This window comes from Salinimicrobium oceani (assembly GCF_012037645.1).
On the sequence record NZ_JAAVJR010000001.1, the window covers coordinates 1 to 57671 of the forward strand.

General features: G+C 42.6%; 42 protein-coding genes (1 of these 42 running past the window's edge). 14 read left to right on the forward strand and 28 right to left on the reverse strand.

Annotated elements, in window-relative coordinates; translation table 11 throughout:
• Positions 1–485 precede the first annotated feature (485 nt).
• Positions 486–2426: a molecular chaperone DnaK gene (gene dnaK, locus HC175_RS00005; protein WP_168136472.1), complete on the reverse strand. Its 1941-nt coding sequence runs from the start codon at positions 2424–2426 to the stop codon at positions 486–488.
• Between the two features lie 196 nt (positions 2427–2622).
• Between dnaK and HC175_RS00010 the strand changes: the two genes are divergently transcribed.
• Positions 2623–4047: an L-serine ammonia-lyase gene (locus HC175_RS00010; RefSeq protein ID WP_168136473.1), complete on the forward strand. Its 1425-nt coding sequence runs from the start codon at positions 2623–2625 to the stop codon at positions 4045–4047.
• Positions 4048–4490: 443 nt separating this feature from the next.
• Here the strand turns inward: HC175_RS00010 and HC175_RS00015 are convergent, their stop codons facing one another.
• On the reverse strand, positions 4491–4949 hold the full coding sequence (locus tag HC175_RS00015; RefSeq protein ID WP_168136474.1) for a DinB family protein: 459 nt from the start codon (positions 4947–4949) through the stop codon (positions 4491–4493).
• Between the two features lies 1 nt (position 4950).
• The gene (locus HC175_RS00020) at positions 4951–5427 is read right to left on the reverse strand and encodes a nuclear transport factor 2 family protein (RefSeq protein WP_168136475.1); all 477 of its coding nucleotides are present in this window, start codon (positions 5425–5427) and stop codon (positions 4951–4953) included.
• Between the two features lie 57 nt (positions 5428–5484).
• Here HC175_RS00020 and panB point away from each other — a divergent pair, with 57 nt between their 5' ends.
• The 7 genes from panB to HC175_RS00055 all read left to right on the forward strand — a co-directional run bounded on the left by panB (position 5485) and on the right by HC175_RS00055 (position 10947).
• On the forward strand, positions 5485–6303 hold the full coding sequence (gene panB / locus HC175_RS00025; protein WP_168136476.1) for a 3-methyl-2-oxobutanoate hydroxymethyltransferase: 819 nt from the start codon (positions 5485–5487) through the stop codon (positions 6301–6303).
• A gap of 39 nt (positions 6304–6342) precedes the next feature.
• Positions 6343–6774, forward strand: coding sequence for a hypothetical protein (locus HC175_RS00030; RefSeq protein WP_168136477.1), 432 nt, complete (start codon positions 6343–6345; stop codon positions 6772–6774).
• 26 nt (positions 6775–6800) lie between these two features.
• The gene (locus HC175_RS00035) at positions 6801–7190 is read left to right on the forward strand and encodes a hypothetical protein (protein WP_168136478.1); all 390 of its coding nucleotides are present in this window, start codon (positions 6801–6803) and stop codon (positions 7188–7190) included.
• A 3-nt stretch (positions 7191–7193) separates the two neighbouring features.
• Positions 7194–7610, forward strand: a complete 417-nt coding sequence (locus HC175_RS00040) for a hypothetical protein (protein WP_168136479.1) — start codon at positions 7194–7196, stop codon at positions 7608–7610.
• Positions 7611–7621: 11 nt separating this feature from the next.
• Complete coding sequence (locus HC175_RS00045) at positions 7622–8320, forward strand: RluA family pseudouridine synthase (RefSeq protein ID WP_168136480.1); 699 nt, start codon at positions 7622–7624, stop codon at positions 8318–8320.
• Between the two features lie 16 nt (positions 8321–8336).
• Positions 8337–9059 carry an energy transducer TonB gene (locus tag HC175_RS00050; RefSeq protein WP_168136481.1) on the forward strand — a complete coding sequence of 241 codons (723 nt, stop codon included), beginning with the start codon at positions 8337–8339 and terminating at the stop codon, positions 9057–9059.
• Between the two features lie 475 nt (positions 9060–9534).
• Positions 9535–10947 carry an FAD-binding oxidoreductase gene (locus HC175_RS00055; protein WP_168136482.1) on the forward strand — a complete coding sequence of 471 codons (1413 nt, stop codon included), beginning with the start codon at positions 9535–9537 and terminating at the stop codon, positions 10945–10947.
• 62 nt (positions 10948–11009) lie between these two features.
• Here HC175_RS00055 and HC175_RS00060 read toward each other — a convergent pair whose 3' ends face one another.
• From HC175_RS00060 to HC175_RS00140, 17 genes are all read right to left on the reverse strand, one after another.
• A complete protein-coding gene (locus HC175_RS00060; RefSeq protein ID WP_168136483.1) occupies positions 11010–12533 on the reverse strand; it encodes a bifunctional GNAT family N-acetyltransferase/carbon-nitrogen hydrolase family protein in 1524 nt (507 codons plus the stop codon).
• Positions 12534–12711: 178 nt separating this feature from the next.
• Positions 12712–13584 carry a 5-oxoprolinase subunit C family protein gene (locus tag HC175_RS00065; RefSeq protein WP_235942484.1) on the reverse strand — a complete coding sequence of 291 codons (873 nt, stop codon included), beginning with the start codon at positions 13582–13584 and terminating at the stop codon, positions 12712–12714.
• Positions 13562–14293 carry a 5-oxoprolinase subunit PxpB gene (gene pxpB, locus HC175_RS00070; RefSeq protein ID WP_168136484.1) on the reverse strand — a complete coding sequence of 244 codons (732 nt, stop codon included), beginning with the start codon at positions 14291–14293 and terminating at the stop codon, positions 13562–13564. Before pxpB ends, HC175_RS00065 begins: the two co-directional genes overlap by 23 nt.
• On the reverse strand, positions 14293–15030 hold the full coding sequence (gene pxpA, locus HC175_RS00075; RefSeq protein WP_168136485.1) for a 5-oxoprolinase subunit PxpA: 738 nt from the start codon (positions 15028–15030) through the stop codon (positions 14293–14295). The genes pxpB and pxpA overlap by 1 nt, the downstream gene beginning before the upstream one ends.
• A 3-nt stretch (positions 15031–15033) precedes the next feature.
• A complete protein-coding gene (locus HC175_RS00080; protein ID WP_168136486.1) occupies positions 15034–16257 on the reverse strand; it encodes an Nramp family divalent metal transporter in 1224 nt (407 codons plus the stop codon).
• Positions 16254–17405, reverse strand: coding sequence for a DUF2891 domain-containing protein (locus HC175_RS00085; RefSeq protein WP_168136487.1), 1152 nt, complete (start codon positions 17403–17405; stop codon positions 16254–16256). Before HC175_RS00085 ends, HC175_RS00080 begins: the two co-directional genes overlap by 4 nt.
• Positions 17406–17415: 10 nt before the next feature.
• Positions 17416–18954 carry a YifB family Mg chelatase-like AAA ATPase gene (locus tag HC175_RS00090; protein ID WP_168136488.1) on the reverse strand — a complete coding sequence of 513 codons (1539 nt, stop codon included), beginning with the start codon at positions 18952–18954 and terminating at the stop codon, positions 17416–17418.
• A 197-nt stretch (positions 18955–19151) separates the two neighbouring features.
• A complete protein-coding gene (locus HC175_RS00095; RefSeq protein WP_168136489.1) occupies positions 19152–20009 on the reverse strand; it encodes a BadF/BadG/BcrA/BcrD ATPase family protein in 858 nt (285 codons plus the stop codon).
• A gap of 48 nt (positions 20010–20057) precedes the next feature.
• Positions 20058–21059, reverse strand: a complete 1002-nt coding sequence (gene gap, locus HC175_RS00100) for a type I glyceraldehyde-3-phosphate dehydrogenase (protein ID WP_168136490.1) — start codon at positions 21057–21059, stop codon at positions 20058–20060.
• A gap of 20 nt (positions 21060–21079) precedes the next feature.
• Positions 21080–22066, reverse strand: coding sequence for a 6-phosphofructokinase (pfkA, locus tag HC175_RS00105; RefSeq protein WP_168136491.1), 987 nt, complete (start codon positions 22064–22066; stop codon positions 21080–21082).
• A 124-nt stretch (positions 22067–22190) separates the two neighbouring features.
• The gene (locus HC175_RS00110; protein WP_168136492.1) at positions 22191–23630 is read right to left on the reverse strand and encodes an alpha-amylase family glycosyl hydrolase; all 1440 of its coding nucleotides are present in this window, start codon (positions 23628–23630) and stop codon (positions 22191–22193) included.
• A 10-nt stretch (positions 23631–23640) separates the two neighbouring features.
• The gene (locus HC175_RS00115) at positions 23641–26046 is read right to left on the reverse strand and encodes a glycoside hydrolase family 31 protein (RefSeq protein ID WP_235942485.1); all 2406 of its coding nucleotides are present in this window, start codon (positions 26044–26046) and stop codon (positions 23641–23643) included.
• Between the two features lie 6 nt (positions 26047–26052).
• Positions 26053–27894: a glycoside hydrolase family 13 protein gene (locus HC175_RS00120; RefSeq protein ID WP_168136493.1), complete on the reverse strand. Its 1842-nt coding sequence runs from the start codon at positions 27892–27894 to the stop codon at positions 26053–26055.
• Between the two features lie 10 nt (positions 27895–27904).
• On the reverse strand, positions 27905–30211 hold the full coding sequence (locus HC175_RS00125; RefSeq protein ID WP_168136494.1) for a glycoside hydrolase family 65 protein: 2307 nt from the start codon (positions 30209–30211) through the stop codon (positions 27905–27907).
• Positions 30212–30871 carry a beta-phosphoglucomutase gene (gene pgmB, locus HC175_RS00130; RefSeq protein ID WP_168136495.1) on the reverse strand — a complete coding sequence of 220 codons (660 nt, stop codon included), beginning with the start codon at positions 30869–30871 and terminating at the stop codon, positions 30212–30214.
• Positions 30864–32378, reverse strand: coding sequence for an MFS transporter (locus HC175_RS00135; RefSeq protein WP_168136496.1), 1515 nt, complete (start codon positions 32376–32378; stop codon positions 30864–30866). The genes pgmB and HC175_RS00135 overlap by 8 nt, the downstream gene beginning before the upstream one ends.
• A 107-nt stretch (positions 32379–32485) precedes the next feature.
• Positions 32486–33523: a LacI family DNA-binding transcriptional regulator gene (locus tag HC175_RS00140; RefSeq protein WP_168136497.1), complete on the reverse strand. Its 1038-nt coding sequence runs from the start codon at positions 33521–33523 to the stop codon at positions 32486–32488.
• Between the two features lie 215 nt (positions 33524–33738).
• Here HC175_RS00140 and HC175_RS00145 point away from each other — a divergent pair, with 215 nt between their 5' ends.
• From HC175_RS00145 to HC175_RS00160, 4 genes are read left to right on the forward strand one after another with little or no spacing between them, the layout of a single operon-like run.
• Positions 33739–36657 (forward strand): SusC/RagA family TonB-linked outer membrane protein, encoded by a 2919-nt coding sequence (locus HC175_RS00145; RefSeq protein ID WP_168136498.1) that lies wholly within the window; start codon positions 33739–33741, stop codon positions 36655–36657.
• Positions 36658–36669: 12 nt separating this feature from the next.
• Positions 36670–38262 carry a RagB/SusD family nutrient uptake outer membrane protein gene (locus HC175_RS00150; protein ID WP_168136499.1) on the forward strand — a complete coding sequence of 531 codons (1593 nt, stop codon included), beginning with the start codon at positions 36670–36672 and terminating at the stop codon, positions 38260–38262.
• 18 nt (positions 38263–38280) lie between these two features.
• Entirely contained in the window at positions 38281–39429 is a 1149-nt protein-coding gene (locus HC175_RS00155) for a SusE domain-containing protein (protein ID WP_168136500.1), read from the forward strand.
• Positions 39430–39489: 60 nt separating this feature from the next.
• Entirely contained in the window at positions 39490–40938 is a 1449-nt protein-coding gene (locus tag HC175_RS00160; protein ID WP_168136501.1) for an alpha-amylase, read from the forward strand.
• Positions 40939–41078: 140 nt separating this feature from the next.
• On the opposite strand, the gene HC175_RS00165 is transcribed toward HC175_RS00160, so the two are convergent.
• From HC175_RS00165 to HC175_RS00175, 3 genes are all read right to left on the reverse strand, one after another.
• Positions 41079–43679 (reverse strand): glycoside hydrolase family 5 protein, encoded by a 2601-nt coding sequence (locus tag HC175_RS00165; RefSeq protein ID WP_168136502.1) that lies wholly within the window; start codon positions 43677–43679, stop codon positions 41079–41081.
• Positions 43680–43686: 7 nt separating this feature from the next.
• Positions 43687–46059, reverse strand: a complete 2373-nt coding sequence (locus tag HC175_RS00170; RefSeq protein WP_168136503.1) for a glycoside hydrolase family 2 TIM barrel-domain containing protein — start codon at positions 46057–46059, stop codon at positions 43687–43689.
• A gap of 85 nt (positions 46060–46144) precedes the next feature.
• Positions 46145–46870, reverse strand: a complete 726-nt coding sequence (locus tag HC175_RS00175; protein WP_168136504.1) for an NUDIX hydrolase — start codon at positions 46868–46870, stop codon at positions 46145–46147.
• A gap of 100 nt (positions 46871–46970) precedes the next feature.
• Here HC175_RS00175 and galK point away from each other — a divergent pair, with 100 nt between their 5' ends.
• Positions 46971–48128 (forward strand): galactokinase, encoded by a 1158-nt coding sequence (galK, locus tag HC175_RS00180; protein WP_209309887.1) that lies wholly within the window; start codon positions 46971–46973, stop codon positions 48126–48128.
• A gap of 7 nt (positions 48129–48135) precedes the next feature.
• Positions 48136–49176, forward strand: a complete 1041-nt coding sequence (locus tag HC175_RS00185) for a UDP-glucose--hexose-1-phosphate uridylyltransferase (RefSeq protein WP_168136505.1) — start codon at positions 48136–48138, stop codon at positions 49174–49176.
• Positions 49177–49329: 153 nt separating this feature from the next.
• On the opposite strand, the gene HC175_RS00190 is transcribed toward HC175_RS00185, so the two are convergent.
• From HC175_RS00190 to HC175_RS00210, 5 genes are all read right to left on the reverse strand, one after another.
• A complete protein-coding gene (locus HC175_RS00190) occupies positions 49330–51003 on the reverse strand; it encodes a sodium/sugar symporter (protein ID WP_168136506.1) in 1674 nt (557 codons plus the stop codon).
• Between the two features lie 126 nt (positions 51004–51129).
• Positions 51130–52113, reverse strand: a complete 984-nt coding sequence (locus tag HC175_RS00195) for an aldose epimerase family protein (protein WP_168136507.1) — start codon at positions 52111–52113, stop codon at positions 51130–51132.
• Positions 52113–53945: a DUF885 domain-containing protein gene (locus HC175_RS00200; RefSeq protein ID WP_168136508.1), complete on the reverse strand. Its 1833-nt coding sequence runs from the start codon at positions 53943–53945 to the stop codon at positions 52113–52115. Before HC175_RS00200 ends, HC175_RS00195 begins: the two co-directional genes overlap by 1 nt.
• Positions 53946–54049: 104 nt before the next feature.
• A complete protein-coding gene (locus HC175_RS00205; RefSeq protein ID WP_168136509.1) occupies positions 54050–55912 on the reverse strand; it encodes a CocE/NonD family hydrolase in 1863 nt (620 codons plus the stop codon).
• 52 nt (positions 55913–55964) lie between these two features.
• A protein-coding gene (locus HC175_RS00210; RefSeq protein WP_168136510.1) for a protein-disulfide reductase DsbD family protein crosses the window boundary here: on the reverse strand, positions 55965–57671 show its 3' portion. 312 nt of this gene lie beyond the right edge of the window; 1707 of the gene's 2019 nt are visible here — the last part of the coding sequence; the start codon falls outside the window, past its right edge — the gene reads right to left on this strand; the stop codon is at positions 55965–55967.

Here is a 57671-nt window from a genome sequence, read left to right on the forward strand (position 1 = left end):
TCCACTTTCATAGTCGGCAACGATCTGCCTCTTAAACTCATCAGAATACCGACGATGCTTCTTTAGTAATTTGAAATTAGATCTCATATAAGTTGATTTAGTGGTCAACCTATATCAGGGACGTACACAGATTCAAGAGTCAAGAGACAAGAATCAAGACTGTTTTAAAGAGAGGTCAGCCTGAATTAATTTCACAATCTCACGCGGATTCTCAAATGCTGTTGGCGCGGATTTGCAATCCGTGCCGAGTCTCCCTTCCCCACCCCGGCCTTCGGCCACCCCTCCGCCGGAGGGGACTGCTCAAAAGAAATTATTATTACAATAAGAAGAAGCGTCATCCTGAACTTGTTTCAGGATCTACGAGAAGCTGAAACAAGTCAGCTTGACGTAAAGAAAAACCCAGTAACAAAAAAAGCGCTGCCAATCGGCAGCGCTCTATATTCTCTCAAAGTTCCTCCCCTTGTTAAGGGAAGGCCGGGAGGGGTTTATTTCACTTCTTCAAAGTCAACGTCTTCTACATCGTCACCTTGCTTAGAGTCACCTCCGGCTTGCCCGCCTGCAGGTCCTCCCTCGGCTCCGGCTCCAGATCCACCCTGTGGCCCTCCGGCAGCTCCGCCTTGCTCGGCTTGTGCTTTGTACATTTCTTCTGAAGCTACTTTCCATGCCTCATTGATCTTGTCTAAAGCAGGTTGAATAGTTTCTACTTCTTTAGTTTCATAAGCTTTCTTCAATTCTTCCAAAGCATCTTCGATTGGCTTCTTCTTATCATCAGAAAGTTTATCACCAAATTCTTTCAGCTGCTTTTCAGTCTGGAAGATCATAGCATCAGCTTCATTCAGCTTATCTACTTTTTCTTTGGCTTTCTTATCAGTTTCAGCATTCGCTTCAGCTTCCTGCTTCATCTTTTGGATTTCTTCTTCAGTAAGACCTGAAGAGGCTTCGATACGAATATCCTGAGATTTACCTGTAGCTTTATCTGTCGCGCTTACTTTGATGATACCGTTGGCATCGATGTCAAAAGTTACTTCAATTTGAGGTGTTCCTCTTGGCGCTGGTGGAATTCCATCAAGGTGGAATCTACCAATGGTCTTGTTATCGGCTGCCATTGGACGCTCTCCCTGTAACACGTGGATCTCAACAGAAGGCTGATTATCGGCCGCAGTAGAGAATACCTGTGACTTCTTGGTAGGAATAGTCGTGTTAGACTCGATCAACTTGGTCAACACACCACCCATGGTTTCAATACCAAGAGAAAGCGGAGTAACATCAAGAAGCAATACGTCTTTTACGTCTCCTGTAAGTACACCACCCTGGATCGCAGCACCAATCGCCACAACTTCATCAGGATTCACACCTTTAGATGGTTTCTTTCCGAAGAACTTCTCAACTTCTTCCTGGATCTTAGGAATACGTGTTGATCCACCAACAAGGATTACCTCGTCAATATCACTTTTTGAAAGTCCGGCATCGCTAAGTGCTTTCTGTACAGGATCCATAGAACGCTTCACCAAAGTATCGGCAAGTTGCTCGAACTTAGATCTTGTAAGTGTCTCTACAAGGTGCTTAGGTCCACTAGCAGTAGCAGTTACATATGGCAGGTTAATTTCTGTCTGAGAAGAAGAGGAAAGCTCGATTTTAGCTTTTTCAGCAGCTTCCTTCAAACGCTGAAGTGCCATCGGGTCTTTTCTAAGGTCAATGTCTTCCGCTTTTTGGAAAGTATCTGCAAGCCAGTCGATGATCACTTCATCAAAGTCATCTCCACCAAGGTGAGTATCACCATTTGTAGAAAGCACCTCAAATACTCCGTCTCCTAATTCAAGGATAGAGATATCAAATGTACCACCACCAAGGTCATAAACAGCAATCTTCTGATCCTGAGATTTTTTATCAAGTCCGTAAGCCAGTGCAGCTGCAGTCGGCTCGTTAATGATCCTTCTCACTTTAAGACCTGCAATCTCCCCGGCTTCTTTTGTAGCCTGACGCTGAGAGTCATTAAAGTATGCAGGTACGGTAATAACGGCTTCAGTTACATCCTGTCCAAGATAATCCTCGGCAGTTTTCTTCATTTTCTGAAGTACCATTGCAGAAAGTTCCTGCGGAGTATATTTACGGCCATCGATCTCCACACGCGGAGTATCGTTATCACCTTTTACTACTTTATAAGGAACCCTTCCGGCTTCTTTAGAAACTTCGGAATATTTGTTTCCCATGAACCTCTTAATAGAGGAAATGGTTTTTTGCGGGTTGGTTACAGCCTGACGCTTTGCAGGATCCCCTACTTTTATTTCGCCTCCTTCTACAAAAGCAATCACAGAAGGAGTAGTTCTTTTTCCTTCGGCATTAGGTATCACCGTTGGCTCGTTACCTTCCATTACGGCAACACAGGAGTTGGTAGTACCTAAGTCGATTCCAATTATTTTACTCATAATTCTATAGGTTGTTATTTATTATTTCTGATTTTTTTTGAACAACCTCTTAAAGTCAATCATTATGCCAGCAGAAATTATATGACAGGATGTCATTTTTGACACCTAATTGCCGTCATTTTCTACAATTTTTGGCAAGGATTTTTATTCTGAAATTGCTGAAGGGATTATTACCTTTGCCCGATAAAGATTAAGAATGGAGAGTATCAGCGTTTTTGACATGCTTAAAATAGGAGTTGGTCCTTCCAGCTCCCACACCCTTGGTCCATGGCGGGCTGCCGAAAGATGGATTGCAGAACTTAAAGAAGCCGGAAGGTTTGATCAGGTCGAAAAAGTGACCATCAACCTGTATGGTTCCCTTTCCCTTACCGGAAAAGGACACGCCACAGATTTGGCGTCGGTGCTTGGGCTTTTGGGCTATGATCCTGTTACTGTACCTGTTGAAAATATCGATCCCGAAATAAATAATATAAAGACCTTTAATCGTCTTAATATTAACGGCGAGCGCAGTATTGACTTCAACCTCGAAAACGATATCGTTTTTAATAAGAAGTTCCTGCCATTCCATCCAAATGGGATGAAGTTTACCGCGCTCCTTTCCTCCGGAAAAACCACCTCATCCACCTTCTACTCCATCGGCGGCGGATTCGTGGTAAAGGAAGAGAGAAAGAATGCAAAAAAACAGCTGAAGAAGTTCAAGGAATTCCCTTTTCCAATCGTAAAAGGAACAGACCTGGCTGCATTTTGTAAGCGAGAGAATAAGAAGATCTCCGAAATAGTTTACGAGAACGAAAAATCTCTTCGTACTGAAGAAGAGATCGACGCCGGACTCAAAGCTGTGTGGGACGTAATGCTGGAGTCCATGTACCTGGGTTGCCATACAGAAGGCACCCTGCCGGGCGGACTGAACGTGCGACGCCGTGCTCCCGATTCTCATAAGAAGCTTATCGGAGATTCAAAGTATGACAACAAGGAAGAATGGATAGAAGCCATTCGTAATACTGAAGTAAAATTCCGCTCCATCCTGAAGTGGGTGAGCTGTTTTGCTTTAGGTGTAAATGAAGTGAACGCTTCTTTAGGAAGAGTGGTAACAGCCCCCACCAATGGTAGCGCCGGAGTTATCCCCGCAGTTCTTATGTACTACCTCACAATAGAAAATCACGATGCAGGATTTGAAAAGATCAAGCAGTTCCTCTTAGTAGCCGGGGAAATTGGAAGCTTATTTAAAAAAGGAGCAACAATTTCAGCTGCAATGGGTGGCTGTCAGGCAGAAATCGGAGTTTCTTCCTCTATGGCCGCCGGAGCCTTGACAGAAGTTATGGGCGGCACACCCGAACAGGTGATGATGGCAGCAGAAATCGCCATGGAACATCACCTCGGCCTCACCTGCGATCCCATCGCCGGACTCGTTCAAATTCCCTGTATCGAAAGAAACTCAATGGGCGCCATAAAAGCCATTAACGCCGCAGAAATGGCCATGGATGCAGATTCCATCCACGCCAAAGTTCCGCTTGACAAAGTGATCGAAACCATGTGGGAAACTGCTAAGGATATGAATTCAAAATACAAGGAAACATCAGAAGGCGGATTGGCGGTAAGGGTGAGTTTGAGTGACTGTTAGGTTAGTATTGAGATATTAGATATTAGATATTAGATATTAGATCTGAGTTTTGAGACTCGGACCACCACGCCCTGCGGGCACCCCTCCTTGAAAAAAGGAGGGGAACACTTTGGAGTCGCATGCGACTCCCCCTCACGGGATGCACATTTCATCTTTAAACTAAACTCCTGCCTTAGGCAGGATAAACGCGAAGCGGAAATAAAACTATGCCTCTCCTCTCAAAGAGAGTGAACGCGAAGCGGAAAAAGAATTTGAAACCTCTCTCCTCTCGAAGAGAGTGAACGCGAAGCGGAATTATCAGTCTAAACTCCCTCCTCCCGAGGAGGTTTTCGCGAAGCGAAATGTCTTAAACAGCTCCCCTCCTTTTTTCAAGGAGGGGTGGCAGGCGAGAGCCTGACGGGGTGGTCAGGCACTACACCCGCGAAGCGGAAGTTATCTCGAACCTAATACTCCAACTTCGACAACAACACGATCTGCCCCAAATGATAAGCATCATGCTGAATGGTCCCTTGAATCAAATAATAGTAAGACTGTCCATTACCCGAATATGTTTTTTCAAGATCTTCATCTTGTAAACCATCAAGAAAAGAAAGCCAATCCTGCTGTGTCTCCTCAAGCTCTGCCAGCGTATGTCTCCAGGATACTTCAGAGGTGTCGGGAACTTCACGAATAAAGTTATCTTCCGGAACGGCAATAATGTTTCCAGACATGCGCTTCAGCAGCATACGTCTCCATTCGATTAAATGATTCAGGATCTCCCAGATCGAATTTCGGTCCCTGGCAATTCTTTGAGCAGCCTTTTCAGCAGAAATTCCTTGCAGCGTCTGCTTCAGGGTGACATCCAGCCAGGGATCGCCATTGTAAAGATTTGAGAATTCATTTCTTAGTCTCTTTATTTCCATATTAATTGACCCTTTTTTCATCACAACCCTCTCTCCTCCTGGTGTCTATAAGATAAATGATCTTCCATTCATCTTTTTGCTTCAGAAGCTGGAAGTTATTCACCCCGCAATGGCTAAAGCTGTCATTGAGATAAAAAGAATAAGGAGTCCAGGCATTGGCCATGTCTCCGTCTATTTTGATCACATAATCATGCAGCACCTCCTTAAATGTCTTCTCAGGTGGGATAGAAACTATTCCCTTCAGCACTTTTGCCAGTTCTTCGTGGACCAGCCTGGTATCACCTTCCTTAGTTCTAGCTATGGTCTGCACCACAGGATCTTCATGAAAAACAGATTTCATGATAATAGAATCTCTGGCGTGGAACCCATCAAAAAAGGTATTTACAGCTTTCTTTATTTTATCTTCTTCAGAAGTATCCTGCGCAAATGCAAGGCTGCCAAAAATTAGAAAAATGGCGCAGGTTATAAGTCTTTTCATCTGATTATGGTTTTGCAGGTAATTTAGTACTTTTACCTGAATTTTAATTCCACCCCTATGTCGGTCGCTAAAAAACAATACAAACGAATTACTACAAAGTCGCTGGTAGAAATGAAAGCTTTGGGGGAAAAGATCTCCATGCTAACTGCTTATGATTTTTCAATGGCTAAGATCATAGATGGGGCTGGTATTGATGTGATCCTTGTAGGGGATTCGGCCAGTAATGTAATGGCAGGACACGAAACCACGTTACCAATCACACTTGATCAAATGATCTATCATGCAGCAAGTGTAGTTCGCGCTGTAGATCGTGCGCTTGTCGTGGTTGACCTTCCCTTCGGAAGTTATCAAAGTGATCCTAAGGAAGCTTTGCGTTCTGCGATCAGGATCATGAAAGAAAGCGGCGGACATGCAGTAAAGCTCGAAGGCGGAAAGGAAATAAAAGACTCGGTAAAGCGAATTCTGAATGCCGGAATTCCGGTTATGGGTCACCTCGGATTAACTCCGCAGTCCATCTATAAATTCGGAACCTATACCGTTCGTGCCAAGGAAGACGCAGAAGCAGAAAAGCTGAAGGCTGATGCCCTTATGCTTGAAAAAGCCGGATGTTTTGCTTTGGTGCTGGAAAAAGTACCCGCCAAACTGGCAAAAGAAGTGGCAGAAAGCCTTACCATACCAGTGATTGGTATTGGCGCCGGAAACGGAGTTGACGGACAGGTACTCGTTGTTCACGACATGATCGGGATGACCCATGAGTTTAATCCGAGGTTTTTGAGAAGATATCTGGATCTTTATTCTGAAATGACCAAGGCTTTTGAGCAGTACCGGGATGATGTGAAGAGCAGGGATTTCCCTTCAGATGAAGAACAATATTAGAAGGTAGATTTTAGAAGAAGAAGGATAAAGTTGACTTTTATGAAGATAAGGTATTCAAAAAGCAGAATTTTCTTAAATGGGGCTTTGGGAGCGACATTTGCCATTTTTGGAGCCTTAAAAGTCTTCGAAGGAACAGCAGATTATTTTCATTACGTTCAACTATTATTAGGCGTATTGATGGTTTTTAGTTTCTTTTTTGAGCGCAAATTTGGTTATCTGACTATTGAAGATGGAATTCTTACGAAATATTCGCTGAGAAAAAAATCAATTTCCCTTACCAGTATCCATCAAATTCAATCCCTGCCAGGGAGAATTAAATTGGTGACGGCCGGAACAAACCTCAGTATCAATACCTCGGTCATTGATAAAGAGTCAATAAATGATCTATACCCGATTTTAGGCTCACTTGAACTCAAATCTCATAACAATCCATTTTCAGGATGGTCAAGGACAAGAACTGCTAAAGAATGATAATAAGGTACACGAGGAGGCATTTGATGGCAGATTTTATCGTTGGCTCGTTATATCTGCTCGCAGGAATAACAGGAATTATTTTTGGTTCTGGTCTATTCATTAAATATGGATTTGTCGCTGTTGGTCTCTGGTATTTGGGATCAGCCTTTTATAAACTGAAGTTTCAGTATATAAGTATAGAAGGTCATAGCCTTACTTGTTTTGTACCTGGAAGAAAAAAGAAGATTGATCTAAGGGAGGTCACTCGAATTAAAAAATTTACTGACGAAATCACCTTTTTGACACCTCATACTGAGCTGACTGTCAGCACGAAATTGATCAACAAAAAAGACTTTCCTGCATTTAAAGGATTTCTATGTTCATTAGATCTCGAATACGAAAAAAATCCTTTTACTCATGGTGTCCAAATTTAAAAGATGACGATCAGGTATTCAAAAAAGGCATTTCGGAGAGATCTCATACTTGGATCTGTATTTTTGATCTTCGGGATCTTCTTTATTGCGGAAGAACCAGATAATGTGATCCGTTATGGTTTCCTCGTGGTAAGTTTGCTGCACCTTATTTCGGGACTTTATCAGTTGAAAATGCCTTACCTGAAGCTCGAAAATGGGAAAATTACAAAAGGCGGATTAATATCGAAATCAATTCCTCTTTCGGAAGTGGTAAGGATCAGAAAATTTGCAGGAGATTATACACTTTATACTTCTGATAAAAAACTGAAGATCAATTCAGAATTAGTAAACAAAACCGAATTGAACAGGCTTGACGAGCTAATGCGATCTATAGATGTTCCTTTAGATGAAACTCCTCCCAAAGACTATAAACACAGTTAAATTTCCCTTTTTTGACAGATAAAATAATTTCTACACCGCAAAACCTGCAAGTCCTTTACGAGGACAATCACTTGATCGTCGTGAACAAACGTCCCGGTGATATTGTGCAAGGCGATAAAACGGGAGACGTGCCACTAAGTAAGGTGGTAAAGGAGTATATAAAGATCAAATACGGTAAACCGGGAAACGTTTATCTGGGAGTGGTTCACCGCCTGGATCGCCCCACCAGCGGAATAGTACTATTTGCTAAGACTTCAAAAGCATTACCCCGACTCAACAAGCTGTTCAAGGAAAAGGACGCGAAGAAAACCTACTGGGCAATAGTAAAAAATGCACCGCCACAGCAGCAGGACACGCTTGTGCATTACATGAAACGGATTCCAAAACAAAACAAATCTTACGCCCACAACAAAGAAGTACCAGATTCCAAAAAAGCCATTTTAGAGTATCGTGTAATTAAGTCCTTAAATAATTACTTCCTCCTGGAAATAGATCTTCAAACGGGAAGACATCACCAAATAAGAAGTCAGCTGTCGGCAATTGGCTGCCCAATTAAAGGAGATCTAAAATACGGCTTCGACCGCAGCAATAAAGACGGCAGCATCCACCTCCATGCTAGAAAGCTCATTTTTGAGCATCCGGTGAAAAAGGAGAACATCAGAATAACTGCAGAACTACCCCGGGATCCTTTATGGGACGCTAGTTTATAATTAAATTAATTTGATCATGAAATTCATTTTTACCTTTGGTCTCCTTTTGTGTTATTCAATTATCAATGCTCAGGACACACTTTTTCTGAATAAGGACTATAAAAAAGTTTCTCGCGACAATGCATTTTATATTGAAACTAATCAGCGAAATCCTTCGGCAGAAAATGAAATAATTCGGCGTACCTATTGGATCAACGGGCAGATTAAATCTGAAAGATCTTTTGTAGAAAAGGATAAAGATTTGATTCGCAATGGTATCAGCAAATATTGGTACGACAACGGACAGCTTTTTTATCAGGAGACCTACAGGAAAGGCGAACGCCATGGGGAATTGATTGGATATTGGGAGGATGGCAGCAAACGGCGACATGATATCTTCAGTAAAGGCAAACTTAAATCAGGTAAGGTTTGGGATAGGAATGGAGACGAAAGAGAGCACTTTCCAATTATGGAAAAAGCCAGTTTCCCGGGAGGAGAAAAAGCATTGGCAGCTTATCTTAAGCATAGTCTTCCGGTGCCGGAAACTCAGGCTAAAAACACATTGGTCAAAGTAGTAGTGAAGTTCGTGATCAACAAGGAAGGTTACGTAGGCAAAATTGATATAATTGAAGGTGCACCTCACTGGTACAATACCGTGACTGTAAATGCTTTGAGCAAGATGCCAAAGTGGAATCCGGCAAAACAGTTTGGAGAACCTGTGAACGTTAGTTACACGTTGCCAGTCATTTTCCGAAAGTAACGCCTTCGGAAGAGTCTCCCGATGCTCCGTAAATTATTATCTGAAGTTCATAATAAAAACTCTGAAGAATGTGGCCCCCGCAAAAGTTTCCAGCGCCTGGCTGAGTTTTCCTTCTTCAGATTATATTTTTTCGCAGAAGTTCGGTATCACGCTTGTGCTTGCGCTCTAGAATCACCCTTTCCAGCTCAGTGTTTCATCGGCACTTGGCTATACAATCAAAACTTGTAATACTTGATAGGAAGCCCTAAGAGGGGCATGAAAAAAAGTTTACAGCTCCTTTTTCACATCAAAACATTATTTGTTGTACCTTTTTATCTCCTTTTATTAAGGAATTTTTACCGCCAGCTATCGAATTGATTTTCGACGAAAGATCCACCTACTGCAGGATCGTTAAAATTACACTTCCCCTTTAATTCTTGAAACTCCCCTTTCCAAGAGATGCATTGAATATTTGAATCTTTTTAAAATGTAAATTATGGAAAACGAAGCTGAAATGAGATCCTTTCGCGAAGGTTTGAGAGGTGAAATTCTGGAACCCCACGATCCAGATTATGAAGAAACACGAAAAGTGTACAATGGGATGATCGATAAAAAGCCAAAGATGATCGTGAAATGTACAGACGTTGCAGATGTAAAACTGGCAGTAAATTTTGCCAGAGATCAAAAAATGACGCTGTCCATTCGGGGAGGAGGTCATAATGCAGGAGGTCTGGGGATATGTGACGATGGTCTTGTGATTGACCTTTCTCAAATGAGATTTACCCGTGTTGATCCTCAAATGAAAACAATAACGGTTGGTGGAGGCACTACCTGGGGGGAGGTTGATCATGCCAGTAAGGCCTTTGGAATGGTCACTCCAAGTGGAATTATCTCCACTACCGGAGTTGGCGGATTAACAACTGGTGGTGGCTTAGGTCATCTTTCAAGAAAATTTGGGTTGAGTATAGATAATCTATTGTCGGTAGATATGGTGCTGGCAGACGGTAGTTTCGTCACTGCCAATGAAAGTGAGAACAGGGATCTTTTCTGGGCCGTACGAGGAGGTGGTGGAAATTTTGGAGTTATCACAGCCTTTACTTTTCATTTACACAAGCTCGATCAGGTCTACGCAGGGCCTATGCTCTACGATCTCAAGGATGCCAGAGAAGTGCTTAAGTGGTACAGGAAATTCATAAAATATGCTCCCGATGACCTTAGCGGGTTTTTCGCTTTTATGACTGTACCGCCTGCGCCACCTTTTCCTGAACATCTCCATATGAAAAAAGTTTGCGGTATCGTGTGGAATTATACCGGGCCTAAAGAAGAGGCCGAGAAAACTTTCCAGGCAGTGAGAGAATTCAAAGCCCCCATCTTAGACCTGGTAGGTTTCATGCCGTACCCAACCTTGCAGTCCATGTTCGACGGTCTTTATCCAAAGGGGCTTCAATGGTTCTGGAAAGCAGATTTTGTAAATGAAATTCCCGATGAAGCTATCGGAAAGCACCTGGAATTCGCAGAACAACTTCCAAGCATGCATTCTACCATGCACCTGTACCCAATTAATGGGCAGGCCTCTCGTGTAAATGCCACAGATACTGCCTGGAACTTTAGAGATGCCACCTGGGCAATGGTCATTGTAGGAGTTGATCCCGATCCTGCTAATAGGGAAAAGATCACTAAATGGGCACAGGATTATTTTACCGCCCTGCATCCATATTCTGCAGGAGGCGCCTATGTGAATTTTATGATGGAAGAAGGAGAAGAAAGGATCAAAGCTACCTACGGAAAGAATTACGACCGGCTGGTACAGATAAAAACAGAATATGATCCCGACAACCTGTTTTGTATCAATCAAAATATTAAACCACGGCGGCGTTCTAAATCTGAAGAATCAGTTCCTGCTGAATAAGAATAAAAAAGCCGGATCAACAGAAGTTCTGCTGATCCGGCTTTTTCAGTCATATCTGATAGCTACTTCTTAAATTTTAGGGAGTAGAGATCCTTTCTACGGTCCTTGAGGTTACGTACACTTCCGAAGTTATGTAATTCCTTTAACAAGTCGAGATCTACATCTACGAGCAGAGTGCTCTCTGTATTTGGGGTAGCTTCTGCTTTGATCCCGTTCACCGGGAAAGAAAAGTCTGACGGGGTGAAAACCGCACTTTGAGCATACTGTATATCCATGTTATTTACCTTAGGTAAATTTCCAACAGATCCTGCAATCGCTACGTAACACTCATTCTCAATGGCCCGACTCATGGCGCACAACCGAACCCTGGAGTAGCCATTTTGAGTATCGGTCATGAAAGGCACAAAAAGAATGTTCATCCCCTGCTCTGCCAACAATCTGCCTAATTCAGGAAACTCTACGTCATAGCAAATAAGAACGCCAATTTTTCCGCAGTCGGTTTCAAGAGTTTTGAGCTGGCTTCCGCCTTTCATTCCCCAGGCCGATCCTTCTGCCGGTGTGATGTGCAGCTTCTCGTAACGTTCATAACTTCCGTCGCGACGACATAAATACCCAACGTTGTACATGTGCTCGCCAATGATCTGCGGCATACTACCGGTGATAATATTGATATTATAGGTAATAGCGAAATCTACAAAGGTCTCCAGTAGCCTGTCGGTATAAGAAGCGAGCGAACGAATGGCCTCGGCCTCATTAAGATGGTTATAATCTGCCATCAACGGCGCATTAAACAGCTCCGGAAACAATATAAAATCTGACTGGTAATCACTTACGGCATCAACAAAAAATTCGATTTGAGAGACCAGAGCCTCAAAATCCTTGAACAGGCGCATTTGCCATTGTACGAGGCCCAGGCGCACTACTTTCTTTGGAGTGTCTATCAATTTTTCCGGCTTGGTATAATAGATATTATTCCACTCCATAAGTGTAGCGAACTCCTTGCTCTCGTGATCTCCCGGCAGGTAACCTTTGATCACCTTTTTCACGTGGAAATCATTCGAAAGCTGAAACGAAAGCACGGGATCATGGATCTCCTTCACCTTTACTTTTTCGATATACTGTTTTGGAGTTAGCTCTTCGGCATATTCGGCGTAATTTGGGATGCGACCTCCAAATACAATAGACTTCAGGTTCAGCTGCTCACACAGCTCCTTTCTCGCCTCGTAAAGACGTCTTCCCAGGCGCATTCCTCTGAATTCAGGATGTATAAAGACATCTATACCATAAAGCACATCGCCAGATTTTGTGTGGGTAGAAAAATTCTCGCCTCCTGTGATCTGTTCATAGGTATGATTATCCTCAAATTTTTGATAATCTACAATGATAGAAAGGGCACACCCGGCAATCTTTTCATTGATCACAATACAAAACTGGCCATCGGGAAATTTTTTGATAAGGTTCTTGATCTCCTGCTCACTCCAGTATTCATTCGGCATGGCGTCGTAGCTCTCGATCATTGAGATCTTTAACTCCTTGTAATCCTTTACACTAAGGTTACGTAATTCTATTTTTGCTGAATCTATCACTTACAATTTTTTTACAAAGGTATTCGTTTTCCTGCTGCTTTTAAAATATAACCCATTGAAGGAATTTACGTTAATACATGAATCGTTCCATGATAAATTCCGCAGGAAAGCCTGGGATTCTTTTCTCTGATCATTTCTGACAGCCGTAAGACTTATGAATCTGGGCACCTTGGAAAAATCACTTGAAACCCAGCAGTTTAAATTGGAGCTCTTCTCCCGGAAGTTTTTGAGCCAATGTATTGATCCCCATTTCGCTCAGTTGAAAAATCCGGGGATACCCACCAGTAGTTTGGCCGTCTCTCATTAAAGCTATCAAGGTGCCCGAAGGAGTTAGCTGTACAGTTCCCGGCAGTATCGGCCCGGTAAGAATAGGCTCGAGCGAATTCTCAAGTTTTTCCTGAAACTGAATTCCCATACGGTTGCTCTCCATAGCTGCTGAAAAATGCCATTTTTGAAGCGCTTCTTTTTCTGAAGTTTTTAATAGCTGAAATTCTGGTCCCGGAAATGCTTCTATTATTGCTGAAGTAAGATAGCTATCAGCTTTTACAGCCGAAAAGGAGGAAGCGGAAGAAAGCTCAGCTTCCAAAAATGGCAATTTCATGCCATTTTCTAAACGGCGGAATTCTGTTATTCCCGGAGACCAGCTTCTGCTGCCCATCACTTGTTTGGTTTGGAATCCTCCTTTAATGGCTAAATAAGCCCTGTAGCCGGACTTTCTTTTCCCAAATGACAACACCTGCCCTGCCTCAACATTGTAGAGCCTGTAATTGTCTAATGGTCGTTGGTCCAGTTCCGGAGAGAGGTTTGCTCCTGTGACTGCGATTTGAACGGGAGCTGAAAACTTCATTTTTGGCCCCTGTAGCGTGATCTCCAGCACTGCAGCGTCGGGATGATTCCGGAGTAAAAGATTTGCCATGCCGGCCGCCTGCTGGTCCATGGCGCCACTGGCTGGAACACCAAATTCCCGGAAGCCAAATCTCCCCCGGTCCTGAATGCTGCTGAACAACCCTGCCTGTAAGATCTCTACCTCAGCCATTGTACTTCTCTTCATTAAACCGAAAGAGTCCATTTTCGACCTCGCTACTAATCCTCCTGTGCTCTTCCAGACTCACAGAATAAAACCTGATCCTGTCACCCGGACGAAATTTACATGGAGGATCCATTGCAGGATCAAAAAGCGGAACAGGAGAATTCCCTATAATATTCCACCCGCCCGGACTCTCCTGCGGATAAATTCCTGTCTGTTTTTCACCTATTCCAACTGTCCCTTTTTGAACCTGTGAACGGGGATGTTTTCGACGTGAAAAATGCAGTTCTGGAGGAAGACCCCCGAGGTATAAAAATCCGGGTAAAAATCCTGTAAAATAAACCAGGTAATCGGCAGAAGAATGCAGCTCGACAATTTGCTTTTTTGACAGGTTTTTTGACTCAGCCATCTCAGCCAGATCCAGTGCAAAAACTTCATCATAACACACCGGAATCTGAAACAACCGACTTTCAATTCTAAAGCTTATATTCGCCGTAGAAATACTGTCTCTAAGGTCTGAAACATCACCATAGACATCTTCTATAGCCTCAGGGTAACTTATTAATAATGAATTGTATGTATTCGTTATCTCAATCTTTTCTTTAAATAGGTTTTTCTGAAGATAATTTTTAACTCCGAGCACTTTTTTGAGAGTCTCCGGAGAAATTTCGTGTTCAAATTCAAGCAGGATCGCTCTCTCCCCCAGCCGTTTTATCTTCGGAAAATTATCCATTATGCTTTGTAGATTTCAACATTTCTGGAAGCTAATTCTCGTTGCAAATATTGCAAAATTTCCACCGAATTTGGAGTGTCACTGTGCACGCAAAAAGTGGTGGCAAAAGTGTCAAATTTTTGCCCTTTTTGAGGGGTTATTTTTCCTTCAGAAATCATAGAAAAAAGGTGGTCTAATACCTGCTCTTTTTGGGTGATCACTGCAGCTGTTTCTTTTCGGCTTACCAGGGTCCCATCTGCATTGTAATTCCTATCGGCAAAGGCTTCATATCGCACCTTTAGTTTTCCTTTTGCTAATTCGCTTATGACTGATCCTTCCGCAGCATAAAGTACAAGCTCATCTCCAAATTCCAGAACAGCATCAATAATCGACTGGGCGACTTCAGCATTTATGTATGCATCATTATAAAGAGCGCCATGAGGTTTGACGTGGGTAAGAACAGCACCTTCAGCTTCGGTGATCTGCTTAAGGCTCAAGATCTGCGCCACAAGTGTCCGCCGTAGTTCCTTCGGGTTCATTTGAAGAGAAATTCTTCCGAAGTTATTCTTATCTGGATAAGAAGGATGGGCGCCAATTTCAACAGCATTTGCCATAGCCAGGTCTACTGTATGCTGCATGCTCTCAACTGTACCTGCATGACCGCCACAAGCGATATTGCAGGCCGAAATGAGCGGCATGAGCTGTTTATCGTAGTCGCCTCCTTCCCCAAGATCACAGTTGATATGAATGGTTTTCATAGATTATAAGCTTTGAAGAACTCCAAAAATAGATTTTGCGCCAAGAAAAATAGTCACTCCTATAATGATTATTCCCAGAACGTTGACTCGTAGCGAATTCACAGAACTCCCCATGACCGACTTTCTGTTTACGATCCATAACAGGAACATAGCAATCACCGGCAGCAAGATGCCATTCGCAACCTGCGCGAATTTAATAATTTCAATAGGCTTGAATCCAAGTGAAGAAAAGATCATACCCACAAGAATCACGGCAGCCCATACGGATTTAAACCTTCTTGAAGTTAAGGTTTTTCCCCAGCCCATGCAACCGCTTACTACATATGCTGCAGCCAGAGGGGCAGTAATGGCAGATGAAATTCCCGCTGCAAATAGTCCGAGCGCCAGGAACCAGGTAGCATATTTCCCAAAAAGCGGCTCCAAACCTGCAGCAAGATCGGCCGCTGTGGCCACATTTACCACACCAGAGGCGGCTGCGGTAACTACAATAGCTATAGAAACGATGCCACCCAGGCTAATGCTCCAAAAAAGCTCTTTTTGAGCAGTCTTTAGAAAAGATCTGTTCTTCCATTTTTCACTTACCAGCGATGCATGGAGAAAAAGATTATACGGTACCACAGTTGTGCCTATTAACGCCATTACTGTTAATATACCGGCCGCGCCTTTAGTAGGAATGAACATTCCTTTAAAAAGCGCTCCTAACTCTGGTCTGGTCATGGCTGCGGTAATGAGAAATGATATGCTCATCACCACGACAAGACCAATGAAGATTTTCTCAAGAACCTTGTAATTCCCTATTGCGAGAATTATAAAAGCAATTATTCCAATAATCAGGCTCCAGAGGTTAAGAGAGAGCATGCCAGTATTAAAGGTATAGGAAGGAATTACCGCCGAAATACCAAGTACCGCCCCCGAAATATTTCCCGCCTCATAAGCCGCATTTCCCACTACAATAGCCGAAAAGATAAGACCGATAGAGAGGTGTCGAAAAAGGGGATTTTTGATCTCGGTCCTTATTACATCACTTAGTCCACTTTGTGTAATGATCCCAACGCGTGCGGCCATTTCCTGTAAGATCATACAGGCAATTACAGATAATAATAGCGCCCAAAGAAGAGAAAATCCAAAATCAACTCCCGCCAGGGTACAGACCGTCACCGTCCCTGGGCCAATAAAGGCGGCAGATACTAGTATTCCAGGTCCTAATTCCTTAAACCAGTTCTTCAATCCTTATCACTACTTTCCTGAATGGCATATAATGCGAATGTTCCCAGCCAATGGCCTCCTTCATAGGTATCTCCAACAAGATTGGGAAAGGAATGGGCCACATGTTCATCGGCCAGCGCGCGTAAATGTCCGTATTGCTGTGGATATTGTGCAGACAACCCGTAAAGTACCCAGGCCCTGCTAAAATTGAGTCCGTCCAGGTGAACGAGTTTACCATCTGTACGGTCAGAAACTTCAGCAACTTCGAGTGTAAAATTATTATTCTTTAGCTGCGGCATAAAGTCTTCCATCCACAGGCGGAAAGCATTTTTTGCAAGCACACGCCGCATTAAATCGATTTCAGATAAACATGGAGAAAGAAAATCAAATCCTCCCGGCTCCCATGCTATTGGACAATGATCATCATTAAGATAATAATCGCGTGCTCTTTTATCTATTAAGGATTTTAGTTCTTCTTGGTTGTTGGCAACGGCATAATCACGCGCCAGCACAAGTGCAAAGGCTGTATTGGTATGCTCCCCCACGCGGATTGGATAATTGAGCTTTGGCAGGAATTCTCTGAACTTCTGTACCATAAGATCTGTAAGTGGCTGCAGGTTCTGGCTAAGCTCCGTTCCCAGGGGATCTTCCCACGACTGCAGCTCCTGTGCAAGCTTTAGCACCCACGCCCAGCCATAAGTACGCTCAAAAGAACTCTCCTGTTCATTGCTGAAGTAATTCACTTCGGCTCTGATATTTTCTTCGGAAAGAGAAGCTTTCAGCAATTCACGTATTTCATCGGCTCTTTTTAGTTCCGGAAATTGCTTTAACAGACTCACAAGAGCCCAGTGGCCATGAACGGAAGAATGCCAGTCAAAACAACCGTAAAATGCCGGATGCAGCTCCCTTGGCTCGCCCAGCTCATCGGCTCCCGAAAGGGTCTGGTTCAACTTGTTAGGATATTCCACAGTAATACAATCCAGTGGAAGTTGAGCAAGTTTGTTTGCTTCTTCAAGACTAAGAACCACAGTTTTCGGTTTTTCAAGCATGGCGACGGCTTCATCTACGAGAGTTGAATCCCGGTCCACTCCACCTTCAGAGTTTGTACCGTTGTCTCCCTTGCAACTTACCAGTGCCAGTGCGGCAATACATATGATCGTTCGTTTCATAAATTTATAATTATCCAAGCCAGCCTTCCCTGTCAAGGCTGCGGTATTGAATGGCTTCGCTTATATGAGCACCTTTGATATCTTTTTCTCCTTCAAGATCGGCTATTGTGCGGGAGACCTTTAGTATCCGGTCATAGGCACGAGCCGAAAGATTCAGTCTTTCCATGGCTATTTTTAAAAGGTTCATGGAAGAGGCATCAAGGGCGCAATGTTCTCGTATTTGTTTAACGCTCATCTGGGCGTTGTAATGCACCTTTTCATTTTCGGCAAATCTTTCTGTTTGTTTCTGGCGGGCAGTAGTTACTCTTTTTCTTATCTCCTTGCTGCTTTCTCCTCTTCTGTCTTCACTTAACTTCTCGAAAGGTACAGGAGTAACTTCAATATGAATATCAATCCTGTCTAATAAAGGACCGCTTATTTTGCCCATATACCGCTGCATTTCTGAAGGAGAGGAAGTCATTGGAGAACCGGGATCATTGAAGTAGCCACTGGGGCTTGGGTTCATACTGGCCACCAGCATAAAGCTGGAAGGATATGTAACAGTAAATTTAGCCCTTGAAATGGTCACCTCCCTATCTTCCAGGGGCTGTCGCATAACTTCAAGTACGCTCCTTTTAAATTCCGGAAGTTCATCCAGGAATAACACCCCATTATGGGAAAGCGAGATTTCTCCCGGTTGTGGATACGCCCCTCCTCCTACCAGTGCCACATCGCTTATCGTGTGATGAGGACTGCGAAAAGGTCTGTGTGCCATTAATCCGACATTTTCCTTTACTCTCCCAACCACACTGTGAATTTTTGTAGTTTCAAGGGCTTCGTGCAGGGTCATGGGTGGCAAGATGCTTGGTAATCGCTTTGCCAGCATGGTTTTTCCAGAACCTGGCGGACCAATTAAAATTATATTATGTCCCCCGGCGGCAGCAATTTCCATGCAGCGCTTAATCGATTCCTGACCTTTGACATCGGCGAAATCATGTTCCGGATTTTCCAATTCATGATAAAATTCCTTTCTGGTGTCAATAATGGTCTTTTCCAGAGGTTCGCCTTTATCGAAAAACCTGATAATTTCGTCTATATTCTCAATACCATAAACATCAATACCACTTACAATCGCAGCTTCCTTGACGTTCTGTTTTGGCAGGATAAAACCCTTAAAACCTTCCTCTTTTGCCTTGATAGCTATAGGTAAGGCTCCTTTTATTGGCTGAAGACTACCATCAAGGGAAAGTTCTCCCATAATGATAAAATCTCCAATGTTTGTAGCCTTGATCTGTCCTGATGCCATTAGAATTCCCATGGCAAAAGTAAGATCGTAAGCTGAACCTTCCTTTCTAAGGTCGGCAGGAGCCATATTTATCGTGATCTTTTTTCCCGGAAGACTGCGGCCAACATTTTTAAGGGCGGCAGCTATTCTAAAGCTGCTTTCTTTTACGGCAATATCTGGTAAACCTACTAAATGATATCCAATCCCGGTATCTACGTTTACTTCCACAGTTATGGTTGTGGCTTCTACTCCAAAAACTGCACTTCCGTAAACTTTTACCAGCATTTATGAATCTTTGATCTAAAAATAGTAAAAATTTTGAGGAAAGGTTTTTTGTTGTCGGCTATAATAGAATATTAGAATTTATTTGTAATTAAGGAAGGAAAAGAAGAGCATTCAAAAAAGGCCTTTTTGGAAGGTATTAAAGAACAACGGCTACCAATACTGGCAGCCGCTATTAAAAATTGAAAGGTAAAATCTTATTACTTACCTACTATATGTTTGCGGTAGTAGTCGATTATTCCATCTATAGGACGCTGCACAAAATTACCAGGTTCCAGGCGGTAAGGTTGTAAAGAATCTTTTATAATATCCTGAGAAAAATAAGCTATCGATCCCACAAAGTGGATTGGCACATTTTGAGCTTCTTTGAAACAAAGGACTCTGTGCTCCACAAAGTTTTGAATCCCTTCAGCAATTAACTGGTAGAAATATCCATTTCTCTCATTTTTGAAAATGAATTCTGCGAAGTGAGCGAGATAGGTATTGGGATTTTCCTTTTTGTAGATATTCTCCTTAATAGTATCGGATGTAAGATCATACTCTTTTTCAAACCTGTCGGCAAGCTGCTTTGGCATCTTTTTGTAGTAATAATCTCTAATCAGGCGTTTTCCGAAGTAATTTCCACTAGCTTCATCCATTAAGATGTAACCAAGGGAATCCATTGCTGTCTTGATTTTCTTGCCATCAAAATAGCAACTGTTCGAACCTGTACCGAGTATGCATACAATTCCGGGTTTATCTGTCACAGCATATACGGCTGCAACCATGTCTTCCTGAACTTTTACTTCGCTTGCAGCCGAAAAGAAAGCCGTAAGAATAGATTTAAGTAAGGCGGTTGGCTTTGCAGTACCGCAACCGGCACCGTAAAAATGGACCATATCCACCTTATCCTGAACTTGTTTTAGATCGAGGTTCTCTTCCAGCCTCGCCTGAAGCACCTCCGTTTTAAACACCGCCGGATTCAAGCCTTTAGTGCGCGTTTTCATTATTTGATCTCCTTTTGTGTCTAGTAGTATCCAGTCACATTTTGTGGAGCCACCATCTGCTATTAAAATCATAATAGTAAAGTATAAAAAAGCCCCGCCAGGGCAGGGCCTTTTATTAATTTATTTTAGTGAAGCTACGTAAGCAGACAGGTCAATTAGTTTAGATGAATAACCATATTCATTATCATACCATGCTACCAGTTTAAAGAAGTTATCGTTTAGAGCGATCCCTGCTTCAGCATCAAAATTACATACAAAATCATTAGAAACGAAGTCTTGAGAAACTACCTGCTCCTCAGTATAGGAAAGTACTCCTTTATAAGCTCCTTCAGATGCTTTTTTGAAAGCGGCTTTTACCTCTTCATAGGTAGCTGCCTTCTCTGTTCTTACCGTTAGGTCAACTACAGAAACATCGGCGGTAGGTACTCTGAATGCCATTCCGGTTAATTTTCCGTCTAATTTTGGGATTACTTTTCCTACAGCTTTAGCTGCACCTGTTGAAGAAGGAATGATATTGAGTAAAGCACTTCTTCCTCCTCTCCAGTCTTTCTTGGACGGCCCGTCAACTGTCATTTGAGTTGCTGTTGTTGCATGGATGGTAGTCATTAATCCTTCAACAAGACCAAATTCATCATCTACAATCTTTGCTAATGGAGCAAGACAGTTGGTAGTACATGAAGCATTAGATACAATAGTATCTTCTGGTTTGATCTCTTTATGGTTCACTCCCATTACAAACATTGGAGCATCTTTGGAAGGCGCAGAAATAACAACTTTCTTCGCTCCTGCCGTAAGGTGTTTTGCAGCAGTCTCTTTGGTAGTGAAAATTCCGGTACAATCCAGAACGATCTCTGCTCCTATTTCATCCCACTTAAGGTCTTCAGGATTTCTTTCGGCAGTAATGCGGATTGGTTTTCCATTAACTACCAGGTTACCTTCTTCGATCTCAACAGAACCATTAAATTTTCCGTGAACTGAATCATATTTTAGAAGATAAGCCAGGTGGTCTACATCAAGCAGGTCATTAATTGCCACAATTTCCACATCTTCCCTCTCACTTGCGATCCTAAAGGCAATTCTTCCAATTCGCCCAAATCCGTTTATTCCTATTTTAGTACTCATAACTATTGATTTAATTAAAATTATACGGTTGTTATAGTCAACACCCGTCTTAGTTCTTTATCCATGGGCTTAGAGCCCTGTATTGCAGTGGCAAAATCCACCGATGTTACAATCTTATTGGTAATTCCAACCATTACCCGGTTTTCTCCTCGTAAAATAGCTTCTACCGCGCCTACTCCCAATTTGCTGGCCAAAACCCGGTCATAGCAACTTGGAGCGCCTCCTCTTTGAATATGTCCTAATACTGAAACGCGAATGTCATAACCTTCCAGGTTTTCTCCAATGAATTCGGCTAGTTCAAAAATGTTCTTCCCGCTCTTTTCACCTTCAGCTACTACGATGATACTGGAAGTCTTACCTGTTTTTCGGCTTTTTTCAAGGGAATCCATCATTCGCTCTATTCCCATATCTTCTTCAGGAATAAGGATCTCTTCTGCACCTGCACCAATACCTGCATTGAGCGCAATATCTCCGGCATCACGCCCCATTACCTCTACAAGAAAAAGGCGGTCGTGTGAACTTGCCGTATCACGTATTTTATCTATTGCATCAACAACAGTATTCAGGGCCGTATCATACCCAATGGTATAATCTGTGCCATTGATATCATTATCAATGGTACCGGGAATTCCAACCACGGGAATTCCATGCTCTTTTTCCAGAAAGATCGCTCCCGTAAAAGTACCATCCCCTCCTATGACAATAAGAGCATCTACAGCAGCTTCTTTAAGCTTTAGCGCTGCTTTTGCACGCCCCTCGGGAGTGCGGAATTCTTTTGATCGGGCAGATTTAAGGAAAGTACCTCCTTTATTTATAATGTTCCTCACAGAACGGGCATTCAGGACTTCAAAATCCCCTTCTATAAGCCCTTGATATCCTCTGTAGACACCAAGACATTCGATGTCATAATATGCACAACTTCGGACTACAGCTCGAATTGCTGCATTCATTCCGGGAGCGTCTCCTCCCGAAGTTAGTACTCCGATTCTTTTAATTTTCTCTAACATTAATGTAAAGCTATTCGAATTCCATAAGATAACCTAATCCGGTAAGATTCTCAAACGTTTTCGGTTGATAAAAAACAAAAAAGCCTCATTTTAGAGGCTTTTTATAATTTTTTTAGGGCATTTTTTAATTATCTGATAAAATTACATACTCCCACGGATTGAACTGGTACTTCCCGTCTTCCTGAATTTTGAAATCTGTTTTTCCATGATATACAGGAAGATTTCCGTCGAGCTTGAGATCAAAAGTCACTGGCTCGTTGGTCATGTTGGCAATATAAACCACTCTTGCGCCATTTTTTGATCTTTCAAAAGCAAGCACCTTCTCATTTGCTGTTGTTTCTAACCTCTTGTAGCTCGCAGCTTCCTTACCTCCGTGCAATGCAGGATTGCTGTTCTTTAATTTTCCAAGCTTTTCCAGCAATGGCCACATCACCCCTTTAGTTCTGGGAATACTGTCTTTTTCGAAGAATTTAAGCCTGTGATCAAGATCGTACTCCTGCCCACTATAGATAAGGGGCATTCCCGGAATAGTGTAACTCAATGCTACCATGGTCTCAGCTGCACTTCCCATTCTTTCCTTAACTGTACCGCTCCATGAATTCTCATCATGATTGGTCACGAAATTCATAAGATAATCATCCTGTTGATAGGTAGTGTCGATCTTCTTCATATAGTCATCCCAGGCCTCTACAGTGGCTTTCCCCTGTGCAATCTGGTTCTTGAGGTGATGACCTTCCCAGTTATATCCCATTTGAAAGGCTTTATGGAACAGCTCCTTCTCTTCAGACTCAGCCAACATGAACAACGGCTTGGTTGCTTCGAGTTTGGGAACAGCCTGCTCCCAGAATTCGGTTGGCACTTCTCCTGCCACATCGGCTCTAAATCCATCAATATCATGTTCATCTACCCAATATTTCATTTCGGCAGTCATGGCTTCCCATAGTTCCTTATTGTCATAGTTAAGATCGGCTACGTCTGTCCAGCCCCATGATTCTCCGGTTTCGGGATTAAGAGGGTCTACTGGCTCTCCTTTGTCATTCTGGGTATAGAATTCCGGATGTTCCTTTAACCAGGCGTGATCCCAGCCAGTGTGGTTAGCGACCCAGTCAAGGATGACATAGATCCCGTTGTCATGAGCAGTTTGCACAAGGTCATCGAAATCTTCTTTAGTGCCAAATTCAGGATTTACTTTGGTATAGTCTCCAATTGCATAATAGCTGCCCAGGTATTTTTTTCTTTCTTCCGCATCTTCAATATCTTCAATACTCTTATCTCCCGTAGCCTTTCTACGAACTTCAGAAATTGGATAAACAGGCATTAACCAGATCACCTTCACTCCCAGCTCCTTTAACTGCGGAATATCTTTAGTGAAAGCAGCAAATGTTCCTTCAGGAGAATACTGCCGAATGTTCGCCTCGTAGATCACTGCCGATTCCAGGACGTCGTTGTTCACGGGTTCAATGCTTATCTCATCCTGCACCTCTGCAGTTTCCTTCTGTTCAGGTTCATTTTTACAGGATGCGAAAACCAGCAGTCCCAATAATAAAATGGATATTCTTCTCATGGTGTTGTGTTTAATTGGTAATTTTTATAGTTGTTAAATCGTCAATAAGTTTCAATGGAATGGTGAGTTTCTTCGACTTTTCATCAAATTGCACTGCGACCGAATTTTCTCCGGATCTTACTCTTTTTGGCGCCTTCGGCATGTGATGAACAATAAGTTCAATAGCGGTAATTTCTGAATTTCTTTTCGATCTCCCACGCTCTTTCCTCATCTTAAAAGTTATTTCATTTTTTTCTAAATGGCTTTCAAAAATTAAAAGCTCAAAATCCCCTTTTTGAAAGGTATCGGGCGTTTCTCCATCATCATGATAATATAATCCTTTGCTATTTTTCACTTCCAAATCAAGATAGTAATGGATCTCAAGGTCTTCCGTGGAAAAATTCTGTAAACTTTGAACGGGTTTGGCCATTGGGATTATAGCTCCGGCTCTAACAAATGTGGGTATTGATTCTTCTTTCAGGTCTATACTGACATTATTGCCTCCCAGATATTTTTCACCCGAATAAAAGTCGTACCAGTTCGATGTCTTCGGAAAATACACTTCCTGTTGTACCGCATTTTCCTGAAGCACAGGAGCGATGAGGAAATCCTTGCCCCACAAATAAGTTCCTGCCACAGAGTAAAGCTTAAAATTATCTGGCTCCTCAAAGAACAGAGGTCGCATTAAAGGAAGACCTTCAGTAGAATTTTTAAAAGCCAGGGTATAATTATATGGGAATAGTTTGTAACGGAGTTCGACAGCCTGCTTACTGAGTTGTTTAGTTCGCGCCTCACGATAGACAGGCTCCGACGGAACTGCTTCCTGGGCATGAGGACGAAAAACGGGTTGAAAAACTCCGTATTGAAGCCATCTTACATAAAGTTCGTCATTGAGATGGTCACCGGCAAAACCCCCGAGATCTGAATGCATATAAGCCAGGCCCTGCATTCCCATTTGAAGCGAGATCTCCGGCTGAGCCTTTAAACCTCCCCAGCTGCGGCTTACATCACCCGACCAGGGAATAAGCCCAAAGCGTTGTGAACCCGCAGCTCCTGCCCTCATTAAAATGAACGGTCGCTGCTCCGGAAAATCTTCCAGGTAACCCTCGTAGATCATTTTAGCCCAGTAATGTCCGTAAATGTTATGCACCTCGTTGGCAGTCCCTGTTACATGAAGTAAACCTTCAGGATGCACTTCTGGCTCTCCCAGGTCTCCCCACCAGCCTCCTACTCCCATTTTTGTCAGGTCAGAATAAATATTCCAAAACCAGTTTTGTGCCTGGGCATCAAAAATGTCCACCAATCCAGTATTTCCAAAATAGAAATCGAAAGTAAAAGGATTTCCTATTGAATCTTTGGCCAGTACATTTTCATAAACTGCTTCCTGCCATCGGTTTGAAGAGGTAAGAATAAAAGGCTCAGTGACTAGAATTGTTTGCACTCCCTCTTTCTTCAGGTTCTGGATCATCTCCTTTGGCTTCGGAAAAGAATCTCGAACAAATTCCAGGTTTCCCATAGTGCCCATGATCTCATGACCAAACCAGTAAAGGTCGATAATAACTGCGTCAACAGGAATTTCCTCCTCTCTGAATTTGTCAATTGTATTCTCCACTTCTTCCCGGGAATGATACCCAAACCTGCTGGAAAAATTACCCAGGGCCCACTTTGGGGGCATGGGTTGCCTTCCGGTGAGAAGGGTGTAATTCCCAACAATAGCTTCCCAGGTTCTGCCAGCGATCAACTGGTAGGTCTTCCTGCCACCAATGGTTCCGTAGGTAAGTGTATTATTATGCTCACTATCCAGATCCAGATAACCTATAGGAGCATTATCGAAATGAATGAGAAATTTTTCAGAAGAGATAACCACGGGGAGGCTGTAGTTGAGAAGTTCACTTTTGGAGCCATAGCCGTAATGTGCCCTGTTATAAAGTTCAAGCCTGTTGCCGCGCCGGTTCATTCCCAGCGCTCTTGCGCCGCCACCCATTAATACTTCAGATTCTGAAATATTGAAATCCAGCTTTTCGTACTTTCCCTCTCTTGAGAAACCAGTTTTTTCGGAGATCAGCTTTTCTCCGTCGTAAAAATAAGTGACCTGAAATGGCATTTTTGACACCACTACATCCACCCCATCTGAATCTATGACTACTGAAGTCTTATCTTCAGAAATAGAATAATTCACAACCAGAGGTTGCAGGACAACAGCGTGAGAAGCGGGATCAAAAGCTTCGCCTGCAGGTATAAAAGAAGTCTCAATGATCTCGGGGGTGAAAAAGCGGATAAGGTAATTTCCATCACTAGTCCTTATTTCAATATTTTCATCTGCCCGATGGACCGCAAGGAATTGCCTTTCCGGATTCTGTGCGAATCCCTGAAAGGAGAGCAAAAGAAGGATGCTCAAAAATGTCATTTTTGACACCTCTTTAAAATCTGCGGCCATTCAAATTTATTTTAATTCTACAACCAGAGATGTTTTACCTGCTATTTCCAGGGAATTTTCCAGTTGCAGTTCCTCCCCAGATAATATATCCCTTCCTGAGGTTGCACCATTCAAGCCTTCAGCAAATCGCTGTAGATCTAGAGTTTGGGGTTCAGGATTATTATTGATCACCACCATTACTCTTGCTTCCGGATTATAGCGGAAATAGACGTAAACGTTATTCTCGGGAATGTACTGCAACAGCTTTCCGGTTTGAAGCACCTCGTTTTCCTGTCTATAATTCAGCAGTTTTTTTGTAAAAGCGTGAAATTCATTTTGCTCCGGGGTGCGTCCTTCTGCAGTAAAAGCAGACTGGGAATCATTACTCCAGCCTCCGGGAAAGTCCCTGCGAATATCAGCGTCTCCTTTGGCAGGTTTGTCGCCACGCATTCCTATTTCATCTCCGTAATATAACTGTGGTGTTCCTCTGGTGGTAAGAACCAAAGTGAGCGCTAATTTGTATTTTTTAAGATCTCCCTGGTACTGCTCATTGATTCGATTAGTATCATGATTACCCGCAAATACCAGTAAATTATCGGTGTCTGCATATAGAAAATCATTGGCGAAATTATCGTAAGCACGCACCATTCCACGATCCCAGCCCATATCATCTTCGTTGAACATGGTCATCAGAGCATCATGCAGCGTGAAATCCATGACCGACGGTAAGTTGCTGTTATAGCTTTGAATTGCCCCCACCGGGGAATCTTTTTGCCAGTAGGAGATCTGTGCCTGGTCATGCATCCAAACTTCACCCACAATGTTGAAGTCGGGATATTCCTCCATGATCGCCTGGGTCCACTCGGCAATTCCTGTTTTGTCATTGTAGGAATAGGTATCCACTCTAAAACCATCCAAACCGGCATATTCAATCCACCAAATGGCATTCTGAATAAGATAATTGAGTACAAGAGGGTTACTTTGATTTAGATCGGGCATGGTAGAAACAAACCAGCCATCTTCATTTAGTTTCCTATCGATATCTGCACGATTTGGATCAAACTGGGTAGTCATCCGATAATTGGAATTCTTATACCCGGGGAATTGATGTACCCAATCATAAGTGGGCAGGTCCTTGATCATCCAATGTTCTCCTCCCCAGTGATTCGTCACATAATCCATGATCAATTTCATATCGCGCTTGTGCATTTCATTAGCGAGGCGGCGATAATCTTCGTTAGTTCCATAACGGGGGTCGATCCTGTACACATCGCTTTGCGCATAGGTATGGTAAGAGTAACGTGGGTCATCGTCTTCCAGCAAAGGAGTGCTCCAAATGGCTGTCACACCCAAATCTTCCAGGTAATCAAGGTTATTGATGATCCCTTCAATATCCCCACCATGTCTGCCTCCGGGATTATTTCTATCTGCCTTTTCCTGAAGTTCGGGATGAGAATCATTAGCAGGATTTCCATTAGCAAACCTGTCGGGCATGATTAGGTAGATAGCGTCTGATGAATTAAATCCTACTCTGTGGGCAGAGCCTTCTTCCCGTTGTTTTAGTTCGTATTTATAAGAGAAGCCTTTTTTCCCCTTTTTGGAAAACCTGATTTCATAACTTCCGGAAGCTAATCCTTCAGTTTGCAGGCTAACAAAAACGTAGTTTGGATTTTCAGTCTTTCGGATGTTGGTGATGATCATTTCTTTTGGAGTTGACACATCAAATTCGGAGATATTCTTTCCGTAGAACATTACCTGCACTTCAGAAAGATTCATATTACTCCACCAGAAGGGCGGTTCTACCCGGTCAATCTGTGCAGTAAGCGTAGCACTTACCAGCAGCAACAAGAGGAAAAAAAACTTCTTCATTTTTAAAAATTTAAACAGTTAAAAGTACGCTTGGCATCACCGCTACAGGTTTTCCGTTTACAAGGATCTCGAGAGGCTCAGTTCCTTCAAGGGAGAAACTTGTCTTTTGTGGCGCGACACTGATCTTTAAGATCTGGTTTCGGAAATTAAGCTTAAAAGAGTAGCTATCCCAGCCTTCAGGAATTCTTGGATTGAAAGAAAGTTTTCCATCGATCACTCTCATTCCGCCGAAACCTTCAACAATACTCATCCATGTTCCTGCCATGCTGGTTATGTGACAACCTTCTTTCACTTCATTATTGTAGTCATCCAAATCCAGGCGCGAGGTGCGCAAATAGAACTGGTAAGCCTGGTCCATCCTGCCCAGAGCGGCAGCCTGGATACTGTGCACACATGGGGAGAGCGAAGATTCATGAACCGTTAATGGTTCATAAAAATCGAAATGCTTCTCGAGCTCTTCTTTTGAAAAATGCTCCTCAAAGAAGTAGAACCCCTGTAATACATCGGCTTGTTTAATATAACAGGAGCGAAGGATCCTGTCCCAACTCCATTTTTGATTAATAGGTCTTTGTGCTCGTGAAAGCTCACTTACCGGAATGATCTCCTTATCCAGGAAACTATCCTGTTGCAGGAAAACTTTATATTCTTCTGAATAAGGAAAGTACATCTTTTCAGAAACTTCTTTCCATCTCGCTAATTCCTCCTCCTTGAGATCTGTCTTCTCAATGATCCTCTTAAAATCTGAATCATATTCTCGTTCAACCTTTTCAAGGGACGCCAGGCAATAGTCAATACACCATTTTGCTATGTAATTGGTGTACCAGTTATTATTCACATTATTCTCATATTCGTTGGGCCCTGTTACTCCGAGGATCACGAATTTGTCTTTTTTGGTACTGTAATTTGCACGCTGTTGCCAAAATCGAGCAATAGCGATCATTACCTCCAGCCCTTTTTCGGGCACATAACTAAAATCGCCGGTATACTCCACATATCTTTTAATGGCAACCACCATAGCTCCATTTCTATGGATCTCTTCAAAAGTGATCTCCCATTCATTATGGCTTTCCTCTCCATTCATAGTAACCATGGGATAAAGAGCGGCACCATTAGAAAAGCCTAGTTTTTTCGCATTTTCGATAGCCTTGTCCAGATGGTTGTACCTATAGGTTAAAAGGTTTCTCGCCACCTCATGGTTCTTTGTCGCCATGTAGAAAGGAATGCAGTAAGCTTCGGTATCCCAGTAAGTACTGCCACCGTACTTTTCACCTGTAAAACCTTTAGGCCCTATGTTCAATCTCGCATCTTCCCCTAGATATGTCTGGTTAAGCTGAAAAATATTAAACCTGATTCCCTGCTGAGCCTTTACATCACCTTCAATTGCAATGTCTGCCATTTCCCATATGCCCGCCCAGGCATCCTTTTGCTCCTGAAGTAAAGTTTCAAACCCGGCTGAAACGGCACCTTCCAAGACAGCCTGAGCAGCGGCTATCAGGTTTTCACGCTTATGATTCATGTCGGTCACATAACCTCCGAACTTATGAAGCGCTATCTTGTCGCCTTTCTTCACTTCTGAAGAATAGGTAAAGCTTATCTTATCTTCATGAACTTTCTCCTCAAAAGCAGCATTGAGCACTTTTCCGTTTTTGAACAAAGAGGACTGCATGAAGGCAGTTGCATGAAATTCTGTCTTTAACGTCTTGGCGGTAACAAATGCCTGCTCTTCTACAGATTTCACGCTAAGGGTTTCCCAGAACTTCTCCTCCCAGTTTGCATCTTCATTGGTAATACCGCTGTCCAGATAGGGCTCAAAAATGACATTTGCGTCGGTATTTTTTAGCTCGATCTCGAAATTGATTGCTCCCAGTTCATTTCTTTTAAGGGATAGAAATCTTATCACTTTTACCGCAACCTCCACTTCGTTGGGCAGGATAGCTGTAAAACTGCGTTCGTACCAGCCTTCTTTCATGTTGAGCTCTCGCCTGAAATACCGAATCTCCTTACAGGTATTGAGATCAAGCTCTTCTCCATTGATATAAACATTCACCCCTATCCAGTTGGGTGCATTCAATACTTTGGCAAAATATTCGGGATATCCATTTTTCCACCAGCCCACTTTTGTCTTGTCTGGATAGTAAACTCCCGCGATGTAACTTCCCTGAAAGCTGCTACCCGAATAGTTTTCTTCAAAATTGGCTCGCTGTCCCATTGCTCCATTTCCCAGGCTAAACAGGCTTTCGGAAGCCTCTACTCTTGCTGCATCAAATCCTTCTTCCAGAATTGACCAATTATCTGGTATGATATAATCCTGATTCATTTATTTCTTAATTATTTGCTTTATAAAATCTATATATATTTCTGTGAAATCATTAAAATTATGATCTGCTTCTTTTAAAATCTCTTTGTCACCTATTCCAATACTTGTCATTCCGGCACGATTTGCTGCCTCCACTCCTGCTACAGAGTCTTCAAAAACAACACAATCCTCAGGTTGCATGTCTAGCTTTTGGGCGGCAATAAGAAAAACTTCTGGATCGGGTTTAGCTTTTGTCACATCGTTCCCGTCCACAATGGCTTTGAATCGCTTCTCTATTTTCAATCCTTTGAGAATTGGCCGGGCATTCTTACTTGCTGAACCCAATGCAAATGGAATATGGTTTTCTGTTAAAAAATCAAGGATCGTTTTCACTCCCGGAAGAAGATCCTCGTCATTCATGTGGGCAATCCTACTCAAGTAGTCTTCGTTCTTGGAGCTCATGAGCTGTGCAAATTCTGTGCTGCTCACAGTTCTGTTTCCCCATCCCAGGATCTGTTCAAGAGAGTGAACTCTGCTCACTCCTTTGAGTTGTTCATTTTGTTCTAATGTAATATCGAAGCCAAGGTCGTTCGCCATTTTTCTCCAGGCCAAATAGTGAAATTTAGCAGTATCTACAATGACTCCGTCCAGGTCGAAGATGATTCCTTTTGTATTATTCATGTATGTCTAATTTCCTGTTTGTTTTCACGCGAAGGGTTAGCAATCCGGAGAGGATCATTGCAAATCCTCCAATAATTAATGCGTAAACAGGTTCATTTGAAAAAAATTCTTTGATTAAATATCCTAAAATCGTAGCAGCGACAATTTGAGGGATCACGATGAAAAAATTGAAAACTCCCATGTAATATCCCATTTTTGCTGAAGGCAGGGAACCAGAGAGCATGGCATAAGGCAAGGATAAAATACTTGCCCATGCTACTCCAACTCCCACCATAGATAAGAGCAAACCCGCTTTACTGGAAAGGAAATAAATTGAGATCAACCCTATTCCTCCTACACATAGGGCTAAAAGATGAGTGACTTTATTGCTGGTTCTTCTTGCGAGCACAGGTAATAAAAAGGCTACTGCTGCAGCCACACCGTTATAAACAGTAAACATTACCGGCACCCAATCTGCAGCATCGTTATACAATTCTGAAGTGGGATCGGAAGTGCCAAAGACATGTCCTGTAACAGCAGCTGTGGTATAGATCCACATAGAAAAAAGCGCAAACCAGGAGAAAAACTGCACCCATGCCAGTTGCTTCATGGTTTCGGGCATGTTCAACATATCGGTTATGATCGTAGTAAATCCGTTCTTTACTTTTTGCTTCCGAAGCACCGAGGTGACCATAAAGAGTAATCCAGCTACTATAAGGCCAACAAAGAGAATGTACAATTCTTTGGTCAGGCTGTTGGCGTAAACGTACCAGCTTACTCCAGCGCCAATGACAAACATTCCTATCCCATAGTAAAGCTGGTTCCTGATATTCCTTACTCTTTCTTCCTCAGTTTCTTTGACAGGGGTTATTTTCTTATCGGCCTGTTCAAATGCGGCTAATTCTTCGGGGGAATATTCTTTAGATCTTATTACGGTCCAAAGAACGGCGAGAAAGAAAACTATACCTCCTACATAGAAGGACCATTTCACTGAATCTGGGATAACGCCTTCGGCTGCTGTGTTGCTAATTCCAAACCAGCTTGAAAACATATAAGGTAACAGAGATCCTATCACTGCTCCTATTCCAATGAAAAAGCTTTGCATGGAAAAACCAAGCGTTCTTTGCCGTGCGGGTAAATTATCCCCCACAAATGCTCTGAAAGGTTCCATGGAAATATTAATGGAAGCGTCCATGATCCACAAAGTTCCTGCGGCTATCCACAGCGTAGGTGAATTTGGCATGATAAAAAGGGCAATGGAAGATAGTATAGCTCCTACCAAAAAGTAAGGTCGGCGGCGACCCAGCCGGGTCCAGGTGCGATCACTAAAATAACCAATGATAGGTTGAACTACTAGTCCGGTAACGGGTGCCGCGATCCACAAAATAGGGATCTGATCCACATTTGCTCCCAGGGTTTCAAATATTCGAGAAGTGTTGGCATTTTGAAGGGCAAAGCCGAATTGTATACCCAGAAATCCGAAACTCATGTTCCAGATCTCCCAAAAACTCAGTGTGCGTTTTTGCATTATCGTAGTATTAGATTACGATAAGCTTATTAGACTTATCAAAACTTTTAAAGGGGAGAAGAAATACAAAGTTTTGATAAAAATCGAAGCAAATATAACAATTTAAATTATACAGCCGAGGATTTAATTCTTCTGCTAGATTCTCTTTCTATAAGGCTGGTCTTAACAAGGGCAGTCTGAAAATTTTCTTCCTCAACAGTATTTTCAAGCCTTTCAATTAGCAATTCTGCTGCCTTTGCACCCATCGCAGCCCCGTGCTGATCGACGGTGCTGATTGATGGAATGAACCTTCGGGATAATTCCCCGTCGGAAAAACTGAATACCAGTACATCTTCCGGAACCGATTTGCCTTTAAGATTGATCGCCTTTACAGCACTTGTAGCAAATTGCTCATTTACTGTAAAGATCCCATCTACTTCTCTTGTTAATAGAAATTCATTGATCTCGTCCTGACTTTGATCAACATTTTCAATTTTCAGAATTAGATCCTCATCTATCTCAATATTGTTGGATGTCAACGCTTCCAGGTATCCATCTGTTCGAAGTTTCCCTACGCTTACATAGTCTACTGTGGTAATAATAGCAATTTTCTTGCAGCCCGAATCAATGAGATGCTGCACTGCATTTTTCGCCCCTTCAGAATCATCTATGATCACTTTGTCGCAGGTGAGCTGGTCTACTACTCTATCTACTAATACTATGGGCATGCCCTGATTTATCACTTCTTCAAGGTGATGATAATCTTCCTTTTGCTGAGTTTCCTTTGCAACAGAAATAATGAAACCATCTGTACTTCCGTTCGCCAGCATTTCCATATTCATGACCTCCCGGTCAAAGGAATTATTTGATAAACATATTAGAACGTTATATCCTTTTTGGTTAGCAACTTCCTCAATACCACTTATCACCGTAGCAAAAAAATCATGAACTATCTCTGGCAGTACGAGACCTATAGTTCTTGTTTTTCGGTTTTTAAGACTCAGGGCAATATTGTTTGGCTTGTAATTGTAAAGCTTTGCAAAAGCCTTGATCTTGAGCCTGGTTTCTTCACTTATCTCCACGCTGTCACGCAAAGCTTTAGAGACAGTTGAAACAGAGACATCTAGTTCCCTTGCAATTTGCTTTAGCGTAAGTTTAGGTTTCATGCTTTAATAATGAGATAAAATAATTCTGCTAAAAATGACAAATCTATTATAAATTAAGGTTAAATTTAGTTTATAATAAAGTTTTCAACACGAAAACGTTTTCGAACCCCTGTGGCCCCATTTAATACCTCTTCGTCTTTTTAAAAAGATTACTTTTAGTCCCGGGAAGTAGAAATACAAGGTTAAAATTAAGTAAAACCTAACAACGCAATTTTATGAGAACATTAATTAAAAGCACATTGCTTCTGTTGTTTATGATGCCAATGAGCTTTTTTGCACAATCCACGATTAGCGGAATTATCACCGAAAGGGATACCGGTATGCCCATACCGGGAGCTAACGTAGTGATTAAGGGTACCACAAATGGTACCACAACCAATTTCGACGGGGAATATACCCTTGACGGTGTAAATCTTGATGACGTCATTGTAGTGTCATATTTAGGATTTGCCTCTCAGGAGATCCCGTTTACAGGTCAACAAACTATCAACGTTCAGTTACAACCCGATACTGCTGTTCTTGAAGAAGTAGTATTGATTGGATATGGATCCACCAGAAGACAGGATGCTACTGGTGCGGTGGAACAGATCTCAACCGAAGATTTTAACCGCGGTGCGATCGTTTCACCTGAACAACTTATAGCAGGTAAATCTGCCGGAGTTAGAATTACTTCTGGTAACGGAGCTCCTGGAGGTGGTGCACAAATTAGAATTCGTGGAGGATCTTCTCTTTCTGCGAATAATGACCCGCTTATTGTTGTTGATGGACTACCATTAGACCAACGAGGAGTGCAGGGTGTGCGAAACCAGCTCAATGCTATTAACCCTAATGAAATAGAAGATTTTGTTGTTCTTAAAGACGCATCGGCTACTGCTATTTATGGGTCAAGAGCATCAAACGGGGTAATTCTTATTACCACCAAAAAAGGGAAAAGAGGAGCAGATCTCACCTTTGAATATGATCTTAAAGCCTCTGTAGGAACAGTTACAGATTATGTGGATGTTCTGGATGCCGCGCAGTTCAGAAATATCATCGAAACGACTGAAGGTACAGACCTTGGATTATTAGGAGAAAGTGATACCGACTGGCAGGATGAGATCTATCAAACAGCAGTTGGAGCGATCCACAACTTCACAGTAGCCCAGGGTTTTGAAAATTTCTATTACCGTATCAATTACAACAATACTTCTCAAACGGGAGTCTTGAAAACAGATTTATACGAAAGAAATGCTTTAAACATTGCCTTAAATACAGATTTACTTGACAATGACCTGAAACTTACACTTACTACTAAAGCGAGTATAGATGCAAACCATTTTGCAGAACAGGGCGCAATTGGAGCTGCTGTTGGTTTCGATCCAACTCAGTCAGTTTATGATGCAACAAGTCCTTTTGGTGGCTTTTTTGAATTCCGCAACGCAAACGATGAAGCTCTTCAACAAGCAACACGAAACCCGCTGGCATTATTACTTCAAAGAGATGCCGAAGGTGAAACAAAACGTGTGATCTCCAACTTTAACGTTGACTATCGAATTCCCTTGATCGAAGATCTGAGATTCAATCTTAATGCCGGGGTGGATTACGCCGAAAATGACGGATTTAGTTTTGTTCCCACCACTGCCGCTACTGTTATTCAGGATATTCCAAATCAGGAGATCTACGGAGGATTCAACAGGAACACCCTGTTAGATTTTTACTTTAACTATAAGCCTTACCTGGAAGCAATAAGCACGAACGTCGATCTAACTGCAGGGCACTCTTTCCAGGAGTTCTACAGCACCAGCAAATCTCGATTTACTGAAAACAACGTATGGGTGGAGAGAGACAGGTCAATTAACAGGAATGCTTTGGAATCATACTTTGCACGCGCGAGTTTTGACATTTTAGACAGGTATTTGATTTCTGCGAGTTATCGTATGGATGGATCTTCAAGATTCAGCGAAAAAAACCGCTGGAGCTCCTTCCCTGCTCTTTCTGTGGGTTGGAAAATCAATAACGAAGCGTTCCTGAAAGATTCCAATACTTTTTCTGAGCTAAAACTTAGAGCAGGTTACGGGGTGACCGGAAACCAGGAGATTGGACCTAACTATGGTTACATCAACGTTTATACTCCAAGTGCCGCAGGTGCAAGCTACCAATTCGGAGATCGCTTTTACCGCACTTTAAGACCAGAGGAATTTGATGCCGATCTTAGGTGGGAAGAACTTCAAACTTATAACGTGGGGCTTGATTTCGGATTTTTCAGTAATCGATTTACCGGAAGTGTAGATGCCTATCACAGAACAACCGATGGACTTTTAGCTCAGGTTCCTGTTCCTGCAGGTTCTAACCTGTCAGATCAACTTGTCACCAACGTGGGTGAAACCGTAAGTAAAGGTCTTGAAATTGGTCTTAATGCCGGAGTAGTGCGTACAGATAAGCTTGACTGGAATGTCAATTACAACATTACTTTTGAGGATCTTGAGATCACCAGACTGGATCTTGGAAATAACCCGGGCTTTTTTATTCCTCAGGGAGGAATAAGCGGTGGGGTTGGTAACACCATCCAGTTGTGGAAAAAAGGTATTGATCCTACCACTTTCTTTGTATACAGACAGGTTTATGATCAAGATGGACAACCTATAGAAGGTGCCTACGTTGATGTAAACGGAGATAATGTGATCACTGAAGCCGATAGACAGCCTTACAAAAAAGGACGCCCCGACTTCTTTATGGGATTGACCAACAATTTCACTTATAAGGATTTCGATTTCAGCTTTACATTCCGAGGAAGCTTTGGAGGTTATATGTACAACAATACCCAGTCAAGTACTGGATTTAGAACTGCCGGTACCGTTACTCCAGAAGCCTATTACTCTAACTTTAATGCAAATGTTCTTGAAACAAACTTTAGAAACAGCCAGTTCTTTTCAGATTATTACGTGAGAAGTGCCGACTTTGTAAAGCTTGATAACGTTTCTGTTGGATATCTGATTCCGGGCGAAAAAGTTGATTTCCGGGCTTCTTTAACTGCGACTAACATTTTGACCATTACAGATTATGAAGGCCTTGATCCTGAAATCGCCGGCGGAATAGATAATAACTTCTATCCAAGACCAAGAACTTTTGTATTGGGCTTAAACCTTCAATTTTAAAAAAATATGACTATGTATAATAAAGTAAAATCTTTCTTTCTCATTTTACTGAGCCTCACAGTTCTCGGGGCTTGTGAGAGTGAACTGGAATTGTCTCCAGAAGATAACCGGCAAACCCCGGGAGAAATCTTCCAGGATGCAGAAGCCTATAAGCAGTTCCTGGCGAAGCTGTATGCAGGACTTGCAGTAAGTGGACAGCAGGGACCTGCTGGAAACCCAGATCTAATTGGACTCGATGAAGGTTTCTCACAGTACCTTCGCCTTTACTGGATGCTTCAGGAATTGCCAACAGAAGAAGCTGTGATTGGATGGAACGATGGAACCATTCTTACCCTTCATGCCCAGACCTGGACATCAGGGAATGAATTCATTCGAACCATGTATTCCCGTATTCTCTATCAGGTGGCGCAAACCAATGCGTTTATCCGAGAGACCAGTGACGCTAATCTTAATGCTTATGGTGTAGACCAGGCGACGCGTGAGGAAATAGTGAAGTTTCGTGCCGAAGCCCGTTTTTTAAGAGCTTTAAGCTATTATCACGCACTTGATCTCTTTGGAAACCCACCATTTATTTCTGAAAACGACCCCGTTGGTGCGTTCTTACCTGAACAAATTCAACGTGCCGACCTGTTCACTTTTATTGAAAGCGAATTGTTAGCCATTGAAAATGAAATGGTTCCTGCAAGACAAAACGAATATGGCCGTGCAGACCGAGCTGCAGTATGGACGCTTCTTGCTAAATTATATTTGAATGCAGAAGAATACACTGGAACAAAAAGGTATGCTGATGTGATCACCTATTCAGAAAAAGTGATCAACGCTGGTTATACGCTCGTAGATGATTACCAGAAGTTATTCCTGGCAGATAATAACACTAACGGAGCTCAGAATGAGATCATTTTCCCTATTGCCTTTGACGGTCTAGAGACTCGTTCCTTTGGAGGAATGACCTTCATCATTAGAGCGCCCATTGGAGGTGATATGGTTCCAGCAGAGTTTGGAGTTAATTCTGGTTGGGGAGGTTTAAGAACTACTCCGCAGTTCGTAAGTCTATTTCCAGGTGGTGCTGAGTCACAGGATGAGCGAGAAATGTTCTTTACTGAAGGACAACGTCTTGAAATTCGTGATATCACAAGATTCAAGGATGGCTATGCGGTTGCAAAATTCCGTAACGTGGACAGTGAAGGAAACCCAGGATCTGATCCTACAGGAGAACATCCCGATACCGACTTCCCGATGTTCAGGCTTGCCGATGTATACCTAATGTATGCAGAAGCTGTACTTCGTGGAGGTGGTGGTAGCCAGAGCCAGGCCGTTAGCTATATCAATGAATTAAGAGACAGAGCTTATGAAAGTGGCGGAACAATTTCTGCCAATGACCTCACTTTAGATTTTATTCTTGCAGAAAGAGGAAGAGAGCTTTATTGGGAAGCACATCGCCGTACAGACCTTGTAAGGTTTGGACAATTCACCAGCCAGGGAGTATGGGCATGGAAAGGTAATGTTCCGCAGGGAATGACAACAGCCGCTTTCCGTGATCTTTACCCTATTCCAGCATCAGATTTAGGTGTGAACACCAACTTAACACAAAACCCAGGATACTAATTACATAAACCAAGAACAATGAAAAAAATATCAATATTAATTTTAGCTTTAGTTGCACTTACAGGCTTTAATGCATGTACGTCAGACGATGATGTGGTTTTCATCGCGCAACCAGATCCCGAAGGGATTAGCTTTGTAAATACTTTTTCTTCCACCTACATTTTGACCAGTGCCACTGCAGAAAACACGGCCGAACGTTTTGTTTGGAATGAAATCGAGCTTGACGTCCCAACTAACATCGTTTATGAGGTACAGGGTTCTACTACATCGGACTTCTCTGACTTTACTATTTTTGGAACAACTTCAGGTAATAACCTTGCCATTAAAGTAAGTCAGCTCATGGATCTTGCTGAAGATGCAGGATTGGATAATGATCCAGCCACCGAAGCTCCAAATACAGGAACTATTTTTGTAAGAGTGGTTGCATCTGCAGGTACTGCTGGAGAACTGGCTCATACTTCAGAAGTTCAGGCGATCACTGTTGTACTTCCTGAGCAGACTGGAGAAGAGGAAATCGATCTGAGAGAATTCTATCTTGTAGGTAATGCTACACCAGATAACTGGAACAACAACGCAAATAACCTTCCATTATTCAGGGATCCTACAAATCCAAATCTTTACCACTTTACAGGAAAGTTCCTGGCAGGAGAATTTAAACTTCTTGAAGTGAGAGGCCAGTGGCAACCACAATGGGGGCTTGATAATGGTACTTTGACCAGTAGTGATATTCTTGGTGGTGATCCTGGTGCCTTCACTGTTGCTACAGAAGGTTACTATACACTTACTGTGAACGCAGAGGAAATGACCTATTCTTTTGAACCTTATGATGCTTCAGGTGCTGCAACTTATACTACAATCGGAATTCTGGGAAGTGGTACTCAGGGGCTGCACAATACCGGAGCCGATGGATGGGCGTCTGATGTTGATATGACCCAGTCTGCGTTCAACCCGCACTTATGGTACATTACTGGAATGGAACTCAAGGACGGTGAGATCAAATTCCGTGCAGGAGATGCGTGGGATGTGAACTGGGGCGGTGATACACCTTTATCTGGTAAAGCAACCCTTGGTGGACCAAACATTCCTGTAGAAGAAGGAACCTATGAGATCTGGTTAAATGATCTTACAGGAAGATATATTCTTATCCCTCCCTCTGCAGACGAATAATCTATAAGACTTATTAAAAGGCTGCTTCACGGCAGCCTTTTTCGATTAAAATCTATACATATGAAAAACAAAAATTTATTCTTACTCCTGTTATTGATCTTTTTCACCCTGGTATCATGCTCAGGAGATGATGGAGGTAATACTCCAGATCCAGGCCCAGGTGAAGGCCCTGTAGATCCACCTCCCGCTGCGGCCCAGCCTCTTGACCTTGCCAGCTACAGCAATGGTAGCGGAGTCATGATGCAGGCATTTTACTGGGATGTTGAACCTCGACATGGATGGTGGGACCTGCTTTCAGAAAAAGTGGATGACTGGGCAGATGCAGGTATTGATCGCATCTGGTTACCTCCTGCTTCCAAAGGCCAATCCGGAGGCTATTCCATGGGCTATGATGTTGCCGATTATTTTGATCTTGGAGATTATTTTAATCATCAAACTACCGAAACCAGATTTGGATCTCGTGCAGAACTCGATAACTTAATAGAAACAGCAAATGCCAATGGCATCGAAGTGATCGCCGATATCGTGCTCAACCACAACTCGGGTGGCGGATTGGAATGGAATCCTTACAGAGAAAAAGAGACCTGGACCTTGTTTGATGAGGAACATGGTAATGCTTCTGGGAAATTCAACCGAAACTATGAAAACTTTTATCCAAACAGCACCAGCCCTTATGATCCCGGAAGTTTATTCTATGAAGAGACCAACCTTGACCATAACCAGCAATATGTGCAGGATTGGTTATGGGAGAAAGATTACTCGGTTGCAGAATTTTATAAGAATGAGGTCGGTTTTGATGGCTGGAGATTCGATTATGTACTAGGTTTTGAGCCTTGGGTAGTAAAAGAATGGCTTGATGCTGTGGGAGGATTCTCGGTTGCTGAACTTTGGGATGGAAATCCAGATGTTCTTGAGGCCTACATTGAAGCTACAGGAGCAGGAGTTTTTGACTTTGCAACCTTCTATAAACTTGAAGAAGCTTTTGATCGCTTTGATGACCTTACCTACCTTACCCGCCATATGGTTTGGCAGAATTACCCAGACAAGGCAGTTACTTTTACTGCCAACCATGACACTGAAAAGGATTCTCATGAAGATAATAAGATTGCTCCCGAGAACAAATTAAAGGCTTACGCCTTTATTCTTACTCATCCTGGATATCCAACAGTTTTCTACCTGGATTATGAGAATGAAAATTTTCAGGCAAAACTGGATCAATTGATCCTTATCCATAATACCATTGCTACGGGTGAAACAGAGGTTCTTTATGTAGATGATGATGAATATGTAATGAAAAGAAATGGGACCAGTTCAAATCCTGGTATGATCCTTTACATCAACACTTCGGGCAATGTGAAAGCCCGCGCGAATATCCAGACAAACTGGAATGCTACTCCGGTAATGGATTACAGCAACAGTATCGATTTTCAAACCTCCACAGGTTCCGATGGAAAAGTCACGCTTCGTGCCCCTGCTAATGGTTATGCGATCTACTCTATTATGGAATAAACTTTAAATAAGTATGATAAAAAGGAAAGCCGGTCCATTGACCGGCTTTCCTTTTTTGTATTTTGGCGAATCCCCGTCACTCTGGAAAGAAGATTTAATTCGATTCCCCGGAATATAGAGAGTTTTCTTTGCATCTCAACCTACTCCAGTCTCACGGAAATAATTCCCACGCCATGCTGTTCTTTTAGCTCAGCTTCTGAAAGTTCGGGACCTATTGAGAACTGGATACTTTCAGCAGCCTCAAGCCTGAAGGGTTCCTTAACGTCATGTTCAAAATACAGCGGCAGGAATGTTGGATAAGGTCTGGGTAAAGTGACTGTTTGCACTGGCAATAAGTCAGAAAGTTGGAGCTCATATTCAGCAGTGTTGGGCTGTAACAACAAAGTCTTTCCAAAAGCTGCCCCATTGTTCATTACCAGGGCCACTTGTAGTTTAAGCGGCTTGTCATTTAAAGCACGAGCTTTAACTATTAATTTTTTCTTTTCGGAAAGGGCTTCCTCTCTTCCCTCCCATTTTCTTTCAAAATTGTATCTGAAAGAGTAATCATAAACCGGTTCGGCATCCAGATTCTCCGGATCTTTTTCAAATAAACTGTCAACATTGACCTGGTATTCTGCCTCTCCATAATTTGCATGAGGCACCACGTTGATACTGGGCAACCACTTCCCTACTACTCCATCTGCATCAATTGCAGCATCGAATAGATACACAGGAGCATTTGCCTTAACAATTCTTGTAGTATAGGGCTCATCTGGATCAAAATCCCACTGCCCCGGATTCCCTTCCTGGCCTCCCGGAAAAGTTCTTGTTCCGGCTGGAGTAGTTGTAATAATCCGGTACTCTAAAAAGCCATTTTTGAGGAGCTTTTCAGGAATGCTGCCCGAATAATGATAAGGACTCACCTGCTGAAGCTGCACACTATCATAGGTGTTCCCGTTCCTGAACCAGGCTTCCACCCGCTCTACAGGCTCTCCGGCAACAACCCTGGCTGAAATTTCATGAGCTGCACCTTCTGAAAGGACTTTTAATGGCTCGTGAACCACATAGGTCTTATCTACGGTAGTTTCGGGAGCTACGAATGCTTTAAGATCCTCAGCATACCATCCGGGATATGAAGCCTTGCGTTTTTTGCCCTTTTTGGAGATTATATAAGTTCCCGGGCTAATCAGAAATTCTGTGACTTCAGCATTTTTTGATACTTCGCTGTTTCCATTTATTTGCTCAATTTTAAAACCTGAGCCTAAATCTGGGAGTATCACCTGCATTTCCCATTCTGCATGGCGAATTACCGCCAGCGTCTTTTTTAAACTATTATTTCCAAAGGGATTATCGATCAGCACAGCATCGGGCATTACTTCGAGCCTCCATACCCCACGCTCTAATTTGTCGAGAAAATATGCCCCTTTGCCTTTGTATTTAACAACGGGAGAGCTTCCGAAGCCGGCAATCTGCTTCAGCTGCTTCGAATTCTTCGGAAGGCTTTCAGTAGCATTGGTATAAATAAATTTTTCGTCTGAATTCAATTCCGCCAGGTCGTCTTTATAACTTATTCTGAAATTTCCGAAGTTTAGATTTTTCGGATATTTTCCCAGCTCTGCATACAATGGAAGTTCCCTGAAAACTTCCCCGCTTATCATCAATGCCAGGGCCTTTGAAGGCGTATAGGCGAGGTTCATGTAATGCGTATCATACTCGGTATTATGAGCTGCCATAAAAGTTGGATCATAAGCAAAATGAGTCCCTATTTGAATGCCTGCCTGCCTGAAACTGCGCGCCATTACCGGATACATATAGGATTTCATTACATCGGCAGCATCGAATTCATATACCAGCCTGGCCAGTCCATTTTTCTTCCACACCTCCTCAAACGGAATCTCATATTTATTTACATTCGGTAAAAGATTTCCTTCCAGTTCCTTGCCAAAACCAAGGCCGGTAGGATACCATTGAAAGGTGCCGCCATCGATACCCGCTTCGGCATAAGTTTCTGCCAGATGGATGCTGTGGGTAACGTTGTAAAAAATTGGCTTTTTAGTTCCTGTAGACCTCATTGAAGAGATCATTTTCTCAATAAACTCCTGTACTTTCTCCGGACTCTCCCGGTGATGCGGCTCATTACTTATTTCAAAAGCGATTACATTGGGTTCCTCCTTATAGGCCAGGCCGGTATAGGGATTTACATGATTCAGGAACTGTGCAAGATAATTCTCCTGTGCTTTTATAGCATCTGGATGGGTCAAACTTCCCGCTTTGCCATATTTATGAGAAAAGCCTGGAGTTTCGGTATCAGGTTCGGGCCAGCCACCGCCCCAGTAAGCTATAGGAGTCAGAACAAAATTAATGTTCTTCGATTTCAATTCGTTGATGAGAAAGTCAAAGTGATCCAGTTGTTCATTTTTCAGAAGATTTCCCTCTTCATCGCTTATTTCGGTGTCCCAAACATGAATGCGGTACAGATCAAAGCCCAGGCGAGAGAAATGGTAAACATCTTCCTGCATTGCCTTCTTAAGATCTGTATCAAGCTTTTTACCAGTGCGAAAAGCGTGAGCAAAGGGTACCGAATAATTCACTCCAAACCCTGTGACTTCCTTCTTATTATGGCTCCAGCGCATTACCCCGCTTTGGTCCACATAAACATCAGCTTTTTTGTCATTTTTGACACCCTGGGAGAGGGCGTGATCCTTAGCAAAAATCAGGACGCAAAAAAGTAATAAATACCTTAGTCTTAGCGAATATTTCATAAGTTTTCTATTTAATTGTAAGGCTTGCCGCGGGCAGGCCTTCTACAGAAGCCTTGAGTATTAAAGGCTCTATGAACTCTTTCGTTTTAAGAAGAATTGTAGCAATACCGGCTTCCGCAGGTTTTGGATTTTCACCTAGCAGTTCTGCATCTTCACCTTCAAGAGTAAAGCTTACCGGCAAATTTGCATTGGGTACCAGAGTACCATTCCTGTCCAGAATCCTGGCATATACGAAGACGACATCGGGATGAGCTGTGGCTATTTCCCTGCCCGAAGTATCAAGGGAAAGCTCAATCTTCGCTGGCTCAAGTGGAGTTTGCACAAGGTGTGTTGCTACTTCCTCCCCATCAATGTAACCTACAGCTTTGAGAGCTCCTGCCTCAAAACTTTCAACTTCGAACTTAAATGGCGGAGACCACAATTCATCTGAAAATGGATCTTTTGATGGCTGTTTCCTTTCAATCAAGCTGTCATTGAGATAAAGTGCAACCTCTTCTGTATTGCCGTAAACAGTAATATCTGTTGAAGAGGCTTGCTGCCAGTAACTGGCAATATAAACCATAGGTTCTGAAAAGGCACCCGAAAATGGTCTTTTTTGACTCTTATAAAAATAGAAACTAAACTTCGGAATTCGAAAAATGTCTGAAATGCCTGAAGCTTCAAGATCATCTGCATATCCTCTGTTATAGTCAAACATGAGCCAGTTGGACATGCCAATAGTTTGCCTTCCTTTCAGGTTCGAATTAGTGGCTTCCTGGAAGTTGAGCGCCTGCTGTAAAAGTCGCTTTTCACCTGCCCCGCGAAGCTGGCGACTGGTACGTTCCTCTTCCTGAAGATCATTAAAAGCCTTTTGATTGAATCCTGCATTTTGCGCGTAGTATTCCCAGTCGCCGTATTCTGCAATGAGAATGGGTCTTCCAGGCTTATCGTAATTATTCCAGTAAAATGGTGGTTTAGCGTGCTGGCGGGCAGGAATGAAAAGATCATACGCAGGATGATCCATCCAACCCGCTGTGTACACATCATTATATGGTAATTCTGCCCTCAGGACCTCGTTCGCCTTCTGAATAAATGCCGCAGTCATACCGGACTCATTCAGGGAGTTTTCCCAAAAAACGACGCTGGGATGATTTCTATCTCTTCGCGCCATATCCCTGATATCCTGAAGTGCATTTTCAGCGAATTCTCCTTCCGCAAAGAATTGCCAGCCAGGGATCGCATTCATCACCAGCAGGCCGAGTTCATCACAGGCTTCTAAAAAAGATGTCGCATGTGGATAATGCGAGAGCCTTACAAAATTGAAACCCGCTTCTTTGATCTTATATGCATCCCTGTAATTGGCCTCGTCTGACAGTGCATAGCCAACATACGGGTATTCCTGGTGCCGGTTAGTACCATTGATGAAAAATTCTTCCCCGTTGAGAATAAAAGCAGTTTCCTTTAATTCAATACTTCTTATCCCGGTGGTAAGACTTATCTTATCCACTACTTCCCCCCGGTTTAGAACTTCGACTGTTAGCTCATATAAGTTGGGAGCTGTAGGCGACCATAACTGTGGCTGCTTCAGCGCAATGTCCTGAACGAAATGAAAACTACCCTTTGAAATGACATTTTTGACAGGTGTCAAAAAGGTCTTTTTTAGTCCTCCTTCTGAAACCATGGAAATGCGAAGTCCGAGATCTCTATTTTCATCAGATTCGTTTCGTACCTGTACCTTTACAAATCCCGAGGCACTTTCAGCTGAAATACTATCGAAATGCACCAGGATACCGCCACCATTAACTTCGTTGGCCTCGACAGCATCTGTAATGTATATATTACCAGTCTTTATTAGGTGGACGTTTCTGTAGATTCCGCCGTAATAATTAAAATCCAGATCGGCTAAAGGTTTTCCTGGAGGAATAGTAGGATCATCGACATTAGTCACCTCTACCTCCATGCGATTTAACGAGTTTTCCTTGAGATGTGTAGTGGCATCAATCGTAAACGGAAGATATCCTCCCTTATGTGTCTCAACCAGGGATTCATTTATATAAACCCGGGCCTCCTGCATAACTCCTTCAAAATGGAAGAACCACTTTTCTTTATTGATCTCTCCTACAGAAAAATCCTTTCGATAAAGGGAAGTGCCCTGCCATTGGTCGTTTACAACTAAAGGTTCAATTTTTACGGTGTGCGGAAGTACTACTTCTTCCCACTCTCCATTTGAGGCTGCAGTAGCAGTTGTTCCTCTCTGGAACAACCACCCGTCCACAAAATTTGTGACCTCGCGAGAAGACTTCTGCTGTTCCCCTACTTTTTCAGTGCGACGTAGGGCCTCGCAGCTAAAAAAAGTAAGGGTTAAACAGGCTAAAATGAAGTATTTTAACTCCGATTTCATGCAGCAGAATATTAAATGTAAATATTACCATTATTTAGGAAATGCAAAAGCTTTTTCGGAAAAAATCGACAACTGGTAAAATCTCTTACCAAACCTCGAAGTCGTTCCCTTTCTGAATGAGCTTCTGATACCGATCCTTGTCGAACTGGTACAGGAAAGCGCCTCTTTTAGAAGAAGATTTATCCTTTTCTTCAAGCTTTACAATCACATTATGTGAAAGAACTTTCTTACGGAAGTTGCGTGGATCCAGTTCCTTCTGAAAGATCACCTCATAGACATTCTGTAACTGGGGAATTGTAAATTTCTCCGGAAGCAATTCGAAACCTAGCGGCTGCAGTCTTGCTTTTTGTTTAAGTTTATCCAGAGCATCGCGAACCATTTGTTCGTGATCAAGAACTAGTTCAGGAAGTTCATTCACATCAAACCATTCCGCGCCAAACTCCTTTACCAGTTCCCTATCATATTCATTTAAGCGGATCAAGGCGTATTGAGCTATTGAAATACATCTAAACCCGGGATCCCTGTCGGCCGCACCATACACCTTCAGCTCCTCCATATAGACGTCTTTAAGACCAGTGATCTCTTCAAGCACTCGCTTTGCTGCTGTTCCAACATCTTCATTAAGCTTTACAAAGCTGCCAATAAGTGACCAGTTTCCTTCCAAAGGTGAAACCCTGCGCCTGAATAACAGCAGTTTGAGGCTGCCCGAGTCAAACCCAAATATGATACAATCTGTAGCCACGTACATTTTGTCTTTCTGCTTGTACAGATCCTCTGCTGTAACTTCAAGCCCCTCCTTTTCTTCGTACATTGATGGTGATTTGTGATATACAAAAAAACCATTTTTTTCTGGATTAAAAAATTAATGTACGATATACATTTATTATCTTTGAAAGACAAAATTTCACACTTTGGAAAATAATATTCATCACGAGCTTCCCAAGGTCTTTGAGAACTTCAGCAGGGAATTTACAGTGTGCGCCCCCGGAAGGATCAACCTCATTGGCGAGCATACAGATTATAACAATGGGTTTGTTCTGCCAACGGCGATAGATAAGACGATCAAGTTGCATTTTGCTGCCAATTCCAGTCCTTATCGTTGTAATATTTATAGTAAAACCTATAATACCTCCTTTTCATTTGATCTTAGGCAGGTTGCAAGGAGTACACACCAATGGGAAAACTACATTCTGGGAGTTATAAGCGAAATTCAGAAGCGAGGTTTATATCCCGAAGGTTTTGATTGCATCATTGAAAGTGATCTGCCAGTTGGTGCCGGAATAAGTTCTTCGGCGGCGCTGGAATGCGGCATCGCATTCGGGCTGAATGAACTTTTTAATCTGGACCTTTCCAGGGAAGCTATTGCCGAATTATCCAGGGACGCAGAACATAATTACGTGGGTACCAAGTGCGGGATCATGGATCAATTCGCCTCGGTGCTCAGCAAAGAGGGACATCTTATGCTGCTGGATTGCCAAAGCCTGGAGACCGTCTATGTCCCTGCTGAATTCCAAGATCATAAAATCCTGTTGCTCAACACCATGGTTTCTCACAGCCTTGCCACAAGTGAATATAACACCAGGCGACAGGAATGTGAAGCCGCAGTAACTGCGATCAATAAAAAATACCCTGAGGTTAACTCTCTCCGCGATGTAGATCTTAAAAGACTTCAGGAGATGAGAACAGCCTTCTCCCATGTGGAATATAAACGTGCGCATTTTGTAATTTCAGAAAACAACAGGGTTCTTGAGGCGGTAGAAGCTGTAAAGCAGGGGAACCTTCAGAAGTTCGGCCTTTTAATGTATGATTCTCATTCTGGTCTTCGCGATCAATATGAAGTCAGCTGTCCCGAACTTGATTTTCTGGTAGATTTTTCAGCAGGTTTTGATGCCGTGAAAGGTGCAAGAATGATGGGAGGAGGCTTTGGCGGTTGTACTATTAATCTTATTCAGAATCATGCCGTTGAGGAGTTTGTGCAGCTAGCTTCGGAAGCATATGAAAGGAGATTTAAGAAATCCCCTGAAGCTATTATCGTGTCCCCGCAAAAGGGAACTTACATTAAAAAATAGAACCACAATGTCAAAGGAATTCAATAAACATCCACATCGCCGCTTCAATATACTAACAGGCGAGTGGATCCTGGTTTCGCCTCATCGAACCAAAAGACCCTGGCAGGGAAGACTGGAAAAGGTTGCAGGAGAAGAAAGACCTTCTTATGATGTCGACTGTTTTTTATGTCCGGGAAATAAAAGGGCAAGTGGAGATACAAATCCGGATTACGAAGAACCATATACCTTCAAAAATGACTTTTCGGCCTTACTGCCCGAAGGACCTGCAGAAGAAGTACAGGAAGGCTTGTTTAGAGCCAGTTCTGAAACCGGAATATGCAGGGTAGTCTGTTTTTCACCAGATCATTCGCTTACGCTGCCAGTAATGGAGGTTGGCGATATTGTAAAGGTGATAAGGAAATGGAAAGAAGAATATGCCGATCTGGGAAGCCGCGAGAACATTAACCATGTGATGATCTTTGAAAACAAAGGAGACATGATGGGGTGTAGCAATCCTCACCCTCACGGGCAGATCTGGTCACAACTTTCAGTTCCTGTTGAAGTTCAGAAAAAAACCAGGCACCAGAAGGAACATTGGGATCAACATAAAAGAAGTCTTTTAGGCGACTATTTAAAACAGGAACTGGATAAGAAGGAAAGAATTGTTCTTGAAAATGAACATTTCGTGACACTTGTTCCCTACTGGGCGATATGGCCTTATGAAACCATGATCCTTCCCAGGCGCCACATGCAGCACATTGGCCAGCTAAGCGGTAGGGAAGAAATTGCATATGCCGACATCCTGAAGTTGCTCACCATCAAATATGACAACCTGTTCCAGACTTCGTTTCCTTACTCTTCGGGGATCCATCAACAACCTACAACTGGCGAAGATCATCCCGAATGGCATTTTCATATGTCCTTCTATCCTCCGTTGTTGCGCTCAAAGACGGTCAAAAAGTTCATGGTGGGCTATGAACTCTTTGCAGGCCCGCAACGGGACATAACCGCTGAAGAGGCTGCAGCAACGCTTCGGGAGCTGCCGGTGGTTCACTATTCTAAAATATAAGCAGTCAAAAATGCCATTTTTGGAAGGTGTTAATCTTTGGCACTTCAGCTTCAGAAAAAACTTTCCACATATTATAAATTCACCCTCTAACGAATTAAAAAAGGCCGGAAATTCCGGCCTTTTTTTCTGAAATATTCGTTCGTGATCAAACTCTTACCAGAACATTGCGTACAACATAACAAGAATCAGGATTATGGCAAACGCTCCGGCATTAAAAGCGGGGCCGGTCTTAAATAATCCTTTGGTGATCACAATAGATTTTTCCTGGTCCTTGCCTTTGCCTTCCACATAACTTATCAATACCATCACAAGCATGGTCAGGATCCAGGTGAGGAACATTTGATGCATAAAAGGAAGCTCTACAAACAGCGGACCTTCGATCCAGCCGTTTGGTCCTATTTTAAAATACAGAGCAATAGGTATAGAGGCCAGGACACCCCAAATTGCCGCCTTGTTGGTCGTTTTTCTCCAGAATAATCCCAGCATGAATACTGCTAAGATTCCCGGACTCACTACCCCCGTATATTCCTGAATGTATTGGAATACCTGTCCCAGACTTTTTAGCTGCGGCGCCAGGATCACTGCAATGACAAGAGCTAGAGTTGCTGAAATTCTTCCTACCGTTACCAGATTTTTTTCTGAAGAACCTTTCTGAATATATGGCTTATATATATCCATTGTAAAAATAGTAGCTGTGGAATTCAGCATTGAAGCTACCGAGGAAACGATCGCTGCGGCAAGAGCTGCAAGGACAAGACCTTTTAATCCCACAGGAATAAATTCCTTGATGAGCCATGGTGCAGCATTGTCGTTAATAATACGCCCCCCTTCCCCAATAAAGGAAGGATCTGTTACTTCAGGACCAAAGGCCCCGCCCTGGGTATTTAAAACATACGCAATGATACCCGGGATCACTACGATCAAAGGTAAAAGTAGCTTTAAAAATCCGGCAAGAATGATCCCTTTTTGAGACTCCTTTAAGTTCTTAGCTGCCAGTGTGCGTTGAATGATATACTGGTTAAAACCCCAGTAATACAGGTTTGCAACCCACATTCCTCCAAGCAGCACTGCAAGTCCCGGAAGATCCCACCAGGCGTCTGTCCCGTTTGGAGTAATGATCTCTCCCTTATCAAGGATCATTGAAAATTTCTCTGGTACCTGCTCATAAATTGCTACCATTCCATCTATCACTCCCCCGCTTTCTGTAACATGAGAAAGTCCAATGACGGTGGTGATCAAACCTCCAATAATTAGAAGCACTACCTGCACCACATCTGTCCAGGCTACAGCCGAAAGACCTCCATAGAGAGAATATGCTGCTGCGAACAATGCAAGCCCAAAAATGGAATACATGAAAATTGAACCATCTCCGTTCCCTATTATAGTATCCAGTGCCGTTGCACCGAGATAAAGAACCGAAGTAAGATTCACAAATATGAAAAGTGCGATCCAAAATACAGCAAGGATAGTTTTTAAATTCGTTCCATAGCGCACTTCAATGAACTCGGGTATGGTATAAAGCTTCTTTTCAATAAAGACAGGAAGAAAATATTTACCAACTATGATCAAAGTTAAAGCTGCCATCCATTCGTAAGAAGCTATGGCCAGGCCGATAGCAAAACCCGAGCCCGACATCCCAATGAACTGTTCGGCAGAAATGTTTGCAGCAATAAGAGAAGTTCCAATTGCCCACCAGGGGAGGGATTTCCCCGCGAGAAAATAGTCTTCAGATGTTTTCCCCTTACCTCGTGAAACCCAGAGACCAATACTTATGATCATTAATGCATAAGCAGCAAAAATTATCTGATCGAGTAGCGCAAATTCCATATAATTATTTTGAAGAAGTTATAGTTTACTCAGGAGCCGGAATGCCTGAAACCCATTCTCGTTTCCAAATATTTTGTTAAATATAAATCTTTTTAAAGCATAACGGTAAAACCTACATTTAAAAAGTTATGAACCAGATCTAAACTTCCAGAGACTTTGATTTTTATAAAGCTCTCCCGGACTTAAAAGAACTGATGGAAAATTTTCGTGGTGAGGCGCGTCCGGAAATTTCTGGGCTTCAAGACAGATACCTGCTCGCTCCTCTCCTACTACTGTCGCATAATCCCAGCTCCGCGGCAAAGTTGGCGGGATATAAACTACAACTGCCGGTTGGTTCGTTTCAATCTCAAGTGAGATCCCGCTTTTATCTCCTTTCAGAAAGATCGGATCAGGAACATTCGCCAGACAAAAAGTAGTATCAAGCGAGATATTCTCTAGCCTTTTAGCCTCCCGGAAATCAATTTCCCGCCCATCAACCTCGACCAGATTTCCCGTGGGAACATTGCTTTTTCCCGTTTCCAGAACAACATCTGCTGCTATTTTCAATTCGTGATTGTTTATACTTCCGCAGCCATTAAGATTAAAATAGGTGTGATTGGTAAGATTCACGATTGTAGCCCTGTCTGTTTCTGCAGAGTATTCCACCTTCACGGCGTTATCTTCCTGCAGGGTATATTTCACCTGTACCCGGAGGTTTCCGGGATAACCTTCTTCCCCATCGGGAGAATTATATTCCAGAACAACAAAAGGATCTTTACCAGTGTGATGTTCTATAAGCTCCCAGAATTTATAGGTGAAACCATTTTTCCCGCCATGAAGATGGATTCCTTCCTCTCCAAAAAGGGGAAATTTCTGCCCGTTTATTTCGAAGCCTCCCTTAGAGATTCTTCCTGCATGACGGCCTACAGAGGCTCCAAAGTGTTTTCCTTCCTGCAGGTATACGTTTGAAATATAGGTTTCCGGCTCTTTCGGGCCTACCACCACGTTCGTCTGTCCATCAATAAGAAGTCCGAAAACGGTTGCTCCAAAATTTAAAATTTCCAGTTGAGTACCTCTTTTGTTTTTAAGAGAAAAGAGTTCTATAGCCTTTTTTTGCTGCTGTTTTGTCATTAACCCTTCTCATTTTCCACCCAATCCTTCACCATTTCTTCGAGAATATTTAAAGGCAGAGCCCCACTATTCAATACCACATCATGAAATTCCCTGATATCAAAATTATCTCCCAGTTCTTCTTCAGCATACTTCCGAAGCTCAACGATCTTATTCATTCCTATTTTATAAGCTGTAGCCTGACCAGGCATAACAATATGCCGCTCTACCATTTTTACGGCGTCACTCTCGGCATTGGGAGAATTTCGAACGTAAAAGTCAATAGCCTGTTCCCGGGTCCATTCTTTAGCATGTATGCCAGTATCTACCACCAACCTTATGGAGCGCCACAATTCCATAGCCAGTCTTCCAAAGTCCGAATATGGATCGCTGTATGCCCCAAGGTCCTTTGGCAAAATCTCGCTGTAAAGTCCCCATCCTTCTACGTAAGCCGTATAAGTTTCATGTTTCCTGAACATTGGCAGGCTATCCAGTTCCTGTGAAATGGCAAGCTGCATGTGATGACCAGGGATCCCTTCGTGATAAGCCAGAGCTTCCATTTGATAGGTTGGCATAGCTTTCATGTCATAGAGATTCGCATAGTAAGTTCCTGGACGAGAACCATCTAAAGCCGGTTTTTGATAAAAAGCTTTACCTGCACTTTTTTCTCTGAATGGCTCTACAGCCTTAACAACAATATCTGCTTTGGGTTGCGTAAGAAATAGCTCGTCCAGCCTGCCCTTCATGCCTTCAATGATCTGTTTCGCTTCAGTGAGATACCTGGCTTTCCCTTCGGGTGTATTTTCGTAATAGAACTGTTCATCTTCTCTCATGAATTTGAAAAAGTCCTGAAGACTGCCCTCAAAACCTACCTTTTCCATGATCTCTTCCATTTCTTTATGGATACGTGCAACTTCACTTAATCCAATTTCATGGATCTCATTGGCAGAGAGATTGGTAGTTGTAGTTCTTTTAAGTGCAGTTTCATAAAACTTTGCGCCCTTCGGAAATTTCCATACTCCGGCCTCGGTAGTTGCACGCTGTTGTTGATCTTCCATTTTTGCAATGAGCTTCTCATATGCCGGCTTTACTGCATTGAGCAGGATCTCCTGCGCCTCCAGCACCAGTTTCGTCTTTTCCTGCTCCGGAATTTCCAACTGATCTACCTTTTCCTTAAAATCCTGCAATAGTGCACTTGCCTCTGCCGATTTTTCAAAGGGGCGCCCTCGCAATAAATTTCTTGAAGCTTCAATGGTATGAGCAAAAACGAACTGTGGAGGCATGATATGATTCATCTCCCTTAGTTCCAGGCCGCCTATCACCTGATCTATCACTTCGGGAATCCCCTGAAGTCTCTGCAGGTAAGCCCTTGCATCACCAATGGAATCTATTTGATGCATGTTGATCAAAAAAGCAGGCAGTTCGGCATGCACTCCAAACATTTGATTTACAGGATAATTGTAAAATCTAAAATCATAATCCTCAATTTCTTCTTCAAGGCTCTGCTTATAAAGTCTGTAACTCAACTTATCCTGACCACGAAGTGCGGCAGGATCGATGGAATTGTTCAGAAACTCGAGTCGTCGCTTTGCAGTTTCAAGATCTTCTGCATGCCGCAAATGAGAATAATCATCCCAAGAGCCATAGTCCTCTCTTATTCCCAGACGCGTCTGTAACATAGGAGAATCTTCCAGGTCCTGTTGAAATTCCGTTTCAAAAAAGGCATTTAACTTGGCAGCTTCCTTTTCAATTTCTTCGGAAGTATAACGCTCTTCTTCCGCAGAATCCTTACAGGCTGTAAGACTGAAGATGCACAACAAGAGAAGGAGCGCCTTAAAATTATTTAATTTCATAGGTAATTCATTTTATCAGATGAGCATCTGAAAATTAATCAATAAAAGCACTTGACGGCCTAAATAATAACATCTCAAAAATGTCATTTTTGACAGCCTTTCTTTTATTCCAGCACAGGTAAAATGATCTCTGAATCATGAAAGACCTTATGGGTTTGTTTCTGAAAATCTTCTGCTTCCGCTTCAAAGATGTTATCAACATAGGTTTGCGGATTTAGATCTATCAATGGAAACCATGTGCTTTGGATCTGAATTTGGAGCTTGTGCCCTTTCTTAAAAGTATGATGCACATCCTGCAACTGAATATTAACAGCCGTTTTTTCATTTGGCGTGAAAGGTTCGGGATCTGAAAAACTATTCCTGAACCTGCCTCTCATAACCTCGCTTCGTACCATCATATGATAATTGCTCATGGAAAGGTAGTCCTGAGTTTCTTCAAAATCTTCGGCATCGGATGGAAACACATCGATGATTTTCACCACCCAGTCGGCAGCTGTTCCTGTAGTGGCAACCTTCAATTTTGCCAATACTTCGCCTGCCAGGGTGAGATCTTCGGTAAGGACTTCTGTTTCGTAAACGAGTACATCTGGTCTTCTCGCAGCAAAACGTTGATCATCTGTCATGTATTTTCTTGGAGTAAAGACCATTTTGATGTCTTCGGAATATGGAACTGGCTTTTTTGGATCACTAATAAACTCTTCGGCGCCCTCTGCCATGGAATTAGACAATTCTGAAAAGATCTTCTCATCATCTCCCAGAAAAAAGCTCTCCTGTTTTGTCATTTTTGGTGGCCAGGCTTCATAAGTTTTCCATTCTCCCAATCCAGTGTCGAACATATAGGCTTCAGGCAGAGCCAAACTGCTGTCGGCTTTTCCTTTCAGAAAATGATTAAAGAACAGGGTCTCCACATCTTTCTGATAATTCGCAGAGATATCATCTCCAAAATAAACATTCCCAATGGTCTGTCGTTTTTTATTTCTCGCCCAATCACCATGACTCCATGGCCCCATCACCAGCATATTGAAATTATTGCTGGTCTTCTCTATCGATTTGTAGATATTAAAAGGCCCATAAAGATCTTCAGCATCAAACAAGCCTCCCACGATCATCACCGCAGGTTTTATATTCTTCATATGCTGTACGATACCGCGCTTTTGCCAAAAGTCATCATAGTTAGGATGCTCCTTTAGCTGTTGCCAAAAGACATTATCCTCCCCGTAATATTTATCCAGGTTTTTAAGTGGTCCGGCATCAAGAAAAAACTGGTATTGATCTTTTGTATCTAATTCCGGAAAGGAATACCAGGCAGTATCACTCGGAGTAGTTTTTTCATAACCAAAAACAGCTGTGGCTCTCCAGTAACTGAGTAGATAAGCACCATTATGATGAAAATCATCAAAGAAAAAATCCCCGATGGAAGCCTGAGGAGAAACTGCTTTAATAGCAGGATGGTCTGCCAAAAGCGAGTAAGTAGCATAGAAACCGGGATAAGAAATTCCCCAGATCCCGACCCGGCCATTGTTGTTCTTTACATTTTTCACAAGCCAGTCTACAGTGTCATAGGTATCACTGGCTTCATCTATTTCCTTCTTCTTTTTCTTAGGAATAAAGGCGCGCATGTTGTCATACACTCCTTCGCTCATCCAGCGACCCCGCACATCCTGGTAAACAAAGATATTCCCTTGTTTCATAAGATGTTCATTAGGTCCTAAAAGGGAACGAAATTTATCTTCACCGTAAGGACGCGAACTGTATGGCGTACGGGTCATTAAGATAGGGTACTTTTTAGAAGTATCTTTTGGGGTAAAAACAGTGGTGTGAAGTTTTATGCCATCACGCATTGTGATCTCTACTTCCTGCTTATCGTAATGGTCTTCTACTTTATAAGCAGATTCAGTTTGCGCATAGACAAAGTTCCCAACCAAAAGAAACAGGAATGGGAGAAAAAATAATTTAGAAGCTTTCATTTGTAGGATTTTTAAGGTCCCTAAGATAGAAATTCCCTCCTAAAATAACCGCTTACCTGCTGGGGCTATTTTTGAACTCGTCAAGACCGGCCTGAAGCCATTTCCTAAACTCCTCGGAATCTGGTGTATAGCCAGTGGGCTGATTAAGCAAATTCATGTTCTTGTCTAGAAGCACATAAAAGGGCTGGGAGTTATTCTGAAAGTTCAACGTCTGAAAAGTAGCCCATTTGTCCCCAATAGTTTTGATCTCCTTGATGCCGCCATTCGGCTTCTTATAATTGAACTTCTGATCTTCAGCTAATTCCTGCCTGTCATCTACATAAAGAGAAATAAGGATGAATTCATTTTGCATTAGCTCAAAAACATCTGGTTCACTCCATACCTGCTCTTCCATTTTTCGGCAGTTGACACAGGCCCAACCTGTAAAATCAAGTAAGATAGGTTTGTTGGCTGCTTCTGCTGCCGCGACTCCTTCTTCAAAATCTTTATAAGCTTTTAATCCTAAAGGTCCTTCTGTCTCCTTTTCATAGATACTATAAAATAATGGTGGCGGGAAACCGCTTAGTAATTTAAGATTCGCATATGAAGTATTAGAAAGTCCCGGAAGCAGGTAAACCACAAAACCTAAGGTTACCACCCCGAGTAAAATTCGTCCTTTCCCTAATTTTGTTTTTGGGCCATCGTGCGGGAATCGTAAAACTCCAAAAAGATATAGGATCAAGCCAACGCCTACAATAATCCAAATACCTATAAAAATTTCTCTTTTTAGAAGCCCCCAGTGTTCAACCAAATCGGCATTAGACAAGAATTTAAAGGCAAGGGCGAGCTCAATAAATCCTAAAACTACTTTCACTGAATTAAGCCAACCTCCGCTCTTTGGCAGGGAATTGAGCCAGTTGGGAAACAGGGCAAACAGTGCAAAAGGGAGTGCAAGGGCAAGGCCAAAGCCTCCCATTCCAAAAGAGAGCTGTGTTGCGCCTCCATCTGTAGTCAAGGAACTTCCTAATAAGGAACCTAAAATAGGGCCGGTACATGAAAAGGAGACGATTGCAAGAGTAAGCGCCATGAAAAATACTCCAACTACCCCTCCAAAACTGGATGCTTTGTCATCCATTTTATTACTCCACGAACTGGGTAAGGTAATTTCATAATAACCAAAAAAGGAAAAGGCGAAAAATATGAAGATCAGGAAAAAGATGATGTTCAGAGTAGTGTTTGTCGAAATATTGTTCAGGATCTCAGGGTCCAGCGAATCCAACAAATGGAACGGAACGCTTAGTAACAAGTAAATAAGAAAAATAAAGACTCCATACATGATGGCGTTCATAAGGCCCTTCTTCTTTGTTCGTGCTCCTTTGGTAAAAAAGGAAACAGTAAGCGGGATCATAGGGAAAACACAAGGTGTAAGCAGTGCAATGAGTCCTCCAATAAAACCAAGAAAAAAGATAGTCGCGTAGCCACTGCTTTCTTCTTTCTCAACTGCCACGCCACCTATTCCCTTTACATCAATATTCAAAGCATTGGAAAACCGTTGATCTTTGTCTGTAACCTCGAGATTAGTAAAGCCTTCTGTAATTTCATTATTCTCAAGGGAAATTGTGAAGCGTTCAGTTTCTGGCGGTAAACATTTTTCATCGTCACATACCGAGAAATAAACTTCTGCCGTGATCACCAGATCTTCAGGATCGAGCACCCTTATCTTCTGCCTGAATTCAGCCTTATCTTCGAAATAAGTGATCTCAGTCTCAAATACGGCGTC

What these genes read in the sequence shown, in the direction of transcription:
- dnaK (WP_168136472.1), bottom strand. Translation starts at nt 2,426, where the DNA reads ATGAGTAAAATAATTGGAATCGACTTAGGTACTACCAACTCCTGTGTT.
- HC175_RS00010 (WP_168136473.1), top strand. Translation starts at nt 2,623, where the DNA reads ATGGAGAGTATCAGCGTTTTTGACATGCTTAAAATAGGAGTTGGTCCT.
- HC175_RS00015 (WP_168136474.1), bottom strand. Translation starts at nt 4,949, where the DNA reads ATGGAAATAAAGAGACTAAGAAATGAATTCTCAAATCTTTACAATGGC.
- HC175_RS00020 (WP_168136475.1), bottom strand. Translation starts at nt 5,427, where the DNA reads ATGAAAAGACTTATAACCTGCGCCATTTTTCTAATTTTTGGCAGCCTT.
- panB (WP_168136476.1), top strand. Translation starts at nt 5,485, where the DNA reads ATGTCGGTCGCTAAAAAACAATACAAACGAATTACTACAAAGTCGCTG.
- HC175_RS00030 (WP_168136477.1), top strand. Translation starts at nt 6,343, where the DNA reads ATGAAGATAAGGTATTCAAAAAGCAGAATTTTCTTAAATGGGGCTTTG.
- HC175_RS00035 (WP_168136478.1), top strand. Translation starts at nt 6,801, where the DNA reads ATGGCAGATTTTATCGTTGGCTCGTTATATCTGCTCGCAGGAATAACA.
- HC175_RS00040 (WP_168136479.1), top strand. Translation starts at nt 7,194, where the DNA reads ATGACGATCAGGTATTCAAAAAAGGCATTTCGGAGAGATCTCATACTT.
- HC175_RS00050 (WP_168136481.1), top strand. Translation starts at nt 8,337, where the DNA reads ATGAAATTCATTTTTACCTTTGGTCTCCTTTTGTGTTATTCAATTATC.
- HC175_RS00055 (WP_168136482.1), top strand. Translation starts at nt 9,535, where the DNA reads ATGGAAAACGAAGCTGAAATGAGATCCTTTCGCGAAGGTTTGAGAGGT.
- HC175_RS00065 (WP_235942484.1), bottom strand. Translation starts at nt 13,584, where the DNA reads ATGAAGAGAAGTACAATGGCTGAGGTAGAGATCTTACAGGCAGGGTTG.
- pxpB (WP_168136484.1), bottom strand. Translation starts at nt 14,293, where the DNA reads ATGGATAATTTTCCGAAGATAAAACGGCTGGGGGAGAGAGCGATCCTG.
- pxpA (WP_168136485.1), bottom strand. Translation starts at nt 15,030, where the DNA reads ATGAAAACCATTCATATCAACTGTGATCTTGGGGAAGGAGGCGACTAC.
- HC175_RS00085 (WP_168136487.1), bottom strand. Translation starts at nt 17,405, where the DNA reads ATGAAACGAACGATCATATGTATTGCCGCACTGGCACTGGTAAGTTGC.
- HC175_RS00090 (WP_168136488.1), bottom strand. Translation starts at nt 18,954, where the DNA reads ATGCTGGTAAAAGTTTACGGAAGTGCAGTTTTTGGAGTAGAAGCCACA.
- HC175_RS00095 (WP_168136489.1), bottom strand. Translation starts at nt 20,009, where the DNA reads ATGATTTTAATAGCAGATGGTGGCTCCACAAAATGTGACTGGATACTA.
- gap (WP_168136490.1), bottom strand. Translation starts at nt 21,059, where the DNA reads ATGAGTACTAAAATAGGAATAAACGGATTTGGGCGAATTGGAAGAATT.
- pfkA (WP_168136491.1), bottom strand. Translation starts at nt 22,066, where the DNA reads ATGTTAGAGAAAATTAAAAGAATCGGAGTACTAACTTCGGGAGGAGAC.
- HC175_RS00110 (WP_168136492.1), bottom strand. Translation starts at nt 23,630, where the DNA reads ATGAGAAGAATATCCATTTTATTATTGGGACTGCTGGTTTTCGCATCC.
- HC175_RS00115 (WP_235942485.1), bottom strand. Translation starts at nt 26,046, where the DNA reads ATGGCCGCAGATTTTAAAGAGGTGTCAAAAATGACATTTTTGAGCATC.
- HC175_RS00120 (WP_168136493.1), bottom strand. Translation starts at nt 27,894, where the DNA reads ATGAAGAAGTTTTTTTTCCTCTTGTTGCTGCTGGTAAGTGCTACGCTT.
- HC175_RS00125 (WP_168136494.1), bottom strand. Translation starts at nt 30,211, where the DNA reads ATGAATCAGGATTATATCATACCAGATAATTGGTCAATTCTGGAAGAA.
- pgmB (WP_168136495.1), bottom strand. Translation starts at nt 30,871, where the DNA reads ATGAATAATACAAAAGGAATCATCTTCGACCTGGACGGAGTCATTGTA.
- HC175_RS00135 (WP_168136496.1), bottom strand. Translation starts at nt 32,378, where the DNA reads ATGCAAAAACGCACACTGAGTTTTTGGGAGATCTGGAACATGAGTTTC.
- HC175_RS00140 (WP_168136497.1), bottom strand. Translation starts at nt 33,523, where the DNA reads ATGAAACCTAAACTTACGCTAAAGCAAATTGCAAGGGAACTAGATGTC.
- HC175_RS00145 (WP_168136498.1), top strand. Translation starts at nt 33,739, where the DNA reads ATGAGAACATTAATTAAAAGCACATTGCTTCTGTTGTTTATGATGCCA.
- HC175_RS00150 (WP_168136499.1), top strand. Translation starts at nt 36,670, where the DNA reads ATGTATAATAAAGTAAAATCTTTCTTTCTCATTTTACTGAGCCTCACA.
- HC175_RS00155 (WP_168136500.1), top strand. Translation starts at nt 38,281, where the DNA reads ATGAAAAAAATATCAATATTAATTTTAGCTTTAGTTGCACTTACAGGC.
- HC175_RS00160 (WP_168136501.1), top strand. Translation starts at nt 39,490, where the DNA reads ATGAAAAACAAAAATTTATTCTTACTCCTGTTATTGATCTTTTTCACC.
- HC175_RS00165 (WP_168136502.1), bottom strand. Translation starts at nt 43,679, where the DNA reads ATGAAATATTCGCTAAGACTAAGGTATTTATTACTTTTTTGCGTCCTG.
- HC175_RS00170 (WP_168136503.1), bottom strand. Translation starts at nt 46,059, where the DNA reads ATGAAATCGGAGTTAAAATACTTCATTTTAGCCTGTTTAACCCTTACT.
- HC175_RS00175 (WP_168136504.1), bottom strand. Translation starts at nt 46,870, where the DNA reads ATGTACGAAGAAAAGGAGGGGCTTGAAGTTACAGCAGAGGATCTGTAC.
- HC175_RS00185 (WP_168136505.1), top strand. Translation starts at nt 48,136, where the DNA reads ATGTCAAAGGAATTCAATAAACATCCACATCGCCGCTTCAATATACTA.
- HC175_RS00190 (WP_168136506.1), bottom strand. Translation starts at nt 51,003, where the DNA reads ATGGAATTTGCGCTACTCGATCAGATAATTTTTGCTGCTTATGCATTA.
- HC175_RS00195 (WP_168136507.1), bottom strand. Translation starts at nt 52,113, where the DNA reads ATGACAAAACAGCAGCAAAAAAAGGCTATAGAACTCTTTTCTCTTAAA.
- HC175_RS00200 (WP_168136508.1), bottom strand. Translation starts at nt 53,945, where the DNA reads ATGAAATTAAATAATTTTAAGGCGCTCCTTCTCTTGTTGTGCATCTTC.
- HC175_RS00205 (WP_168136509.1), bottom strand. Translation starts at nt 55,912, where the DNA reads ATGAAAGCTTCTAAATTATTTTTTCTCCCATTCCTGTTTCTTTTGGTT.